Source organism: Paenibacillus sp. oral taxon 786 str. D14 (genome assembly GCF_000159955.1).
GTDB lineage: Bacteria > Bacillota > Bacilli > Paenibacillales > Paenibacillaceae > Fontibacillus > Fontibacillus phoenicis.
In genome coordinates this window covers 237,735-283,656 of the sequence record NZ_GG695974.1, presented here as the reverse complement: position 1 = coordinate 283,656, position 45,922 = coordinate 237,735, and the positions used below count along the sequence as shown (strand labels likewise).

Below are 45,922 nucleotides of genomic sequence, written 5' to 3'. Positions count from 1 at the left end.
CGTTATTGCGGCTTCATCGGCTAGATATCAGAAAATAACGACCAAAAAGGGCGTTATTCTCCGGATGCTGGTCGAAATTCCGCCATTTCGTCGCTCTCTCTGCAAAATAGCACCATAAAAGTCCCTTATTTCCTCGATTTCCAATGTGGAGTGGAAAATAAGGGACATTTTTACCGCTAAATAGGCAACGTAAAGAACCCCCAACCTCTATCGGCTGGGGTTTCGGTCGCGCACTACGCTTCGCAAATCCGGTACAGCACGCTGTCGAAGTCGCCACGCAGCGGGAGCTCGATGCCGATTTGCATCAGGCTGCGGCCGCTCCAGGTGCCGGGCAGCCCTTCGATCGCGTAGGCTTTGTCCGGCTCGAGGCCTTGCAGGCGCAAGCGAGGCAGGCGATCGCCCAACCGCTGCGAGTGCAGGAACGCCAGCAGCACGCTGTCCCCGCGGGCCTTATCCACGTATTGGACCGCCGTCACGCCCAGGTGGCTCAGCGCATCCAGCCGGTACTGATCGCCGAACTGCACCAGCGGACGGATCGCTTTGTATTGCCGGACGAACCCGGCGGCCTCCTCAAGCTCCGCGTCGCTCCAATGGTTCAGGTTCGCACCGATGCCCAGCGTCCCCATCATCGCACTGTGGAACCGGTACGGCAGCGACAGGACGCGGCGGTTCATCCCGGTAGGGGACTCCGTCACCCAGCAGGTCATCATCTTCGGCGCATACACATAGGAGAAGCCCTCCTGAATGCTCAGCCGGTCGAAGGCATCGGTATTATCGCTGGGCCAAGCCTGGTCGGCATAGCGGAAAATGCCGAGGTCGATGCGCGATCCCCCGCCCGCACAAGTCTCAAATTCCACGTGCGGGAAACGCCGGCGCAGCTCGGCCCAGATCTCATACAGGCTTTGCACGTGCCGAATCCAAATCTCCTTCTGGCGGTTCAGCGGATGATCCTTCATCCCCGGCTCCGTCACCGTCCGGTTCATGTCCCATTTAATGAACTTGATTTGATGCTGGCTAAGCAGATCGGTCATGAACTCCAGGATGTAGTTTTTGACCTCCGGCTTGGAGATGTTTAAGAGCAGCTGGTTGCGCAGCTCCGTCCGTCCCCGCGTCGGGAAATGGTACACCCAATCCGGATGACTCCGGTACAGGTCGCTGTCCGGGTTCACCGCCTCGGGCTCCACCCAGATTCCGAACTCCATGCCAAGCGCATGCACCCGATCGATCAGCTCGCCAAGCCCGTTCGGGAACTTCTCCCGGTTGACGACCCAGTCGCCCAACCCGGCCCGATCGTGGTTGCGCGCCCCAAACCAGCCGTCGTCAACGACGAACAGCTCAACGCCGAGCTTGGCCGCACGCTCCGCTAACGCCATTTGATCCTGGGCGTTCACATCGAAATACGTCGCTTCCCAGGAGTTGTACAGCACCTTGCGCGGCTCCCGGCTCGGCAGCACGTAATCGTGCTGATAGCGATGCAGCTTCCGGCTCATCCCGCCGAACCCGGCGGCGCTATAACCGCCGACAAACATCGGCGCGGCAAACGTCTCGCCGGGGCCAAGCAGCCACGTGCTATCGAAGTCGTGGATGCCGCCAGTGACGCGAACGTGACCAAACGCGGTTTGTTCGGCGACAATCTTCCAGTTACCGCTCCACGCCAGCGCCCCGAACCAGACGTCGCCGCGGTCCTCCGCCGCCGTCCCGTCATCGACGGCAAACCACGGATTGGCATGGCCGTCGGTGAAGCCGCGCCGCGATTCCAGGACCTTTTTGCCTTCGGATAAGAAAGTACGTCGCAGCTGGAACTCACCCGCCCACTTCCCGGTGACATGCGTAAACCGATAGTTCCGCAGCGCCGGCATCGTCCAGGCAGCCGATTGTGTCGTCTCCAGGAGCACCGGCTCGCTTCCCAAATTCACGAAGCTGGCGGACCGCTCCAGCACGTCGTGCTCGGCAATAGCCGCATAGCTCAAGCGAACCTCAAACGGATACACCTCATCTTGAAACGTCAGCGTTAGCGTATCTTTCCCATTTTGCTGATCGACCCGGCACCCGATATATTTCGGGCAAAAATCACGCACCCCATCCGGCCAAGTCACTTTCAGCGACGGCTCAACATACCCGACACCGCCCCAGAAGCTGTACTCCTCCGCTTCCCGTTCGATCTCCGCGTCGAAGGAGCTATGCCCCCGCGTCCCCAGCAGCGGCAATGCCTCTGCCGGATCGATCGGCGCTCCCCAATACAAATGCTGTAGCCGGCCCTTCTCATTCAGGCCAAACACGTAGGAGCTGCCGTTGGTTTGCAACGCAAATAATCGATTTTGTTCATCCACCCAAATTGCCATGTTCAGATCACCGTCCGCTGAGTTTAAATAGTTTCGCTTCCGCCGGTTTCAGGTCAACGACCAACTCACCTGCGGTTTCATGTTCCGTGCCTTCCCACAAATCATCAACCTTGTACAGCACCTTCGGATCGAGACCCGCACGCGCCAGAGATACCGTCTTTCGGGCTCCCCTCGTCCCGTCGAAGTTAAACACCGCCACATACAGCGCATTGCCGCCGGTTGTCTCTGAAGCGAGAGCTTCCAGCACGAATACATCGGCTGCCCGATCACCAAAGCCCCACTCCAACGGGCGGAAGGTTTGCCCCAAACGAGCGACGTCCATCACCGCGTGGTTGCCAAGCCATGCTTTGGCGCGTTCTGCCGCTCCTTCCTTGCGGAAGTCGTCGCCAAGCAGCAGCAGCGTTCCGGCGATGACCGACGCCGTCAGCCGGCTGCGCCCTTCGTGCCAGGCTGTCTCTTCCTGATTGAAGCTTTTGTACAGTACCGTATGGTCCGGGTCGTTAAATCGGTACAAGCGGTCATTCATCCACCAGCCATAAGTCAATGAATTCAGCAAATATTCCGTATCCCCGATCTGCCCAAATACATCGCAGGAAATGCGGCGGCTATGGGCAAAAGCGTACGGAAACAGCGGTGCAATTGACAGATTGATAAAAAACGGCCGTCCGACCGCCTCCGGCGACAGCTTCGACGCCAGATAAGATAAGCCGTGGCGGTAAGCAGCGATGCCGGTTGTGATCGAAGGGTCATAATGCTTCCCTTCCAGCGCCCCGTGCGCCATGAAGTCGAGCTTCACGTATTCGAAGCCTTCGCGAATGATCTTCTCCGTAAACCAATCGATCCGCTGCAGCGCCCCCGGATGCGTTGGATCAATCGCCAAACCGCCGGCAATGTCGGCTACGATCTCCCCTTCTGCATCGCGAAGCAGGATCTCGCCGTACGTATACTTGCCGTTTGTGCCCTCCACTTCCCGGCTGAATTGCTCCGGACTGCCCCAGAACGCAAACGGCGTCCAATACGTGCCCGGCTTGTGCCCGTTCTCCCGCACCCGGCGCAGCGCATCCGCCATCTCTTCCGCCGTCAGCCGGTCCCAGAAGGCGTCGAAGTTGATATAGAGCGTCTCCCCGCTCTCAAAGCCCAGCGGCTGCACCTCGCGTTTCAGAAAATCACTAGTTGACGTATACAACTCGTAATCCAGCGTACTCATCGCCGCCGACCAGCTGTTCCAGCCAAACGGCACGCCGCCTTCCCACTTCAGCGGCGGCTCCACCGCCGCGTTAGCACGGCCATATGCCTCCAGCCCCTCGCGGTAATCGTCGTAGTATCCCGCAAACACCAGCGGGGATTCGACCCGCGGCCCGTGCACATACCCGTGCGGCTGCGTATCCCGCGTCATCACGCCCGCTGCCCCGGCATACAGCTCGAACTCGTCCAGCTTGCCAGCCCGTTCGCTTCGGATGCGGATGCCCGTTTTCCAAACATCATGGGACACCGAGCCTGTAACGAAGCCCCGCCGGCTGCCCGGATAAAACAACGCTGCCGCTTCATAGCTTTCCGTCTCCCAAGGCAGCGGCTTCGCGATGTAACGCCCCCATTTATCGTTGTCGTAGGGGATGCGCAGGGCATGCAGTTGGTCCTCCCCGTTGCCATCGGCTTTTTCGAAATCCAGCTTGGCGGACTGCAGCACCGCAATGCGGTTTAGCTTCAGCCCCGCCTCCCCTGCCACAACGACCCGAATCAAGAAGAAAGGCTGCTGCTCATAAAGGTAAAAATACTGCTCCAACTTCGGTAACCCCGGTTTTTCATGACGAATCCCCACCTGCAGGCCATACCCAAAAGCATCGTTCAGCTCCTTCGGCTCCCCGATCACTTCATGGCGTTCATACTGACCGGTATGGTATTCCCTCCCCTGCCACCGATACGCGCTGCGAATCTCTTGCCAAACCAGCGCTTCGCGGCAGGTCCAGGCAAAGGTGCCGCCGGCCAGATCAAAGCTTAAGCGGCCAAGCCCGTTATCCAAATGCCTATGCGTATCTGATTCCGCCCAGAAGCGAACTTTTTCCGTGATAGGTCCGTTTATGGTCATTCAACTCCACCCCTTCTCCGCTTATTCGCCCCCATTATAAGGTCGAACCTTGCGGGGTTCTATGCAACGATGTTCCGATTGATAACGGGATATGCCTTTTTTGATTAGCAGCTTCGTTCAAAAAAACAAAGCGGCGGAGGACCTTCATCCCCCGCCGCTCGTGTCACGGCCGTCTTATTTCCACAATTCCATACGTTCTTGATACTTCTTGTTATACACTTCTTCCAGTTTCGATAAGCCTGCAGCCTCTACTTGCTTCATCATTGTGTTGTACAAGGTTACCACGTCTTGCTCGCTAGGAGCCAGGGCCATCTTCAGGAAGTACTCGTTAATCGTCTCGTTGACCTTCGTCTCCATAATCGCTTCCGGTGTACCGCCGTCCGGGCCAAGGCTGTCATAAGGCGCCGTATCAAACGACGTATCCGCGAGGTTCTTGATCGCCAGGTCCGTCGTCGGATCGCTCATCCCGCGGCCGATCAGGTCATACGGCGTGCCGTCGGAGCCTGGTCCGTTCTTGATCGTCCAGGTCCATTTGCGGATCCCGGTCGTGCGGGAAGCTTCCGCCCAATCCTTCTTGAAGGCGTCCAGCACTTCTTGACGCGGCACGTGCTTGCCGTCCTTCATGTCCCAATGCACGCCTTCCACGCCCCACATCATCAAATACTGCCCTTCCTCGCTGGCAAGGAAATCCAAGAACTTGATCGTACGGACCGGATCCTTGTTCGTCTTGGTGATGGAGATACCGTCCCAACCCAACGAGCTCTTCGGCCCATACGTCGTTTGGTCCGGTCCAATCCCCGGTGCCAGCACCTTATATTGATAGAACTGTCTTTCCTCCGCCTTAGCTGGGTCCGGAGCATCCGCCTTCAGCAAACCGTTCGCTCCGCCCACGTTCCAGCTGGCATCCGCCGTAGCAAATACGTTCCCCGCCGCCAGCTTCTGCTCATACTGCTTCGTCTTCATCGTCACCCACTCTTTGTCGAGCAGGCCTTGGCGATACAAGGAGTTCATGAATTTCATCATTTCCAAATACCGCGGATCGCGGATATCCTTCAGCAGCTTGCCGTCCTTCTCGTAATACGGCATAATGCCATACATTCCTTTGAACGTACCGGTAACTCCACTCATGTTGTCGCCATTTAACGTCATCGGAATGGTTTCCTTGCCGTCAATCGTTGGGTACTTCTCCTTAAACGCCTTTAACAGGTTCTCGAACTCTTCGGCTGTAAACGGCTCGCCGTTGTTCACCTTATCCCCAACGCCCAGCTCCTTCATCAAGTCCATCCGCATCAGGAAGCCAAACACCGGGTACTGCTCCAGGCCGTACCAGTTGGCCAGATAGTAGTTCTTCCCGTCCGCACTGCGCGTTTTCTTCAGCGTATCCCCGTACATTTTCTTGATGTTCGGTCCGTATTTCTCGATCAGATCGTCCAGCGGGATCACGGCTCCCGAGGAGATATACTTGTTCATGATGTCGCTTCCGCGGCTCATTAGCACGATGTCCGGCAAATCGTTACTTGCCAGCATCAGGTTCAGCTTCTCCGCTGGATTCCCGGTGGGCTGCTGGATTTCTACGGTCACGCCGGTTTTTTCTGTAATCGCTTTCGCCACAGGGTTCGTAAACGGATCCCCGGTGTTCTGGTCAAACAACGTCAACGTGATCGGCGACTTATCATCTGCCGCCTCTCCGTTTGTCCCTCCGTTCGCCGCAGGAGAATTTCCTCCCGCCGACGGGGCGTTCCCGGACCCGCAGCCAGCGAGCAGGGCAAGGATCATCATAGAGGATACCATGAATAGCAGCTTCTTCTTCATTTGCGTAAACCCCTCTCTTGTACATTTGCGCTTGGACCTCAAGCTCAACTCAATTGTAAAAAGCGCCCCCATGTATATCCATAACGCAATGTTACTATTCATAATGGAAAACGACTTTCATCGGCTCCCCTCAGTTTGAACCCCTGCTATAGCTCGTTATCACCCCGTATTCAGCCGCGTTTCCAGCTCGGACGCGTTCGGATTCAGCGGCAGGCGGATCGTCACATTCGTCCCGATGCCAAGCCGGCTGAAGATTTCCACCCCATATCGTTCCCCGTAAGCCAGTTTGATTCGGTCGTCGACATTTTTGATACCATAGCCGGATTGATTGCTTGATTTATTAAACGCCTCCTCCAGCCGCTGGCGGGTCATGCCCTGTCCGTCGTCGATAACCTGCAGCAACAGATCCTCTCCTTCCGCCTTGAGCTTGACGATAATGTTGATGCCGGTCTCACTCCAGATCGCGTGATGGATGCAGTTCTCGATAAATGGCTGCAATATCAACTTGATCACCGTCCGGTTAAACAACGACTCGTCCAAATCGTAGTGCATATGCAGCATCCCGCGGAACCGGATGGCCTGGATGGAAACGTAGTTTTTGACTAACTGGATTTCCTGTTCCAGCAACACCACCCGTTTGCCCTTGTTCAGCGAGATTCGATAATACTTCGATAAATGGTTAACCATCTGATAGACCTGCATGCTGCCTTCCTTCAAAGCCAGCGAGGAGATCGAGGACAACGTATTGTATAGAAAATGAGGATTGATCTGCGCCTGCAGCGTCGTCAGCTCCGAATCCTTTACGGCGATTTCCTTAACGTATACCTCATTAATCAGTTCCTGAATACGCGCCGCCATCTTCTGGAACGCGTACGACAGCTGCCCGATCTCATCGTTTCCCATCGGCATGCGTTGAACCTGGAAATTCCCCCGCTCCACCTTGCGAATTTGCTGCAGCAGCCCCTCAATCCGTTTCGTGATCACCTTCGCCGTCACGAAAATGAGCAGGGCGGCAACCGCGATCACAGTGACCGAAATCCAGACAATCCGTTTAGTCGCTTTATTCGTATTGGCGAGCAGTTCGTCATAAGGGACGGTAATTACCGTCGTCCATCCGTTGCGTAGCTTTTTGTAGGTAAAAAACAACTCCTGTCCGCCAATCCGCTTATCAAATTTCCCGCTGGACAACGTTAAATCCGCTTGAATGGGATAAAGGTCAAACAGCTGATTCCCCTTCATCGCCGCATCACCGGAGCTGATCACGCGGCCGGTCTCGTCGATGATGTAGACGCTCTTATTAACGTTCTCTTTTTCGATCAGGGAATAGATTTCCTTGTCGTCGATATTGATCGTTAGAATGCCGTAAGGGTGCGACAAGCTAAAGTAACTGAGCGAACGGGCCAGCGTGACATAGGACGTGCCGGTTTGCGGATCTTCGATATGGGTGTAAACCGGACTCCCGGCCGCATTCAGCGCTTGCTGCTTCACCGTTTCCGGCAGCTCCTCGGTATATCGGATGTACTGCTTATCGGAATACAACGTCTTGTTATCGATGTAAATGGTGATGCCCTGAATATTCGCGTTGGAAATCATCATGGAGGACATCGTCCGATTGATGTAGCGGAACGCATCGAGATAATAATAGGCCTGTTCGTAATCGTTGGACAAAAAGTTCCGCAGCTGCGCATCCATATACAAAATATTGGTCAGCTGCTCATAATACCCCAGCCGGTTTTCAAGGTTCGTATTGATCTGATTGAGCGTCCCGCTTAACGAAGCGTACGTCTGCTCCGTAATCGTGTTCCGCGTGGAGGTATAGGAATAATAAATCAGCACGGAGCACGGGATAAAAGACACGAGAAGGAAAATAATAAACAGCTTGTTGCGCAGCCGAAGATTGGCGAACCAATGATGCCTGAACAAGGACAACCGCCGAGCGATCGGGTTCATTCCTTCCGTCCCTTTAAAGATTTTTTCGATATTCATTTGGCGTGACTCCTTGGTTTTTCACGAATAAGGAAATGAAATAGGACGTGCTCTCGTAACCGATTTTCTGGGCGATATCCTGTACCTTCAGCGATGGATCCGCCAGCATCTCCTTCGCTTTCTCCAGGCGGATGCGAGTCAGATAGTCGTGAATCGTCATCCCGGTTTTGTCCCGGAAGATCGAGCGCAGATAGTTCGGCGACAAATACACTTGGCTGGACAAGCTTTGAATGGTGATCGGCTCATGATACGTATTATCGATGATCTGGCAGACCTGATGCACCAGCTTGGCGTTCTTGTCCGTGGCCCGCTCCATCAGCAGCTCCAAATAATGCGCTGCCGCCCGCCAAATCGCCGCTTCGATCTCCTGCAGCGTCTGACAATCGTAAACCGATTGATACAGGGCGGCACGTTTGACCGGTTCGGCCTGGCCGTTTAAGCTCGGACTGTGAATCTGTTCCTCCAAGCGGTCCAGCAGGTCGATCGCCCACTCGTACACAAGCGATTTATCGATCCGCAGCTGGCGAACGTTTATGAGATAATCATGCAACATCGCTTCCGCCTCTTCGCTGCGCAGCTGCTGCAGCGCCTCCAGCCACGCCTGCTCCGGGAAGGGCGGCAGCGTGCCGTAGCGGTATCCCGGTTTGACGTCACCTGCGACCAAAATCTGCCCCGGCCCAAGGAAAAAACGCTCGTCTCGCAAGCTGCGCACCCGTTCATACAGTTGGGCGATGCCGGCCGGTTCGACCGCTTCGTTGCCGATGGCGAGCGTGACTGACAGCCCCAACAATCCCCGGACCGTCTGCTGCAGCGTCCCCCACTGCTCTCGCGTCATGGCGGGCTGGCTTCCGCTTTCGGGTTCAGCCGCGATAAAGATCGCCAGCTCCCCTTCCTGCAGCACAGCAACCACCGCGTCCTTACGGACGGCGTGGAAATATTCCTCCGTCACCTCGGGCAGACGGGAGATCGCGGCTTCCAACGAACCCGCCTCCCCTGTGCCGTCGGGCTCTCCGCCGTTGATGCCGCTTGCGCTGCGGTCCGCGCTGCAAAGCGCCAGCGAATAGGAAGGGCCGGAGGCTCCTCCCCGTTCCAGCTTGCGAAGCTCGGCGGTGAGCTGCTCCTGCCGAACCGGTGATTTTTCGTGGAGTAGCTCTTTCAACAACTTGGCTTTCGTCATCTGAACCGATTTATATTTTAAACGTACCTCTTCGCACTTTTGCTTCACCCGCGCCATTACTCCGGAGATTTCCTCCAGATCCAGCGGCTTAAGCAAATAACCGACCGCTCCGACGTGCAAGGCTGATTTCACATAACTAAACTCGTCATGACCGGTCAGAAATACAATCTGCATCCAGTCATACTGCTCCCTGACCCACCTTGCCAACTCCAGGCCGTCCATGAAGGGCATCTGGACGTCTGTCAGCACAATGTCAGGCTGAATGGCTTGGATCTTCTCTTGGGCATCCTTCCCGTTGATGCCGACGCCGGCGACGTATATCCCCATCTCCTCCCAACGGATGAAGTCCCGCATCATCTCCAATTCCAATTGCTCGTCGTCCACCAGAAAAATGCTGTACATGCCGCAAGCCCCCTTCGGTTGTCTTTCTATGCCTGATCACCGTCCTGGGAGGACGGTCCTTTCAACTTACGACTTCCTGCGTCCACTTTAATTATAGCGCTTACATCTTCGGGAGCTGAATCCTCCTTTCGCATGAAAGTTATTTTCAAGCATGATTCGATGTTTTGCTTTATCGACACGGATTTTTCGGGGGTCTTATAATTTTTTTAAGCCATAGGCTGGACGTCCTGACTTGAACTTGAACTAGAAAACCAATGCGAGGTGCCGCTATGCAAACCGACTTGAAGCTACGTGAAGGCACGGACCTGAACCTCCCGCGCCGGAAAGTTTGGCCCGTCTTCAAACAACAAAAATACCTGTTCCTCTTGATGCTGCCGGCGCTCATCTGGGCGATCCTGTTCGCCTATGCTCCAATGGCCGGATTGTATATGTCGTTCGTGAACTACCAGCCCACGCTCGGCCGTTTCTGGTACAGTCTGTTCCACAGCGAATTCGTGGGATTGCAGTGGTTTCGTTATTTTTTTAATAACGGCGATTTCCTGATCATCCTGCGCAACACGTTGGCTTCGACGTTGATTACACTCCTGTTCTCGTTTCCGATGCCAATCCTGATCGCGCTGGCCATTAACGAAATCAAAAACGTCCAATTCAAAAAAATCGTGCAAACGTCCTCCTATTTGCCGTATTTCATCTCCTGGGTTATCGCGGCCAACATTATCGTTACGCTGCTGTCCTCGGATGGTGCGGTGAACGCGTTGCTGAAGTTTCTCCATATTACCAATGAGAGCATCCTGTTCCTGCAAAACGGCAAGTACTTCTGGTGGATTGTCGCCTTGGGCAATACGTGGAAGGATATGGGCTACAGCTCGATCATGTATTTGGCGGCGATCTCTTCCATCAACCCGGAATTGTACGAAGCGGCCAAGGTGGATGGGGCCAACCGGTTTAAGCAAATCCGTTATATCACGTTCCCGCATCTAAAGCCGACGATCGTCATCCTGCTGATTCTGGCCATGGGCGGCATTCTGAACGCCGGGTTCGACCAGCACTTCCTGCTCGGGAACGATTTGACGAAGGATTACTCCGACGTGCTCTCAACCTACTCGTTCCGCTACGGGATCCAGAACGGGATGTTCTCTTACGCTTCCGCTGTCGGCATGTTCAGCTCGGTGGTCGCCTTTATCATCGTGGTGATCGTCAACCAAATCGCGAAAAAAATCAACGGCCAGTCCTTATTCTAAACCTGGCATGGAGGGAACTGCATGAAAAATCAAAAAACGATGACCGAGCATCTGTTTGATGCGGCCTTGTACCTGTTCCTGACGTGCATCTTTCTCGTCACGTTTTATCCGTTCTGGAACATCCTGATCATCTCGCTGAACGATGCGACGGACTCGCTGCGCGGCAACCTGTATTTCTGGCCGCGAGAGTTTACGACAGCCAGCTATATTACCATCTTCCGCAACCCGGAAATCTGGAGTGCGCTGCAGGTGACGGCGCTGCGGACAGTGATCGGGACCGCGGTGTCGATTATCTGTATCTCCATGCTGGCTTACTCCTTAAGCAAACGGTATTTGCTCGGCTGGAAGTATTTTTCGTTCTTCTTTGTGTTTACGATGTATTTCGGGGGCGGCTTGATTCCAACGTATATGGTGATCAAGGCGTTGGGGTTAATTGACTCGTTCTGGGTGTTTATTTTCCCGGGGCTGATCGGAGTGTTTCTGATGATCCTCGTTCGCACCTTCATCGAGCAGTTGCCCGGCGAAATCGAGGAATCGGCCAAAATCGACGGCGCCAACGATTTGCAGGTTTTCGTCCGCATCGTTCTTCCGCTGTGTGTACCGGTGCTGGCGACGATTGGCTTGTTCCTGGCCATCGGCCACTGGAATGCTTGGTACGATTCCTATATTTACACGTATAAACCGGAGCTTAAGACGCTGCAGGCCGTTCTGGTCAAGATCCTTAACCAATTCCAGACCGGCGCGATGATGACCGATGCCCAGCAGCTGGCGCAAAACGCCAAGCGCATCCCGGTCTCCAGCGAAAGCATTCGGATGGCGGTCACGATGGTGGCGACGCTGCCGATCATCATGGTGTACCCGTTCGTGCAAAAATATTTCGTCAAAGGGATCATGATGGGCGCGATCAAAAGCTAACAATTAAGAAACCCGTCGCGGCGATTGCCGGACGGGTTCTGTGTTTGTGGTTGGCTCTTGTTTAGGCTGATCTGGGCTTAGCCAAGGGCGTGCTCCTGCCGGATCAATTCCAGTAAAGCGCGGCAGCCCTGCTGCACCAGGCCGTAGACCTCTTCGAAATTCCCGGTGTAATACGGATCGGGAACTTCCTTTAGCTGCGATTCCGGCACCAGATCCAAGAGTTTCACGATCCGGGCATTGGTCTTGCGGGCCAACGCCTTCAAATCACGTTCGTTCTGGTTATCCATCGCAATGATATAGTCAAACTTGGCAAAATCGTCCTGCGCCACCTGCCGCGCTTTCAGCCCTTCATAGGAAATGCCGTACTGATCCAAAATGCGGCGCGTGCCGTGATGCGGCGGATTGCCTGTATGCCAGTTGCCGGTTCCCGCCGAATCGATCACAAACCGTTCGCTGAATCCAGCTTCGTTCACCAGATGCCGAAAGACGGCTTCCGCCATGGGCGAACGGCAAATGTTCCCCAGGCATACAAACAACACTCCCACTTTGCGCTTCTCGTTTTCCATGGTTCTCCTTCTTCCTTCCTGTCACCTATCTGCTCAACACTCTCTCTTAGCAGATAGTACTATAGGTTAAGCCGGAGAACAACCATAGCTCAGTCGAAGCTTCAGCCTTTGCGCACCACCGGAATCCAGATTTCACTTCGATAGTTGGGCAGGGAGGTGTCCGGGCTCTCGTTCCATAGGAGCTCCGGTCCTTCGGCCAGCTCGTAATGAGCGGACGGGAACCACTCGGAATAAATCCGTCCCCAAACGTTCTGCAGCGCATCCGGGAATGGGCCGACGGCAGTGAACACCGCCCATGTCGAAGCGGCCACCGCAAGCGATGCATAGCCGTCCGGGCAAACCTGCGTTGTCGCCACGCCAAGATAATGGTCCAGCTCCCCCTGCTCCTCCATGCGCCCTTCCGAGAAATTAATCGACGCGCTGATGATCCCGGCCGGTTCGAGATTGGACAACCCCTTCAGCTGAGCGATCTTCTCCGGGGTTAACTGCTGCGCCATTTCTGCGATATGCGGATTTACTCCGTGAAATTGAATCGGTACCCGAAAGCAGCCAGCGTTAATCGGCGGCGGCGGATGTATTCCGTCAGCGAAATCCCGGCCAGGAACGAAAACATCCGTTTAAAATGGTACTCCGAACAAACGGCGATCCGGGCGACTTCCCCATAATCGATCTCCTCCGTCAAATTCCGCTCGATGTAGTTTAGCGCTTCGTTCATATTTTTTAGCACATCCATCGTTTGCACCTCCTCTGGTTCCCATCATACTAGGAGTTCTCCTGCCCCTTCCGACTTTCCGCGCACCAACTTTGCAGGGAGTCTGGACTGGCCGGCGAAATGAGTTTGGTATCAGTATATCGGATCAGGGAGTAGTCACCAAATAAGAAAAACGCCTGTCGACGTACATTCAAAGTAGACAGACCGCGTTTAGCGGAAGTTTTTCTTGCGATATCAGGATGCCAATCCCCGTAGTTTATACTTTCTGATATCTTCAAAAAACAGGGGAAAGGCCCCACGGCCTTCCCCCTCTGCTTTTCCGTATGACTTATGGCGTTTCCCCTGTCAAACTTTCGACCGTTGGGCCCAGCTCCTCGTCCACCCAATCTGCGGATGTATATAACGTGAAGATCAGGTCCCGATTCGTTTCCGCGGACCAGGTTAACCCTCCGTCCGTGGACAGCTTGGCTTCCCCGCCCGCATAAGGGTTCTCGTCGCTGTAGGCAAATCCGTAGTTGTTGTCCTTACTTGGCGTATAGTCCGAACCGGGCGATTTTAGGATCAAACCATAGGTTTTGCTCGTATCCAGTCCCTTTAACTGTGGGTAAATCGAATAAGGCGAGATCGAGCCCGGGATGTTGTACGCCGGAAGCGAAGCCGTAAACAGCTTCTCCGCCGGTTGACCCTGTTGGTCCAACACGACCAGCTCGAAATAATAAGCGTCCTTTGGCACCTCATTCCGATAGCTCTCGTAAATGTAAACATCCAGTTTAGGCAAATCCGTATGCTCTAACGTGAAGGTCTGCATCCGCTGAATTCCCGCCCGAACGTCGGAGTAATAATCATACCGGATATCACTGTCGTCCTGATCGATGCGGCTGCCGCTCACCCCAGGAACATAGTAGGCTTCCAGTTCGTAGATCGAAGGCACCCCGTAGTTCGTATTCAGGTAAAGTCTCAGCTTGGTGGTGGTAACCTCTGGGAACGTCAGCGTCCGGTTATCGCCTAGCGTAAATCCTTTTGTAATGTTCCGGTAAGCCGAACCGTCCCAATATTGGAGCGTATAGTTGGCCGTTTTGAAATACGGATCCCGGAACTCCTTCACGACAACCTGATTGACCTTCGTTGCTGTGCCAAAATCAACAATTTCCGCCCATTGGTCGTTCAGCTGCCCATCCGCAGCGTTCCAGCGCGTTGTAAGATCGCCGTCGGTCAGCTTATCGGCCTCGTAGCCGGGATCGCCCCAGGTCGAGGAGACGTTGACTGGCTTGCCTAACGCCAAATTCGTTGGCAGCGGGTCCGCAGGCTCCGTTTTTCCCGAACCCGCGATTTGAATAACGGCCGAGCCCTTCGCTTCCAGCGAGTACGTTAACGTGCCCTGCACCGTGCCCAGCGACCGCCCGCTGTACAGCTCGGTCAGCCGGTATTTTTTGTTGGGTTTGAGGCCGAGATCAACCAAATCAACCTGGATGTCCTGCGCCTGGTTGGTCCAATTGGATAACCCGACCACGCGGTTGTCCTTCCCTTCCGACAGCACGGTGACCGCAGGGGAATGCGCCTCATGATGGTAAAAATCGGTCATCTGCAGCGGTTTGGCGGCCTGCCCTTTTTTCACCAGATCCAGCAGTTCCTCGTTATGCAGCCAAGCCAACCGATCCTCGTCGATAAAAGGCAGATTGTCGCCGATCAGATAATGCCCTCCGCCCAGCGTCACCGCCGTGTTTAGCAGCTTCGCGTCCTGCTGGCTGAACTTGTACCAGAACCCTTGGATCACGTACTGCGGAATGATCATATCCGGATCGTTGTATTCGTAGAGCGTTCCGTTCGTCCACCAGGAAGCCGCAGTATTAAACGCCTGCCGCTCAATGCCGGAGTAGCTCGCTACGCCAAGCGACGTGTCGCAAGCCGTCCGACGGCCATGGGCAAACGCAGCCGGCAGCAGCGGGGCAATCGACTCGTTGATGTAAATCGGGCGGTCCGCCGCCAGTACGGCGTCGCGAATAATGCCCATCCCGATTCGGTAGTTTTGCATTCCGTTCACCGAAGGATCGTAATGTTGTCCCTCGTACATCCCCATATCGATAAAATCCAGCTTAATGTAATCGTAGCCCCAGCGGATATAATCGTCGATATTCCGCTTCACAATCTGCTGAGCTACCGGATGGCTGAGGTCCAGCGCGTACGTGTTCAGATAGGTTTTGATCAAGTTCCCCTGCTCGTCCTTCAGGCAGATGTCACGATGGGTTAATCCCGTCCCCTCGATCGGCAGGTCGATCCACTCCTCATAAATCGTAAACGGCGTCGAATATCCGCCCGCTTTCAGCCCTTTGGCATGCACATAGTTGATGAACTTGGTGATCGATTGTTCAAAAGGCAGGCCGCTTTCCGGTTGAAAACCGCCGTCCAGATTAAAATAATTATATCCCAGCGGCTTCAAATGCTCTGCCACGTAGTCGACCATCGCATACATAGCCTCCGCGGTGGCATAACGGTCATGCGAGTAGAACGTATTGTAACCCATCGGTACGTCGCCGTCCCACTCCATATGAGGCTCTCCGAGGTTATAAACGGTGCCGTATTCCTCAAGGCCATGTTGATAATCGTCGTAATACCCGAGGAAAAACAGATCCGAAGACACCGTCGTACCGCTATGACTCCCACCCCAGTTATACAGGGAAAATGCGGTCAGCGGCCCGTTAGGAAGCTCCGCTTCGCCGAGCTTTTGGCTGCTTTTCCAATTCTGGACGGTCGCCGCCCCGCCAACAAAGCCGTGCTTGTTCTCGTTGTCAAACACCGCTGCAACCCAATGGCTGATCCCGTTGAAGTCGTCCCAGGTCAGCTGCTCGCCAGCAAAACGGTCGGCTCCGTTTTGGCTTTTCCCGAAATCGTCCACCGGCGCAACCCCGAAATCGAAGTTGTTGGAATACGGCGTCGTAAAAATTTTCTTCGCATTGCCCGCCCCGATCTCGATCCGCTGTGCGGCAATTGGGGTCAGCTCCTCCACGTTTAGACCGTCCGCCCGCTGCATCTGCATGTCGGTCAACACGTACGAAACCTTCGGGTACAAGTAAAAGTTCAAATCGATTTGCTCACCGCTTGCCAGCTGGCTGTGAATCGTCAGCTTGCGGCCGTTTTTGCCGTACTTGTCCGGTTTCAGCTTGCTCCACTCCGCCGTGCTTTCCACCGCCTCCTGGGTTGAACGCGTTTCGCCGCCTTTCTCGCGAAAGCTTGACTCGAACTGCTGCACGACCGATTGTCCGTTCCACGACAAGCTGCCGATTCCTTCCGCTAAATCGTAAACCAGCGAAACCCTTCCGTTTGACGCCTGCACGATGTTGCCGTTTCGGGCATAAGCCCCGGCTTCTTCCTCCGCCTGTACGGCTTGCGCGGATCCCAAGGGTCCGGAGAAAGCCAATGCACCGACGAACAGCAGGATGAATGCGTGCGCCATTTTCCTTGTCCGTAAACGTCTTCTCACCTTTACGCCTCCTTCAATCGTGAAATGGTGGAACTTCGGTTTGCGATGCCAGAACTGGATGTTTTTTCTACCCCCATTCTAAAAACCCCCCTGTCCCGCAGCTATACCGCAATGTAATGATTCATGCAGGAAAACGCCTTACATCCAAGGTGAGCATAAAAAAGGCCCGCCCCCTGCGCATCAAAGCGCGGAGAGCGGGCGGTTAAGTTCAGTTGGATTCAACACGGAGCAGATTACCGCGTGCAGGCGCGGTACGCGGTCGGCGAAATCCCGGCATGACTTTTAAACTGGCGGGAGAAATGCGCCAGCTGCATGCCCAACCGGTCGGCGATGTCCGCGATGCTGTCGTCCGTATAGGTCAACAGCCGTTTGGCCTCCTCCATCCGTTTGCGCTGCACGTAATGCATCGGGGTGACTCCCATGATTTTTTTAAAATAGGGAATAAAATAGTTCGGATGCAAATGCACCAGGTCGGCCAACGTCTCGATTTCGATCGGCTCGTGCAGATGCTCCTGGATATATCTCAACACGCCGTTCAGCTTGTTCCGTTCCGTAAACTGCATATAGTCCTTCAAATAATCGTGGTAGCCGCCTTCCTCCAGACAGCAGGCCAGCAGATTCAGCAGACAAGCCTGCATGCGTAACCCGGCAAAGGGTCCCCCGGACTGAAACTGACGGATCAGCTCCTCGAAGGTCGCTCGGACGTCCTCGGGATTGCCGGCATCGCTGATGTACAGCTTGCTCCTCGCATGAAACAGCGGCCATTCCCCCACCTGAGCGTCGAAATGGCAGAAATACCGGGTATAGGGATTTTCCGGATTCGTAAACGTCGTTTGACTGCTCCCCGCCGGCATGATCATCAGCTGACCCGGCTGGGGATAATACGTCTCCCCGTTGATGATGACCGCCCCTTCCCCCTCCGCGATAAAATACAGCCGATTAAAGCTGGGGGCCAGCTCCGTCCGGTTCCATCCGGGAAAGCCGCTTCTCAGCTGTGCATGCGTCACGGTGACGGTTAAGCTCTCGGGCAAACGCCCGGCAAGTTGGTCCATCTCATTCATCGGCTTCTTCACCCTTCCCTATGTCTCGCTGTAAACCTTTTCATACCGAAGGATTCTTATCCCATTGTATCAGTCTTATTTATCGAATACACCTTAATTTTGTGCAAAACCGTCTTAATTCGTGCCATTCTCAACCCTTCCGATTCAAGCTAAGCTAAGAGCGACAGGACTATATAGAAGCTGACAGGACGTTCATATCAATTATGGTACTACTTATATAGGAGGCAGGGAGCGATTATATGGACAAAGTACGTTTCGCCATCATCGGGATTGGCAATATGGGAACGTCACACGCATTAAACCTCAGCAGCGGCGAGATCCGGGGCGCGAAGCTGACCGCCGTATGCGACACGAACCCCGACCGCTTGAAGTGGGCGAAGGAGCATCTGCCGGAGACGGTGCTGACTTTTGATACCCCGGAAGCGTTGTTTGCTTCGGGCGCGATGGATGCGGTGCTGGTCGCCACGCCGCACTATGATCATCCGACGCTGGCGGTGCAAGCTTTTGAGAGCGGTTACCATGTGCTGGTAGAGAAGCCAGCCGGCGTGTTCACCAAAGCGGTTCGCGAGATGAATGAAGCGGCGGCGAAGTCCGGGAAGCAGTTCGGCATCATGTACAATCAGCGGACGAATCCGCTGTACGCCAAGCTGCGCGACCTTGTGTTGTCCGGGGAGCTGGGGAGGATCCGCCGCACGAATTGGATCATCACGAACTGGTACCGCTCGCAAAGCTACTACGACTCCGGCGGTTGGCGCGCCACTTGGGCCGGAGAAGGCGGCGGCGTGCTGCTGAACCAGGACCCGCACCAGCTCGACCTATGGCAGTGGACGACCGGGATGATGACCAAGCGGGTGCGCGCGTTTTGCCACTTTGGCAAATACCGCAACATCGAGGTCGAGGACGACGTGACCGCCTACGTGGAATACGAAAACGGCGCCACCGGGCTGTTCGTCACCACGACTGGCGAAGCGCCGGGCACGAACCGTTTCGAGTTGACCGGCGACAACGGCAAAATCGTCGTGGAAGACGGCAAGCTCACGTTCTGGCGGCTGCGCGTGCCCGAGCCGAAGTTTAACGCGGAGTATACCGGTGGCTTTGGACAGCCGGAATGCTGGAGATGCGAAATCCCGGTGAGCGGCGGCGACGGCCCGCAGCATAAAGGGATTTTGCAAAACTTCACGAACGCGTTGCTGCACGGCGAGAAGCTGCTCGCCCCCGGCGAGGAAGGCATCCTCGGCCTGACGCTCTCCAACGCCATGCACCTGTCCGCCTGGACCGACGACTGGGTGGAACTGCCGCTGAACGAGGAGCTGTTCTATGCCAAGCTGCAGGAGAAGATCCGCACCTCCTCGTTCCGCAAGGAAGCCGGCAGCGGCAAGGTGCTGGACGTGTCGGGTACGCATTAAAGCGGTGCGGGAGCGCGATGGGCGTGACGGGTGCGCATTAAAGCGGCACAGGAGCGTCATGGGACGTGGCTGGCACGCACTCTGCGGCACAGAAGCGCCATGGGACGTGGCCGGCACGCACTCTAGCGGCGGGTGACCTGCCCACAGGCTGCCTTCCGAGCAAATAGCGGACTTTTTTTCCTCTATTTGCTCCAAATCAGCCCGTTGAGCCGAAATAAGGGGAAATTTGGGCCTTATTTTCCGGAAACACGCAAGTTTGGCCCGTTTCGCACGCTTCCCATTCAAAATAAGGACAAAAAAGTCCCTTATTTCTCCGTATCCGCTCAAACCTTGCAAAATAAGGCCATTTTTTACCTTTATTGAAAATTGAGCCGTTAGTCTAGCACACGAGTAAGCATTAAGGATTTCAAAGAGGAGCGATAGCCCATGAAATTGTCCGTATTTACCGTATCCACCCCGGATTTGACGCCGGAGGAGTTGGTGCAGGCCGCTCGCGAAGCCGGGCTCCACGGCGTGGAGTGGCGTTTCAAGGAAGTTCCCGCCGAAGTCGCTGGTGAAAAGCCATCGTACTGGCGCAACAATCTGTGCTCGATCGACCCGTCTTCCTCTGAAGAGCAGCTGCTCCGCTTCAAACGCATCACCGAAGCCGAAGGGCTTGAGGTCGCCAGCATCACGCCTTATTTGAACTCGCTGGATCTGGAGGAAACGGAGCACGTATTCTCCGTCGCCCGCCTGCTCGGCGCCAAAATGATCCGCGTCGGCGCGGCCGGATATGACGGCACCACCCCCTATCCTGAGCTGTACGACAAAACGGTGCGCTATCTGAAGGAAGCAGAGCGCCTGGCCAAGCAATACGGCGTCAAAGGGGTCGTGGAAACGCATCATCTGACGATCGCGCCCAGCGCCAGCCTGGCCCATCGGCTCGTCAGCCACTGCGATCCCGATCAGATCGGCGTCCTGTACGATCCGGGCAACATGGTGCACGAAGGGTATGAGCAATTCAAAATGGGACTTGAGCTGCTGGGCCCCTATCTCGCACATGTCCACGTCAAAAACGCCGCCTGGTCGCAGACCGGTACGCGCGAGGACGGCACCGCAGCCTGGCGCTGCGAGTGGTCGCCTCTGGCGGACGGCGTGATCGATTACAGCCGCCTGCTCCGGGACCTGAAATCCGTCGGCTACGACGGCTACCTGGGGATCGAGGATTTCAGCGGCCACTACGGCTCGAAAGAAATGCTCCGCCAATTTGCCGAATTTATCCACGAAAGGATGTAAGGCGATACGATGGATGCACAACAACAGAAGCCCTCTTTTCAAGCGAAGGACGGAATGAACTATGCGCCGAAGGGACGTCCCCATGCCGTCGTGAAACCCGGCGAATTTATATTTGCTGCGGTGCACCTCGACCACGGGCATATTTACGGCATGACCGGCGGCCTGGTCGAAGCCGGAGCGACCTTGAAGTGGGTATATGATCCCGACCCGGCCAAAGTCCAGGCGTTCGTGGAGCAGTACCCGCAAGCCGCCCGGGCAGACAGCCTGGATCAAGTGCTCTCCGACCCCGAGGTGCGGCTCGTCGCTGCAGCGGCGGTGCCGTCGGAGCGCGGTCCGCTGGGGCTTAGGGTGATGGACGCCGGGAAGGATTATTTTACCGACAAGACGCCGTTCACCCGTCTGGACCAGCTGGAAGCTGCGCGTCAGAAGGTACTCGAAACCGGACGCAAATATATGGTCTATTACAGCGAACGCCTGCACGTGGAATCCGCCGTGTATGCCGGTCAGCTCGTTCAGCAAGGGGCGATCGGGCGCGTGCTGCAGGTGACCGAGTTTGGTCCGCACCGGCTGAATGCGGGTTCCCGGCCGGAGTGGTTTTTTCAGAAGGAAAAATACGGCGGTATTCTCTGCGACATCGGCAGTCATCAAATCGAGCAGTTTCTGTTCTATACTGGGTGCAAGGATGCCCAAGTGCTGCACAGCAAGGTAGCCAACTATCATCATCCCGAATACCCCGAGCTGGAGGACTTCGGCGACGCGACGTTGGTTGGAGATAACGGGGCGACGCAATATTTCCGCGTGGACTGGTTTACGCCGGACGGACTCAGCACCTGGGGAGACGGACGGACGTTCATTTTGGGCACCGAAGGGTATATTGAGCTGCGCAAATACGTCGACCTCGCCCGGGATGCGGAGGGCGACCATGTCTACCTGGTGAATCAGGACGGGGAGCAGCATTTTGCCGTACGCGGGCAGGTGGGCTATCCGTTCTTTGGCGAGCTGATTCTGGATTGCCTGAACCGCACGGAAAACGCCATGACCCAGGAGCACGCCTTCAAAGCCGCAGAGCTGTGTCTAAAAGCTCAGCAGCAGGCACTTCGCGTCACCCCAACTTACTAGGACAGGAAGGGACCTTACGATGACGATGCAAGAACCGATCGGCGCGGCGATTATCGGCTGCGGAGCGATTTTTCCGCTGCATGCCGGGGCTGTGCAGCAACTGGACGGCGTGAAGCTGAAAGTGGTCGTCGACAGCGATGCCGCCAAGGCAGAGCAGGCCGCAGCGGCGTATTCCTGCGAAGCGGCCAGCGATTACCTGACCTTGCTGGATCGTGACGATATTCAAGTCGTCCACCTCTGTACGCCCCATCACCTGCATGCGGAGATGGCGACGCAGCTGCTCCGTGCCGGCAAACATGTGCTGACGGAAAAACCGCTCGCACATGACCTCAAAGCGGCGGAGAACCTGGTGGCAGAAGCTCGGCGCAGCGAGGCACAGCTGGGGGTTGTTTTTCAGAATCGGTATAACGACTCATCCCGAAAAATCCGCGAATTCCTGGAATCGAAAACGCTGGGCCGGCTCATCTGCCTGAAAGGCATCGTCACCTGGCACCGGGACGAAGCTTATTATACCGACAGCCCATGGCGGGGCCGCTGGTCGACGGAAGGCGGCGGCGTACTGATCAATCAAGCGATCCATACGCTTGACCTGCTCCAATGGTTCGGCGGCGAAGTCCTCTCCGTCCAGGGGAGCGTCACTGCCGACGCCCTTGGCGACGTGATCGAGGTGGAGGATACGGCGCATGCCAGCCTCCGGTTTGCGGACGAAGTTCACGGGTTGTTTTACGCCACCAATGCGTACCTCACCAACACCCCAGTTGAACTGGAACTGGTGTTTGAAGGCGGCACGCTGCGTCAGCGGGACGATTGCCTGTATTTGACCCGGGACGGTCGGGAAAGCCTGGTCTGCGAACCGCCGGCGAACCTTAACGACGCAGGACAAATCATCGGCAAATCCTACTGGGGCTCCAGCCATCAGTTGTTAATCGCCGACTTTTATGACCGCGTCCGAACAGGAACTCGCTTTGCGATTGACGGCGAAGAAGGCCTCAAAACGCTGCGGCTCATCGATGAGTTGTATCAATCCTCTCGGACGCGGAAATCCAGATAAACACTAGATACTGAGAACCGGGAACTTACGACATAAACAAACGGAAAATGGAAAATCGTTGCGAAGCGAAGGACCGTTCCTTACGAGGGGCGGTCTTTCTTGTATCGGGGAACATACCAGAGGGGATGGCCGAGGTTACAGCCGTTTTCTCATCCTGGTGAGGATGGTAACCAGTACCGAGTTGAAGCCTATGGGTACTTTAGACCGCTCACGCTTTGACTTCTCCCGCTCCCTGCGCCGGATTTGCTCAGCCAGCAAACACCGGTCCAGCTCCTGGCGAAGATCCCGAATATACTGTTTGGCAACGTCCAAGTCGTTCAGATACATCGTGCTCCACCTCCTTTTCGTCATTAGTTAAAGATCTCCATAATTGGATAAACACTTCCTGCTTGATCCTTCCCTATCATAACGCCGCAGTTGCAGCCGCGTAAGGGTACAAAACACCTTAAGTTCTTTTTTCCTCCCTTCTTCCTCACAAAATAAAAGCGGCCACCTTTGTTTTATGCAAAGGGGTCGCTTTTGTTCACGGCGTTCCACACGCCAGCGGCTTTATAGATAAAAATGGCGAATCCAATCGGTAGAGTTGACGCTACGTTAGCTGACCAGGTGCCCGCCGGGAAATAGGCGGAGTTCTCTTCGCCCGCTGCCGCGCTTGCTCCAGCGTGCGGTAGCGGAACTCCAGCAAGGCTCGGCCGATCTCTGGCGTCGTAAAGGTAAAGAAGGGCAGCACGTACATTTCGGTATCCCAGAAATAATGCCCTTCGTACCCTTCGCCGATGAGCCCCTTCGCGGCCATGCTGGTCATGCCGTCGCGTCCAGCCGACTGCAGCAGGCCAAACGCATTAAACCGCAGCCCCTGCTGGAGCGCGGATCGCTGGCAGTTTCCACGTCGGCGCGGCTCCAGAACGCGTCCAGGTAAGCGTGCTGCTCCTCAGCCAGCCCGTCAAAGCCGCGGCTCTCGGCCAAGCGCAGCACTTCTTCGCTTCGCATCCGCAGCTCTTCCTCCCGGGTATCCCGGGTCGTATGAACGCTAATGAATTTGCTCAGCGACAGGTCCGCCGAATGTTCATAAGGCTGCTCGTTCATCCTTTCACCGAGCCTCCCATCAGCCCTCTAACAAAGTACTTCTGCAGGAGGAAGAAGATCGCGAGCGGCATCAGCATCGAAATAAACGCGGCGGACGTCAGCAAATGCCAGTCGTTGCCTCTCGAACCCACGAGATCGGCGATTTTCATCGACATCACCTGTACGCTTGGCTGGTTGCCGATGAAGATCAGCGATACCAGGTAATCGTTCCAGACCCACAGGAACTGGAAGATACTGATCGAAGCGAGCGCCGGCACCGACAACGGCAGGATCAGCCGGGAGAAAATCGTAAAATGGCTCGCCCCATCGATAAAGGCCGACTCAAACAAATCCTTGGGCAGTTGGCTGATGAAGTTATACATAAAGTACGTGACGAGCGGCAAACCAAAGGCCGTATGCGCCAACCAGATCCCCAAATAGCTGCCGTTCAGACCCAGCGCCGTATAGTCCTTCAACACCGGGATGAGCGCAACCTGCAGCGGAATGACCAGCATCGCGATGATCACCACAAACAGCGTTTTGCGGCCAGGGAACCGCAGCCAGGCGAAGGCATAAGCGGCAAACGAAGCGATCAGCACCGGAATCACCGTTGCCGGAACGGCGATCGTTAGCGTGTTCCAGAACGCCTGAGACAACCCGGTCCCTTTCTGAATCGATTCGCTGCCATCGGCGAGCTTCAGCTTATATTCCTTACCGGACAGCACGTTCTTATAATTCTCCAGCGTCAGCGCCGGCTTGAACTCCCAGCCCTGCTCCTGGACGTGGATCGTGCGGGCCCGGCGATTTTCCCAGATCATCCGTTGTCCGTCTTTCACAACCCCGGCTTTCAGTTCATCGTCGCTGTAGGTTTCCCCGTTCACTTCAATCGGTTCACGCAAATCGATATCTTTGGAAAGCTGAATCGTCTCCGCGTTCGTCCATGCCTTGTGCGGGAACACGTTCCACCAACCGGTTTGCAAAATGTCTGCCGCCGGCCGGAAAGAAGAGATCAGCAGCCCCAGTGTCGGGATGAGCCACAATAAGCAGATGAGACCGAGAACGAGGTTAACTACCGTTTTGCCGCGTTTGCGTTTATGCAATTTCGTGCCCGCCATTAGAATCCCCCCTGCTTGCGGATCTGCCGCAGATTAAAGAAGATGACCGGCGTTACGGCAATCAGCAAGACGATCGCCAGCGTGGACCCGTACCCGAAATTACGGTACATGAAGAATTGCCGATAGAACTGCGTGGCCACCACTTCCGTCCCGTATTGTCCGCCAGTCATGACCATGACCACGTCGAAAATTTTGAGCGTAAACACAATGATCGTCGTCGTCACCGTCAGGATTGTCACCGAGATATACGGGATGATAATGCGGAAGAAGATTTTGATCTCACCGGCCCCGTCCACACGTGCCGCTTCCAAAATATCCTCTGGAACCCCTTTGATCGCCGCGGAGAAAATGACCATGGCGAACCCGGTTTGCATCCAGATCAGAATTAAGATCAGAAACAGGTTGTTCCACGGCTGCAGCATGCTGGTCCAGGCTTGCGCTTCACCGCCTAGAGCGGTGACGATGGCATTAAACAGACCGATTTGCTGGTCGCCGGGCTGATAATAATAAACAAACTTCCAGATGACGCCCGCCGCCACAAACGAGATCGCCATCGGCATAAAGATAATCGACTTGGCGATTTTCTCGTAGCTGCTGCGGTCGGCGAGGATGGCAATCAGCAGCCCAAGCGTGACGCAAGCAAGCGTGCCGAGGAACACCCACAGCAGGTTGTTGCGCAGCGCCGTTCCCATCAGCTTATCGGTGAAGATCGCCGCATAGTTGGCGAGCCCAACGAATTTCTCCGACGAGGCGTTAAAGAAGCTCAAGTACAACGTCCGTACGGCAGGCAGCACCAGCAGCCATCCCAGCAAAATCACGGCCGGACCGATGAAAATATACGGCAACACCTTCCGCCGCACCTGCTCCGGATACTGCTCCACCGCCCAGTTAAAGGTATAGAAAAGTAAATACACGCCGAGCACGCCCCATATAACAGCGAAGATCGCAGTCAGCAGCGGATTCAGCGTCGAGTCGCGGAAAAAGCGGAAGATCAGGCCGTGTCCGGCGGCATTCGCGACCAGGACGATCAGGGTGAAGAGCACGGCCCTCAGGCTGACGATTCGCTTGGCCTCTGAACTCATCATGACCCCTCCTAAATGTTTTGTAAGCGTTACTTCCTGAACCGGTTGGATTGATGAAAAAGGAAGGGGCGTGTGTGCCGGAACCCACGTTTCGGCTCGCGTGCCCCTCCGCGGTGCTTTAGTTATCGTTTATGCCGCAGATCCAGAATCGGGCTTAGTTATTCCAGCCTTCCTGAATTTGCGCCAACGCTTCATCCAGTGTGGACGTACCGCTCACGTAGTCGGTCATGCCTTTCCAGAAGGTACCGGCACCTACTTTACCCGGCATCAGGTCAGAGCCGTCAAACCGCAGCGTGGTCGCATCCTGCACGAGCTGAGCCATACGACGATCGGCCTCAGAAGTATACCAGTCAAGCGAAGCATCGTTCATCGGAGCGATCACGCCGCCGGATTGTACCCACGATTTGATCGATTCGCCTGTCGTAAAGAATTCCATAACCGCACGAACTTCAGGACGATCGTTGAACATCGCGTAGATATCGCCGGCTACCAGCACCGGCTTCCCGTATTGCTCGTCGATCGGCGGCAGGTAGAACCAGTCGTAGTCTTCATCGACCTTCGCCGTTTCCGGGAAGAAGCTGGTGATAAAGTTACCTTGACGATGCAGCCAAATCTTCGGCGGGTTGTCGAACATCGGCAACGCCGAATCCCCAAATGCTGTCGTTACGATCGATTTCGTTCCGCCATACACGTAATCCGGATTCATCCAGATTTCCGACATTACTTCAACAGCATGCTTCACTTCAGGGGAAGTGAACGGCAGTTCACCGCTAACCCATTTATCATAGTTTTCCGGCGAGGTCGTGCGGAGCATGATGTCTTCTACCCAGTCGGTAGCCGGCCAGCCTGTTGCCGCGCCGCTTTCGATACCGATCCCCCAAGCCGTGTCGCCGTCCTTGGCGATTTGCTCCGTCAGCGCCATCAGCTCATCCCAAGTTTGCGGAATGGTATAACCCGCTTCCTCAAATTGCTTCTTCGGATACCATACCAAGCTCTTTACGTTACTGCGGTTCCAAATGCCCGCCATGATTTTATTGCCGTCCTTATCTTCCATCGTCGCCATGTCAAGCCAGCTTTGGTTGTAGTTCGCCTTCAGCTTCTCCTGGTCGAGTATGTTGGTCAGATCGATGACCTTACCGGTCTTGGCAACGGCAGCCAGCAGACCCGGTTGCGGGAAGTCCGCGATGTCGGGGGCGTTACCGCCGTCTACACGGACGTTAATGGTCGCTTCGAACTCTTTGGAGCCTTCGTATTGAATGTCGATGCCTGTTTTCTCCTCGAACTCTTTGATGCTGGTTTCGAATTTCACTTGGTCAGCATCTACGAACGGACCAAACATCGTAACTTTCGTCCCTTTATATTCACCTTTCAACGCCAACTCCAGCGGAGAGCCGGTGGAAGTGTTATTGGTTGCGGCGGTATCATTTGTGTTCTGTTCCGTGGTTCCCGTATTAGCCGGAGCCGCCGGTTCATTATTTGCCGCATTGTTCCCTCCTCCGCAGGCGCTGAGGAGAAGTGTGAACGATAACCCGCTAACGAGCAATAAGGAAGTCCATTTTGATCTTTTTTTCATTGACCCTTTCATCCCCTTCGATATGATTTAGGAACAACCATCTGTAGGTCAGACGACCTTTATTCGATTCCGGCGAATCACCTCCTTAATCAAGCTTTTCAGCAGCAGGCGACGATAAATATAGGCCTGTATCCGTTTTCAATTCGGTATAAGTGTATGACCTACCCAGCCGGAATGTTCCGCTTTTTTGAAAAGCTTTTCAGAATACGATTCAAATGGTTCGTGGTGAGTGTTGGAATGTGTGAGTTGTGTTACATTGCGTGTGTTGTGTTACGATGTGTGTTACGTTGTGTATGTTGTATTGCGATGTATGTGTTGTATTGCGTTGTGTGTGTTATTACTTGGCTACACCATGGTTCTTTCCCGTGAGGATTCCCTTACGACCAGCTTGTGTTGGAGGATCTCTCTGGGCACCGCCACGCTCCCGGTCGTCAGCAGCTCATGCAGCTTCTCTGCAGCACGGTGGCCTAGATCATAGATGGGTTGGGATATCGTGGTCAGCTTAGGAATATACATGCTGGCCATGCGGTGGTTGTCAAAGCCGATGACGGACACCTGCCCCGGGACAAGAATGTGCCGATCCCGAAGATACGAAATCGTCCCCATGGCAAATTCGTCGGCAACGCAAAACACCGCGGTCAAATCAGGATGCTCGGTAAACAGCTCATGTGCCGCCTGATACGCATGCTCAAAATAGTGACTGGCAAATTTCACGTTTTCGATATTCGATGTCAGTCCGTATTCCTTCATGGCCCGAACAAACCCGGCGAATCGCGGCGGGCCTGAAATGGAATTGTCGTGATTGAAGCCAATCATACCGATTTGGCGATGACCAAGCTCGATCAGGTAAACGGCTGCGTCATAAGCTGCCGCCTCGTCGTCGACTTCGACGCACGGAATATCGTAGTCGTCCGAATGGGACGACACCATGACACAGGGGATGCGGCAACCAATCAGTTTCTCGTAATACTCCGGAAACATTTTGTCGCTCGCAAATACGATCCCGTCCACCTGCTTCTCATGAAACGTATCGATATACGACAACATCCGCTCCTTATCACGGTCCGTGTTGCAGATCATCAGGCTGTACCCCAGCTTGTTGCAGGCATCCTGCATTCCCCGGATCATTCCCGCGTAATACATGTTCTCAATATCGGGAATCAACAATCCTAAGGTAAAAGACTTCTTGTAAATCAGTCCGCGGGCGAACGCGTTCGGCTGGTAGTTCAGTTCCTGAATCGCCTCCAGCACGCGCTTTCGCTTGCTCTCCACCACCGTACCCGGCGCGTTCATGACGCGCGAGACCGTACTGATGGAGACCCCCGCCTTTTTAGCAACATCACGGATCGTTGGTTTGCTTTTGTTTTTGTTCATCGTTTGTATCCTCGATTTGAAAAGCTTTTCAATGCGATTATAACAAGGGATTTTTTTGATGACAAGATTTTTTTGAAGCGCTTATAATCCTAGGGGTGACCCTAGCCCGTCCGCCCCCTTTCTCACCTTTATCCCTTTGAGTCCGGCTACTCGTAAGCACTCCCCCATTGGCATTTCCCTACCTAAGAAGTTCAAATGCAGCGTAAACGGACTGACTGGGGGCCAGACGATATACCTCGTTCTTGCTCTAACGGAACCAGATGACGCTAAAGTCCATTTCCCGCGAGATTTCCCGTTCTAACGGAACGTAAGGCCGTTATTGGACGTAAATCAACCTCGCTCTAGCCTATTCGAGCCAAATAACGTCATCTGATTCCGTTAAAAGTTCCGACCAGCTGCTTCCATGCGAAATAAGGGCTGTACGTTCCGTTAAATCCATTCATTAAACATAACTCAACTTAATTGCTGGCCGCACGCCATCCCTTGCCAGACTGACGTTGATAGCTGCGGATGCTGCATCCCGTACCGATAAAATGGGCGCGCGAAGGTAAATTGCCCTGCGTGCGCAGCCACCACCAGGAACAGCCCATCTTCTGACCGTTTCGCAGCACATAATTGACTTCCTCGCCCTTGTCATAGACATAAAGGCTGCAGCCGTCGGGCTTCTTCAATTTCGCATAATCCGTCCCTACGGCGGTCAGCCAGTCCTTGCCAAGGCTTGCGGTGAATGCCTTCACCTCCGCTACACTCAGCAGAAACACGTTGTCCTCCGTATCGGGGCAGCCTTCCCCGTTATCTGTGCAATAAGCCGGCTCGATCAACGCTTGCTCTTCCGGGCTAAAGGCAGCAGCGAAAAACTCCTCGTTTAACCACTGCCGCAAATCGCAGTCGCGCCAGATGATGTCTACGGCATCCCGCCACGAAACATCCGCGCTTTTCCCGTGATAAAAGCTTGCAGTCCAAAATCTCTTCACTCAACAGAAACAACTCGTTGCCTGAATTTTGGAGAATCCGCCATACGATCGGCTGTACCGTCCCATCGGCTGTACCGTCCCATCGGCTGAATGGGGGTACGAGCCGAAGGTCATCCGTTCCCCCGGATGAATCGCATGATGGAGCGGCATAGAAGCAGGTTGATGGTTACCATCCATAAGACTCCCCTCCTCTTCTTCAGTCTATCTATTTTACAACAAGTTCCCAGGGGGGCCGCAACAACTAATCGATGAGACTTCTTCTTCGGCCAATAACAAGCGACCATAGGATCTAGTGATCTAGTAACTTACTGACTTAGCGATCTAGTGACAAAGTAACCAAGCATCAACTACATTGACACACATAGTAATATGTATTACATTGTTTCAAAAGAGGTGAACAAAGTGAACGACAGCGCCATCAGCCGGGATTTGATCCGCGGCCACATCGATACGATTATTCTTCGGGTGCTGCTGGAGGAGGGAGATAACTACGGGTATGAGATCATGAAATCCATCTCCTCCATTAGCCAAGGACGTTACGAATTGAAAGAGCCGTCGCTCTACACCAGCTTAAAGCGATTGGAGGCCCAGAAGCTGATCGAATCCTATTGGGGGGAAGATCGCAGTTTGGGCGGGCGGCGCAAATATTACCATGTCACCCCTGCGGGAGCCGAGGTTTACAAAGCCAATTTGGCGGCATGGAAATTTTCCCGCGAGATCATCGACGTTCTGATCGAGAAACAGGAGGGATCCCCATCATGAATTCGTTGCAAAACCACGTGGATCGTTTATTTGCCGGCTACCCGGCAACCGGACGAAACCGTGAGATGAAAGAGGAAATCATCGGTAATCTGGAAGCCAAAGTCGCCGATCTCATGGCTGGCGGAATGGATTACGAACAAGCCGTCCGGACGGCAACATCCAGCCTCACCCGCATCGACGGGCTGATCGACGAACACCCGCTGATCTATGTAAACCGCTATCGTTTGGAATGGATGCAAAAGATGCTGTTTTTAGCCATCATTCTGTGGATCTTCACTATTCCATTACGTTTGATCGAACGCACGCCGTTAAGTTTCTTCCTTCTGGGCTTCGTCCTAGTTCTTGGCCTCTTTTATCTCGTGCTGCATTTAACGTGGCGCGGCCAAGCGCTTGAAGTAACGGCTCCGCGACATATCGCGGCGGCCCGGCGGCGAAGCCGGATCGTGTGGCTGCTGTGGGGGCTGTTCATTCTTGTCACCCTGCTCGCGATTACGGCCCTCCGGTTCGGGAGCAATATCTGGTTTGGCTATCAAGTGAAGATCGGCGGTCCTTATCAGTTTGCGCTACTGGGCATCCAATACGCCAAGCCGTTTCTCACGATTGGGATTCCGCTGGCGTTCCAGCTGAGCGCTTCGTTGCTGACAAAACATGAAGTAGGTGATTGGGAAGCATGACGACGAGACAAACCTTCAAACGTTGGAACATCGGAATTTTCGCCCTGCTCCTTGCCGGATTCGTCTGCTTGGGCGTGGTGGAAGGCGTGGCGCTACCGCGCCAGGATAAGCAGGGGGCGCTCTACAACGAAGCGCAAAACAATCCGCTGACCCATGACATCACCCGTACGGCCTCTTTTGCGACACCTTACATGGGCAATGCTTCTAAAGTTTCGGGCCTCTTCCTTTCGCTCCCCCTGGGACCGATTCGTTCTTTTGCCCTTGATCCGGACGTGTTCACCGTGCAAGTGAATCTGGATTCTTCGGTGCCGATGGCGGATGTCGATCGCGATCGAGCGTATTTATACAGCGCCACGGCCGCTTTTGCTTATATCGATAACCTGGAGGCCGTGATTTTTAACGAAGGTTCGGCGGCCTACCGTGTAACGCGTGAAGAACTGCTAGACTGGTACGGCGTAGATCAGTTTTCGTCTTTAACCACCGACCATGCCGCTTGGCAAGCTGCGGTGCAAAACAAGCTGACAGATCGGGATTACGCGTGGCGAGCGTTCCAGGAGCTTTTCCATGAGACCGAGACTCTATCCGTTTAACGCTTCCTTCTCCCAACGCTTTTATCTGATAAAGCCCCTTTACCGCACTCATCTCTAAGGGAAAATCAAAAACCGCATTTACAACCGGATTCATCAAAAAATTTAAAAAAGTCGATCAGGAATGAACTTCCTGACCGACTTTTTTTGCATGTCAATTACTTCTCCTCCCGCCTCTTAATCATCTCCAGAAACTCGAGAATGATGTCGGAAACGGCGTCCTCTTCGGACATATGAATATACTTGCTTATATGCACAATATCGCCTTTAAACAGCTCGATTAACTTTAACGTCGCATCGGGATCGTTATCCCTTGCTTTCTGAAGCAAACTCAGGAACTCTTCATCATCCGGGACAACTCTTTGATCATCTTTCGTTTCCATTTGTTCACCCCTTGCTGACTCATATTCAACTCGCGGGCGACTTCCCCCTCCGTTTTGTCCTGTAGATAGATTTTGGAGATGATCGTTTTTCCCGTCGTAGAAGGAAGCGCATTGATCAGCTGTCTTACAACAATTTTATTATCAGAAGATGAGGTGAAGCAGGTTACGGCCGGCTCGACTCCATTGAATGAACATTCCCGTTTTCTGACGACTCTCGCTCTGTATTGAACCCTCCATGCAATACGATAAACTTCTTTCCGATATTGCTCGTACACGGTATGTTGTTCCTTCAAAACTACCTCCCCCTTTCATTTTCATCTTCTATGTATAGGGAAATTTTTAAGGGGGTTATACAACCATAATTATATAAGTAGTAATGATTATAACATTTTTTCTATATTTTGGTTGTACCATGACAAACTTTTTTCCCCATATAGTGAAGGGCCCGAAAAAAGTTCAAGGAGGTACCCATGATGCAGGTTGCAGATATTGTGTCGTTGGTTGCTAATGTTGGCTTTCCCGTCACACTTTGCTTCATCCTGATCAAATATGTGCTGCAAACCGTTGGCGATAAATTGGGCAACATCGAAGCTTCCTTGCAGGCTCTCTCCGAAGAAGTGCAGCGGCTGGATGATATTCTGGGCGAAGATCGGCAGACCTCAGGAGCCTCCGGCAGCAAAGAATCTAGGAAACTGTGAAAATCCTCAGGCCTAAGGTTGTACCGCAGATGCGGGTAAAAACAGCCCTATTTATATCTATGACGGGCCCGGCAAAGTTAGAACGATTGATGTCATAACAAAAAGCCCCATGCTGCTCGCTATCCCTTTGGTTCAAGGTTGGCGAAGCATGAGGCTTTTTGTGGGCTAGGAAAGTTTAAGATTGTTCCTTACGGTGATTTTAACCCTTGGTACAGTGCATCAAGCAGCCGGTGCGTCCGATCGCAGCCATACTCCCAGAACATCACCCCGGCCAGTTCTTGCGCCTTGACGTAATCGCATTTACAGCGGATCGATGCTTCATCGTCATAGGAGATAAACGTTTGGCCGTCAAACAGATACGGCGCTTTCGCCTCCTCATCCCAGTAACGGACAAATCCGTTGCGGTCGATATACTCGGCGGCTAATGCAGTAAAGTCCGGGCCGTACCCACCCGGGCCGGGAGACATTTGATACAGCCCGCGATTCACGTTTGGTACGTCCTTCCACATGCGTGAATAAAACGCTGCGCCGATGACGATTTTCTCCTTGGGCACCCCGGCCTGAATATACAGGTTCACCGAGGCGTCAACGCTGATGCGGAACAGGTCCCCGGTTCCTGTGTACAGGTTGGTGTGATGCCCGGTCAACGTCTGGAAGCCGCCGCGCATGTCGTACGTCATCAGCTGGACGAAATCAAGGTAACGCTGGACCTCAGCCATCTCCGTACCGTCAATGTAATATTGGTCCGCCCCAGCGGCGATTGTCAGCCCATAATGGCGGCCATCCCGTTCGCCTTGCCGATCCAGCGCCTCTCTCATCGTCCGCAGCAGCAGCGTGAAATTCGCCTTGTCGTCCGGGCTGGCAGCAATCCCCGCCTCGGCATAGCAGGGATACTCCCAATCCAGGTCGACCCCGTCAAGCGCATATTCCGTGACGGCGCGGACCGCCGACTCGGCCATTGCCTGCCGCCCGGCTTCCGTTGAAGCGGCCTCCGAGAAGCCGCCGGCGCTCCAGCCGCCTACGGACAGCAGGACCGTCAAGTCAGGATTCTCCCGTTTGAGTTCGGGCAGCAGGCCCAAGTTTTGCAAATGTCCCGTTTGAATCCGGTCCTCTCGCACATGGCCAAAGGCGATATTGATATGGGTCAGCTTCTTCAGCTCTTCCTTCGTCAGTTCAGGGAGGTGGCGGTCGCTAACGTATCCCGCCACCACATAGTTCCGGCTCATTTGGTGCTCCTCCCTTTGCTTGCGCGGCTACTCGCGCAAACCTGAGTTGTCGTCGTACACAGCTACAAATCGCTTAAAATCTGGAGTGCTTCCTTGCCGCTTCCCGGCTTATAACCCGATTGCACGTAACGGACGTTCCCTTCATGGTCCAGGACAAATAGGTGCGGGAACCCTCCGCTCCCTAACTGGATGCCGGCGTCCGTGAACCGGCGTAGCGCAATGTGACCCGGATCGCCGGCGAATACCGCGCCTTTCGGCAAGCGGGCAGCGGCTTCAGGGACGACGGGAGCCGGTGAGTCCTCTTCACGCCCAAGGACAAAAATAACCGGGATCCCCAAGACGTCAAACGTTTCCGCGAGCTCTCCTGTTTCACGCAGCAGATGCTTCGACGGCTCCCGTTCCGGCACCAGCCAAGCGATCATCGCGCCGCGTGGCCCTTGGCATAACGCCCCCAGCGTTGTCTCCGTCCCGTCTGCTTGCCATAGCGGCGTTTTGGGATCAGGTGTCCCGTACACCGGGATATGCCGTGATGGAGCTGGAAAGGTCAGCGTAACCTCGGTCTGCTCTTGCTCCACCACCCGGAAGTACGTGAACCGTCCCAGCACGGTACCGTCCTTCAGCCGTACGCCCGATGTGATCCGGTAATCCCCCGGCTCAACATCAAACGCCGTATCGTACACATCGGTTTTGCCGTGCGGGTACAGCAGCGTTTTATAGAACCCATTTTCCAGCCGGGCGATCGTGAAGTTCTCCATATAAGAGGCGTTTGGTGCGTCGGTTCCGCCATTCGCTTCGCGTCGAAGCAGCAATTGGCCGGCGCGGCCCTCGGCTTCCGCCTGTCCTTCTCGTACGCTTCCGATTGCCGCATCCACCCAAGTACCAGCCGCATAATACTGCGGCTTCAGCTCGCTTGGATGCAGCCTTGCCGGAATGCCGAGACTCCGGCATAACGCGACGAACAGAATGTCCAGCGCTCCTTGGTCCGCAATCCGCAGCTGGAATGTGCCCAGGGGTCCTGCTTTGCCGCGCAGGTTCCCCGGTCCCTCATGCACTTTCCAGCCTTCATTCAGGAACTCAGCAATCCGGGAAGGATCGGCTTGATAAGATTTGATCTCCGCTTCGGTAAATTGATTCTGAAGCGCCTTCCGGTAAGGGGTGATCATCTCAAACCACACACGCGGGCACATCACGTACGTCACGAACAGCTCCCGGTTGTACGAATCCTTCCATGGCAACGATCCGGTCAAGTGGTCGTCCAGCGTCTCGCGCATCGTATCGGTCAAATCTTTCTCCCGCAAGCTTTCGAGCAGAAGCAGCGGCCATTCGCCATGTTCCGGGACGCGCTCCTCCAGGAAAGCGGCGATTTCCCGGCTGTTGCCGCGGGCAGGCTCAAGCACTTTCCATACCCGGTCTGCCGGCAGCCCAAGCTGGGCAGCAAGTTGCTTGGCATCCTCCTCCGTTAAGAACGTCTCCTCGTAAGCACGGCGCAATGCAGCCCCTTCGGCCACCCGTTCTTCATGCCGCTGTAACTGCTCCGCAGGGAGCGGCTCAGATTCCGGACCCTCCAGCTCCGGCGGAGGCACCATCTCGAAGTTCTCGCTTCCAGCCGGCTGCTCCGCCACCGCTCCGCTTAGCACGATCTCGAACCGGTCGCCATCGGCGATGCGGATCTTCCGCTGCCCCCAAGCCCCGTTCCGCACGGCCCGAACGATCAGATCGCCGTAACCGGTCGTGAACCGGACTTCGCCCCGCTCATCCGTGATCAGCTCGGCCAGCGGGAAGAGCTCGGCATAGTTGTACAGCTGGAACTGCACCTTTGCCCCAGCCGCCGGCGTGCCGTCCGCCTCCCGCACCTCCACGGCGATCGTCCGGGTCGGCGCGTAATTCGCCAGCAGGTTCAGCTCCGCATACGGGCCGCCCTTGACGGTAATCTCCTCCGGCCCGGAATAGGTCGCCGGGACGCGGGTATGCACCAGCATTGCCCGTCGTGCCGGACCGCTGAACCACCCCTGGTCTAGGCGGGCCTCCGGTTCGCAAGCGCCGATATAATGCCACTTGCCGTCAGCCCAAGCCTCGACCCACGCGTGATTATCGTCGCAGTGCGCCCAACGCGGCGTGTAGCACTGCCGCGCCGGAATGCCGATGCTGCGCAGCGCCGCAACCGCCAGCGTGGACTCCTCGCCGCAGCGCCCGCGCGCGTTGCGAATCATACCGATCGGCGACAGCGTGCGCAAGTCGCTGCCGATGTAGGTGGCTTTTTCATGGCACCAGTAATTCGCCTCGAGAATCGCCTCCGCCATCGATAAGCCCGCCGTCCGCGGCCCCAACTCCGCATAAATGACCTCACGGAAATCCTCGAGGTTCTCGGTGTTCACCCTGGCCGGCAGCACAAAATGCAAGAACAGGTAGTCCGGCACCCGGGCGCCCCAAGGTACCTGCTTACGGATGGCAAGCGCCTGACGAACATGGGTCAAGAAAAACGTGCCGTCATAATCGGCCAGATCATTTAGCGGCATATGCACATATAGAAATTTTAAAGCCCACGCCTCTTCGGCAGTTAAAGGGCCGTCAAAAACGTCAAACAATTCCTTCTCCCGGCCCTGTGCCAGCTTTCGGATGTCCGTAAACTTGCGTTCAATCTGCTCCAGCTCCTGTTCACTTAACGAAAACACCGGCGTCTCCACGCTCATCAACGCTCACTCCTTCCACAGTTTTCCGTCTTCCCGGATATAATAGATTCCCTTGCCGTCCGAAGCTGGCGCGGAAATCTCAAATCTTCTTCTCGCGGCCTCGACCGTCGGATGAATGCGTAGCGAATCCCTTTCTTCCGCGCTGACGAGCTCCGTAAGCTCCGCCGTAAATCGGCCATGACGGGCATAATAGTTCCGCTGGCGATAATACAGTCGGCGCAGCTCCCATTTGATATATTCGTCCTGCGGCAGCGGGAAACCGGCGGATCCGCCGCCCGCATCGGCTCCCTCGTCCGCAAAGACTACATAACCCCACAGCTCGGGATAATGCATGTTGATGATTCCTTGCGGGGACCATACCCAGTTGTCCTCGGGATAAGGCTTCCCGGTCTCAGGATTGATTTGCTTGACGTAGCGGCCGTCTTGCACCTCCACACGCCATTCTACCCGGGAAAAATTCACCCGCCAGAACTCGCCCGGCAGCGGCGGACGCCCCTCCGGCGCGCATTCGCGCAGCGCGGCCCACGGGAGGGCCACCTCCACGCTCCACCGTCGATTTTTTGCAGTCGGATCGTTTAACTTCCCATCGATATCTACCGCCGTGCGCAACCCATTAATATCCCAGCCATTCACCGGCGGTCCGCCGTCCCGGTATGGCTTGACTAACAGCAAATCCCATACCGTATTCAGCGCGTTGATTTCAAATTCATAATATAGGTGGCTGTCGCCATCTGGATCGATAAAGATTTCAAAGTCGTTGTCATGGAAAATCACCGAATCCCGCTCCGTCAGCGTCGCCCAAATTTCGTCCTCCTCCATTTCGGCCGCCACGTAGAAGTATTCATCATCCCACAGCATTTTCGCCCGCGTCCGTTTGCTTGGCTTGGGCCGCACATCGCCTTCGATATCCACGAAGTCGTCGGTCCATGCCGCGGCATCCCAGAACGGCTTGTCGATCCGCCCGTCCAGGACAAGCGGCCCGGCGGCCCGCTTGCAGATATAGGTTTTGGGTGCAAATTCGATTGAAGGTTCAGGCACCTCGCTGTAATTCACCATCGTTTTCTCCCTCCTTACGCTAACGGACCTCAGCGCCGTTATTTCGATGAAAATCCCAGTTATCAGCATCTAACGGACCCAGTCGACCTTATTTGGCGGTTTGGACCATCAATTCAGCCCATTCCAAGCGGATAACGGCTCTCCAGTCCGTTACATTGTGGATTGACATCTTTTCCAGCAAATAAGGTCTTTCAGGTCCGTTACGACGCAAATCACGCAAGGCGGCTTCCCTCCCTCGCGCGCGCAGCGTCTAGAGAGGCAAAAAGCCCCCCGCGAATCACCGAATGCGCAGCACGAACGCGATCGGCGTCTCCCCTTGCCGCGCGGCGTCGGGCAGGCGCACCGCCACCCCGCCTTCGGAAGACGGTCGGAAGTCCAAGGCTTCGGCGCCGCCGACCAGGTCGATCCGGATGATGCCGGAAGCGGATAGCGGCAGAAGCACTTCCTCCGGAATTGCCTCGGTGTCCTCTTGCACCAGCATCAAGGCGTATCTTGTCTCTCCCTTGCGGGTGAAGTAAATGTTCCCGGAAGCATACGGCTCGCAGATCCGTGTCCCGTAGATCGCTTCCCCGTACACCTTCAGCCACTCGCCTAACCCTTTCATCCGCTCCAACGCCGGCTTGGGCAGCCTCCCGTCCGGCTGCGGCCCGACGTTTAACGCAAGATTGCCGCCTTTGGCGACGATTTCGACGAGCAGATGCACCAGTTCGCGGACGGACTTATAGCTGTCGTTATAGCTGAACGAGAACGAATGCCCCATGGTGATGCAGCTCTCCCAAGGGACGGTGAGCGGCCGCTCCGGCACAGTTTGCTCGGGGGTGATCAGGTTCTCGTACGGCCCGCCGACCGTCCGGTCCGCGGTCAACAACCAAGGTTGGATTTGCCGCGCCTTCTCCACCACTTCGCCGAGACGAATGTCCTGACCGCGGCGGGCATTCACCCACCCGGCGTCCAGCCACAGCATATCGATGCGGCCATACCGCGTCATCAGCTCCATGATTTGCGCATGGGTAAACTGAACAAACTGCTCCCACAGCCAAGGGTACTGCTTCGGATCGTACGAAGGTCCGCGCCACATTCTGCGGCCCCGTTCCATGCCCGGCGCCCAGTAATACGGCGTATGCCAGTCCGCTTTGGAGAAATAGGCGGAGATCGCCAATCCTTCGGCGCGGAACGCATCGAACAGCACCCGGCAAATATCCGCATAACGGTGCATATGGAACGGACAATCCGGCCCGGTAATCCGGTAGTTGGTGGTATGGGTATCCCACATACAAAATCCGTCATGATGCTTGGTCGTAAACGTTAAATACTTGAACCCGCCATCAGCTGCAGCTTTCGCCCATAATTCGGGCTGAAAGCGGATCGGATGAAACGTACGATTCAAATCAAAATATTCCTGCTTAAACTGTTCCATGTCATCGATCCAGTCAATGTCGTTCCGGGACCAGTCCCCGTCCTCATCGCTCAGCGCCCAGGACTCCACCAGGCCAAGCTGGGAGTATGGCCCCCAGTGCATCATCAGGCCCAGCTTCTGATCCTGGAACCATTCCAGCCGCTCGAGGATGAACGGATCTTCCGGTTTCACCCAGTTCCGTTCACTGCTGTAATTGTGCACGCCTTGCTCCACTGCCGGTTCAGCTGCAAAAGGCGCCTCGGAGGGCGCCTTCTGCGGCTCGGCCGACGGCTCCTGATACGCGATTTCCTTCTCGCTCATGGATGCCTCCTTATCTCGGTCCGATAGATTTATTTGTTCGTATTAGCTACCTTAGCTGCCTTAGCTGCCTTGATTCCAACGGTCATAAGCGGCTTGGTATACTTCGGCAATGCGATCGCTGCCCATTTTCTTCAGCTGGCTGACATATTTATCCCAGTTATCAAGCGATTCCTGGCCGGTAACGAACTTCGCTTCCATTTGCGTCACATACGTATTCAGGTCAGACAGCAACGCAGACACCTCGGATTGCTCATCGGTCGTCAGGAAGGCGTTCGGGAACGGCGGTTTGCCGATCGGAGCCAGCTTCTCTTGGGTTTGCTGTTCAATCCATTCGTCAAATTCTGTCTTCAAGCCGTTCGTCAATTCGCTCAGGTTGACCCCCGGCGTCAAAATACCGTAGTTTGGTGTAATCGTTCCGCGATACTCCTCACGGTCTTTGCCATCCGGCACCGGCAGCCATTCCTTCACTTTGTTCTCTTTGTCCTTGTACTGCCACAACAGTCCTTCCGGACCTTGCGTCCACAAGGTTGCGCCTTCATAGCTGTATTGATAATCGATCCAACGCATCGTCGCTGCCGGATTCGGGTTGCTCTTCGTAATGGCGAAGGTCCCGTTGGCCGACATGCCCGGATGCTTGCCGTAAACCGGCGTACCGGCAATTTCACTCGCTACCGGCGTCATCAGCGGATGCTCATCACTTGGTTCCCCGCCGAGCGTGAAATAGGGATGATAATCGCTGAACAAGGCGATTTGGTTATTTTTCCCTTTTGCCTTCTTCTGGTCATCGGTTTGCGAGAACGTCTCGTGATCCAGCAACTCTTCCTTCCACAGGCGGTTCATAAAGGTCAAATACCCTTTATAACCTTCTTCTTGCGGCGCATAATGCACTTTGCCGTCCTTATCGGCATAGATGGTCGTGTCATACATCCCCCAGAACCCGAAGAAGAACATCCGCAGATCGTCCAGCTTCACGGACGAGAGCGGGATTTCGTCGGCTTTGCCGTTCCCGTTCGGATCCTCTTCCTTCACCCGTTTCAGATAGGTGTAGAGCTCTTCCGTGGTCTTTGGCTCTTCGGCGTTTAACGCCTTCAAGAACTTGCCGTTATACCACATCGGACCGCGATACCATACCGCTGCGGTATCGATGAACGGCAGGGCATAAATATGTCCATCCGTCGTCGTGATGTTCTTACGAATGTCTGGGTTCTCGTCGAGGATCTTCTTCAAGTTAGGAGCGTAGTTGTCAATCAGATCCTCCAGAGGAATCAGAATCCCTTGGCTGCCATAGGTGACTTGCTCAGCAGGGGTAATGTCCGCTGCGTACAGCGCATCTGGCAGGTCACCGCTGGCGAACACCAGGTTTTTCTTCGTACTGAAGCTATCGATAGGAGCCGTTTGGAACTCCACTTTGATCCCCGACAGCTTCTCCATCTCTTGGACTACGGGCATCGTGCTCCAATCAGCCATCCCGGCATCGGGCGCAAACATCGTCAGCGTAAGCGGCTCATCGACGATGGGGAATCCCTCTTTCTTAACGCCCTTCACTTCACCAGCTTGTTCGGAATTGGATGCGTTCGTTCCCGAATTCGCCCCATTTCCCGAATTACTTGCCGTGTTGCCCGAATTGCCGGACGAACCGCAGGCTGCCAGCAACGAGGCCAGCAGGAGCAAGCTTAAGGCTAATGCTCCCCGTCTTTTCAGCTTCTGCATGAATGAATCCTCCTTTTGAATATTTTGAATGTATGGCAAGATCATCCCTTAACGGAACCGATCATGACACCTTGCACGAAATAACGTTGCAGGAAAGGATACACCACAATGACCGGCAGCGTCGCTACAATAATCACCGCATATTTGACCAGCGCGGCCACTTCCGCCCGGTTATTTAAGGCAGTTGCGGTAGCGGCGTCGATCGAACCGGTTTGCGCCGACATCTCCTGCAGGACAAGAATTTGCCGTAGCACAAGCTGCAGCGGATATTTCGCATCGTCATTCAGATAAATCATGGCTGAAAAGTAGCTGTTCCAGTGACCTACCCCGAAGAACAGAGCCATTACCGCGATAATCGAAGTCGACAAGGGCAGCACAATTTGGAAAAATAGCCGGAAGTTGCTGCAGCCATCGATTTCTGCGGCCTCCTGGAGCTCCTTTGGGATGTTGGACTGAAAAAACGTCCGGCAAACGATAAGATTCCAAACGGAGGTGGCCCCCGGTAGGATCAAAGCCCACATCGTGTTGACCATGCCCAAATCCTTAATGAGCAAATAGGTCGGGACCAAACCACCGCTGAAGAACATCGTTACCATAAAGATCCCCATAAACAGGTTCCGCCCAACAAAGTCTTTGCGGCTAAGCGCATAGGCGGCCGGGATTGTCACCGCCAGATTCACCAGCGTCCCTACAACGGTATAGAGAATGGTGTTCCCGTAGCCGGTCCAGATTTGCGGATCCCGGAACACCCGTTCATACCCTTCGAAGGTAAGGCCCATCGGCCATAACCACATTTCCCCGGAAGAGACGTATTTCGGGGTACTGACAGAGGCGCTAATGATGTAAATAATCGGATATGCGACGATGACCAGCGCCAGAAACAAAAACGCATAGTTGCATGCTAGAAAAATGCGATCCCGCCGAGTTTCCTTAATTGCCGATACCACATGCCCCACTCCTTTCTTCTACCATAGGCTGTTTTCACTGACGCGCCGAACGATCTGATTGACGGTGACAAGCAATATCGCGTTAACAACCGAGTTGAACAAGCCAACCGCCGTGGAGAAGCTGTACTGCGCATCCAGCAAGCCTGACCGGTAGACGAACGTCGAGATGACGTCGGAGGATTCCATGTTCAGCGGGTTTTGCAGCAGCAGGATCTTCTCGAACCCAACGCCCAGCAGACTGCCCATATTCAGAATCATCAGGATGGTAATCGTGGGCAGAATCGCCGGAATATTGATGTACCGAATCCGCTGCATACGCGAGGCCCCATCCAAAATAGCTGCTTCATGAAGACCCGGATCAACCCCGGTTAATGCGGCCAAATAAATGATCGTGCCCCAGCCGGTTCCTTGCCATACGTCAGACAGCACATACACCGTTTTGAACCAGCGAGGATCGGACAAGAAGTCAGGAGCCTTGATGCCAAACGCTTCAATCAAGTTCACGATCATCCCTGTTGAAGGCGTCAGGAACGTAATGATCATCCCCGCCATTACGACCATCGAAATAAAGTGCGGTGCATAGGTTACGGTCTGAACCGTACGTTTAAAGAAGCCGTCCTTCACCTCGTTGAAAGCCAAGGCCAGGATAATCGGGAGCGGGAACCCTACGGCCAGCCCGTATAAGCTGATCCCCAGCGTGTTCCATAGCAGATCCCAGAAATAATAAGAATTAAAGAAACGAACAAAGTGATCGAAGCCAACCCATGGACTGCCCAAAATTCCGTTCACGGGAATAAAGTTTTTAAAAGCGATTTGAATCCCGTACATCGGCACGTAGCTAAAGATCAAAATACTTAATAATGCAGGTGCGATAAAAATGTACAATTGCCAATTCCGGAGGATTTTTGTCCTAAGTTTACTTTTGGTAGCGATTGGGGTTATAGGCCTGGTGTCGATCGCGGTTGGTGCGCTTTTCTGCATCGGCGACTCCTCCTTTTTTTCTGAAGTGTAATGGGGCCGCCGGGCCTTCGTAAATATGTCATTTTGCTTCGAGATAACAAAACGCCGTGGCAATTTTAACAAATTGATTGATTTTCATATCTTTTCATGTAAATAAACTTAACACTTAGTTGTCCTGAACAAATGGAGGAAATGTGTATTTTTTTACGGTTCATGCCGCGATCTAAGCCGAATAAAGCCAGAGAACAAGCGCCGGCAAGCAAAAATAACATGTTTTTACCACCCGCTTCCGCTACTTTCCTCCCTTGCGTTATCCGGCAAACTCCTTTACATTTTATATAAAAAAATAAAATAGAGCGGGCGAGGGGGCAGACGTAACGTGAAGCTGAATTACTTTAAGTCTAAGCTTTTTCAAAAATACACCTGGTCTTACTTGTTCATGCTACTGGTTCCACTTGCATTGTTATCGGTCTTCATCTATAACAGCGCGGTCCGCAATCTCCGCTCCGAAATTGAACAATCCCATTTGAACCAGTTAACGCAGGCCAAGACGATCGTGGACAGCCATGTTAAGCAGCTCAGCGATATCGCTTCGCGGGTTGCTTATGACGATCAACTGGCCCGTTATCGCGTGCATGATCCGTATTACAGCTTAGAGGCGATCAATGCGCTCAAAAATTACAAGGCGACCAGCCCGATCATCGGGGAAATGTTCCTTTACTTCCATGGCGATGAGAGGATTTATTCCACCGCCGGGATGACAAGTCTGGACGTGTTTCACGAACGTTATCATTTTCTGAACTGGGAAGGCTCTACACTGGTTGAGGAACTGAATTCCGTCAAGTTTCCTGTCATTCACTCCACCGAGATGCTGAACCAGAACGGAACGATACAGCATTCGGTCTTGGCTTATCTCGTTCCGATTACACCGAACAACCCGAACCCGCACGGGACATTAATGTACTTGATCCCAAAATCGGAATTGACCCGACTGATCGATACAATTCTTGGCAACTATGAAGGATCTTCTTATATTTTCGATAACCACGGTCGTGTCATGGCTTCCAAGAACAATCAAGAACAATCGCTTCAGGGATCGGACTTACAACAATTGGTTGCGCTTTCAACAGGAATCCACAGCATCGAGATAGGCGGGGTATCGCATTCCGTGGTTTCGGTCAAGTCAGAGACCAACGGCTGGGAATACGTCACCTTGATGCCCAGCTCGCAGTTCCTTGACAGCGTGATGCATCTGCGCAGCCTAATGATTCTGCTGCTGGCTGTGCTGACCGTCGTCGGAACCTTGGCGGCTCTGATCTTGGCGCGGCGTCAGCTTCATCCGATTCTTGACCTCGTCAAGTTTGCCGATTCCAAATCGAAGCCCGGCGTACTGGCTGCCAAACCGCACAAAACCGGCAACGAGCTGGACCGCATCCGTACGGCGCTGCAGGAATACAGCTCGCGCGCCGATCTGCAGGAGCCGTATGCACGCAATCATTTTCTATTGATGTTGCTGAAATACGGAAACGCCCGCAGCCTGATGCCAGAGCTGTTAAGCTCGCTGGAGATCAACCTGAACAAAGCGCATTATTTCGCCATGGTAATCGGCCGGGATGAAGCGGCGAAGAGCCGGCTGAACACCCACGATTGGCAGGCGATGATCGGGCGGCTGGCCGCGGCGGAAATTCCTGAATATGGCGCGTGCCTTTACAGCGTGGAGCTGCCTAAACCCGGACAAATCGCTCTGATCGTTGGCTTTGACAAGGTCGACTCCTGGTCCGGACCCGACCAGTTCCGCCGGATCGTCCACCGCATCCACGACAATCTGCTGGAGCAGTTCCGGATCGACCCGGTTATCGGTGTAGGTACTTATTACAGCGATCCTGATCAACTGAACCAATCGTTTATTGAGGCTTGCTCGGCGTTTGAATCGCGGATGTTTACCGGGCATGGCAGCATCACCTTCTTCGAGAAGCTGTCCCATGCGCCGGGAGAAACGTCCTGGGTGCCTAAGAACGAGTTGCTGAAGCTGTCCCAAAGCTTAAAGCAAGGCAGCTACGAAGTGGCCGCCCAAACGATCGGCGAATCGATGAAGGTGTTGCAAAATCCGGAGCTATCCGTCGAGATGAAGCGCTGCATTAGCTTTGACATCTTGAATACAATTCTGCGAACGGGAATGGAGATGGATATTCGCGATTGGACCTACGAAATCCCAAGTTCCGATGCGTTTAATTCCCTGCAGGAGCTGGAGCGCCATTTCCTTGGCCTTGCTTCGCGGATCTGCGAGTTGGCGCTGCATAACGAACGCAAGGAAGAGCATTCCCTGATGGACCGAATTATCGCCTACATCGACAGCAATTATATGGATCACTCGTTAAGTCTGGAAGCAATCTCCTGCAAATATTCGATTTCGGTGTCCCATTTCAGCCGCTCCTTCAAAGATCAGATGGGAATCAATTTCGTTCAATACATCTGGCAAAAACGGATGATGGCGGTGATGAACGATCTGACGTCCACCAACGATCCACTGAAGGACATTATTCAGCGGGTCGGCTACCTCGACACGCCTAACTTCATCCGTAAGTTTAAGAAGGAAACCGGTTTAACTCCGGGCCAGTACCGCAAACTGTACTCCCAGGTGGAATCCAGCAATCCACCGATTTCGGACTCGGCCGATGTCGGATAAGACGGTGGTTCCAG

Annotated in this window: 37 protein-coding genes and 1 pseudogene; 11 read left to right on the top strand and 27 right to left on the bottom strand. The window is 54.5% G+C overall.

What is annotated here, in order from left to right:
• Positions 1–233: 233 nt before the first annotated feature.
• From POTG_RS09825 to POTG_RS09805, 5 genes are all read right to left on the bottom strand, one after another.
• A complete protein-coding gene (locus POTG_RS09825; protein WP_036644922.1) occupies positions 234–2,342 on the bottom strand; it encodes an alpha-galactosidase in 2,109 nt (702 codons plus the stop codon).
• A 7-nt stretch (positions 2,343–2,349) separates the two neighbouring features.
• On the bottom strand, positions 2,350–4,428 hold the full coding sequence (locus tag POTG_RS09820; RefSeq protein ID WP_009224683.1) for an alpha-galactosidase: 2,079 nt from the start codon (positions 4,426–4,428) through the stop codon (positions 2,350–2,352).
• Between the two features lie 174 nt (positions 4,429–4,602).
• A complete protein-coding gene (locus tag POTG_RS09815) occupies positions 4,603–6,240 on the bottom strand; it encodes an ABC transporter substrate-binding protein (protein ID WP_036644921.1) in 1,638 nt (545 codons plus the stop codon).
• A 159-nt stretch (positions 6,241–6,399) separates the two neighbouring features.
• Positions 6,400–8,226, bottom strand: a complete 1,827-nt coding sequence (locus POTG_RS09810) for a sensor histidine kinase (RefSeq protein ID WP_009224681.1) — start codon at positions 8,224–8,226, stop codon at positions 6,400–6,402.
• Positions 8,204–9,805, bottom strand: a complete 1,602-nt coding sequence (locus tag POTG_RS09805; protein ID WP_009224680.1) for a response regulator transcription factor — start codon at positions 9,803–9,805, stop codon at positions 8,204–8,206. The genes POTG_RS09810 and POTG_RS09805 overlap by 23 nt, the downstream gene beginning before the upstream one ends.
• A 269-nt stretch (positions 9,806–10,074) precedes the next feature.
• On the opposite strand from POTG_RS09805, the gene POTG_RS09800 reads away from it, so the two are divergent.
• Together POTG_RS09800 and POTG_RS09795 are read left to right on the top strand one after the other, a co-directional pair.
• Positions 10,075–11,046, top strand: a complete 972-nt coding sequence (locus tag POTG_RS09800) for an ABC transporter permease (RefSeq protein WP_009224679.1) — start codon at positions 10,075–10,077, stop codon at positions 11,044–11,046.
• 21 nt (positions 11,047–11,067) lie between these two features.
• On the top strand, positions 11,068–11,961 hold the full coding sequence (locus POTG_RS09795) for a carbohydrate ABC transporter permease (protein WP_009224678.1): 894 nt from the start codon (positions 11,068–11,070) through the stop codon (positions 11,959–11,961).
• Between the two features lie 77 nt (positions 11,962–12,038).
• Here POTG_RS09795 and POTG_RS09790 read toward each other — a convergent pair whose 3' ends face one another.
• From POTG_RS09790 to POTG_RS09775, 4 genes and pseudogenes are all read right to left on the bottom strand, one after another.
• Positions 12,039–12,527 carry a low molecular weight protein-tyrosine-phosphatase gene (locus POTG_RS09790; protein ID WP_009224677.1) on the bottom strand — a complete coding sequence of 163 codons (489 nt, stop codon included), beginning with the start codon at positions 12,525–12,527 and terminating at the stop codon, positions 12,039–12,041.
• Positions 12,528–12,628: 101 nt separating this feature from the next.
• A pseudogene (locus POTG_RS09785) lies at positions 12,629–13,260 on the bottom strand (GyrI-like domain-containing protein).
• 307 nt (positions 13,261–13,567) lie between these two features.
• The gene (locus POTG_RS09780; RefSeq protein WP_009224675.1) at positions 13,568–16,717 is read right to left on the bottom strand and encodes a discoidin domain-containing protein; all 3,150 of its coding nucleotides are present in this window, start codon (positions 16,715–16,717) and stop codon (positions 13,568–13,570) included.
• Between the two features lie 233 nt (positions 16,718–16,950).
• Complete coding sequence (locus tag POTG_RS09775) at positions 16,951–17,778, bottom strand: AraC family transcriptional regulator (protein ID WP_036644920.1); 828 nt, start codon at positions 17,776–17,778, stop codon at positions 16,951–16,953.
• Between the two features lie 239 nt (positions 17,779–18,017).
• Here POTG_RS09775 and POTG_RS09770 point away from each other — a divergent pair, with 239 nt between their 5' ends.
• From POTG_RS09770 to POTG_RS09755, 4 genes are all read left to right on the top strand, one after another.
• Complete coding sequence (locus POTG_RS09770) at positions 18,018–19,184, top strand: Gfo/Idh/MocA family protein (protein WP_009224673.1); 1,167 nt, start codon at positions 18,018–18,020, stop codon at positions 19,182–19,184.
• 426 nt (positions 19,185–19,610) lie between these two features.
• Positions 19,611–20,459: a sugar phosphate isomerase/epimerase family protein gene (locus POTG_RS09765; RefSeq protein WP_009224672.1), complete on the top strand. Its 849-nt coding sequence runs from the start codon at positions 19,611–19,613 to the stop codon at positions 20,457–20,459.
• Between the two features lie 9 nt (positions 20,460–20,468).
• Positions 20,469–21,578: a Gfo/Idh/MocA family protein gene (locus POTG_RS09760; protein ID WP_009224671.1), complete on the top strand. Its 1,110-nt coding sequence runs from the start codon at positions 20,469–20,471 to the stop codon at positions 21,576–21,578.
• Positions 21,579–21,597: 19 nt separating this feature from the next.
• Positions 21,598–22,629, top strand: coding sequence for a Gfo/Idh/MocA family protein (locus POTG_RS09755; RefSeq protein ID WP_009224670.1), 1,032 nt, complete (start codon positions 21,598–21,600; stop codon positions 22,627–22,629).
• A gap of 135 nt (positions 22,630–22,764) precedes the next feature.
• Here POTG_RS09755 and POTG_RS09750 read toward each other — a convergent pair whose 3' ends face one another.
• The 9 genes from POTG_RS09750 to POTG_RS24760 form a co-directional block, all read right to left on the bottom strand.
• On the bottom strand, positions 22,765–22,956 hold the full coding sequence (locus POTG_RS09750) for a hypothetical protein (RefSeq protein WP_036644918.1): 192 nt from the start codon (positions 22,954–22,956) through the stop codon (positions 22,765–22,767).
• A gap of 262 nt (positions 22,957–23,218) precedes the next feature.
• Positions 23,219–23,434 (bottom strand): hypothetical protein, encoded by a 216-nt coding sequence (locus POTG_RS24770; protein ID WP_036644916.1) that lies wholly within the window; start codon positions 23,432–23,434, stop codon positions 23,219–23,221.
• On the bottom strand, positions 23,431–23,715 hold the full coding sequence (locus POTG_RS24765; RefSeq protein WP_009224668.1) for a hypothetical protein: 285 nt from the start codon (positions 23,713–23,715) through the stop codon (positions 23,431–23,433). The genes POTG_RS24770 and POTG_RS24765 overlap by 4 nt, the downstream gene beginning before the upstream one ends.
• The gene (locus POTG_RS09735) at positions 23,712–24,809 is read right to left on the bottom strand and encodes a carbohydrate ABC transporter permease (RefSeq protein WP_009224667.1); all 1,098 of its coding nucleotides are present in this window, start codon (positions 24,807–24,809) and stop codon (positions 23,712–23,714) included. Before POTG_RS09735 ends, POTG_RS24765 begins: the two co-directional genes overlap by 4 nt.
• A complete protein-coding gene (locus POTG_RS09730) occupies positions 24,809–25,894 on the bottom strand; it encodes a carbohydrate ABC transporter permease (protein WP_009224666.1) in 1,086 nt (361 codons plus the stop codon). Before POTG_RS09730 ends, POTG_RS09735 begins: the two co-directional genes overlap by 1 nt.
• A 151-nt stretch (positions 25,895–26,045) precedes the next feature.
• Complete coding sequence (locus POTG_RS09725) at positions 26,046–27,464, bottom strand: ABC transporter substrate-binding protein (RefSeq protein WP_036644912.1); 1,419 nt, start codon at positions 27,462–27,464, stop codon at positions 26,046–26,048.
• 345 nt (positions 27,465–27,809) lie between these two features.
• On the bottom strand, positions 27,810–28,838 hold the full coding sequence (locus POTG_RS09720; RefSeq protein WP_009224664.1) for a LacI family DNA-binding transcriptional regulator: 1,029 nt from the start codon (positions 28,836–28,838) through the stop codon (positions 27,810–27,812).
• 458 nt (positions 28,839–29,296) lie between these two features.
• Positions 29,297–29,812 (bottom strand): DUF6273 domain-containing protein, encoded by a 516-nt coding sequence (locus POTG_RS09715; RefSeq protein WP_009224663.1) that lies wholly within the window; start codon positions 29,810–29,812, stop codon positions 29,297–29,299.
• A complete protein-coding gene (locus POTG_RS24760) occupies positions 29,813–29,989 on the bottom strand; it encodes a hypothetical protein (protein WP_232282268.1) in 177 nt (58 codons plus the stop codon).
• A 225-nt stretch (positions 29,990–30,214) separates the two neighbouring features.
• On the opposite strand from POTG_RS24760, the gene POTG_RS09710 reads away from it, so the two are divergent.
• Genes POTG_RS09710 through POTG_RS09700 form a run of 3 tightly spaced genes read left to right on the top strand, consistent with a single transcriptional unit; the run spans position 30,215 to position 31,838 of the window.
• Complete coding sequence (locus tag POTG_RS09710; RefSeq protein WP_036644910.1) at positions 30,215–30,574, top strand: PadR family transcriptional regulator; 360 nt, start codon at positions 30,215–30,217, stop codon at positions 30,572–30,574.
• Positions 30,571–31,248: a permease prefix domain 1-containing protein gene (locus tag POTG_RS09705; RefSeq protein WP_036644908.1), complete on the top strand. Its 678-nt coding sequence runs from the start codon at positions 30,571–30,573 to the stop codon at positions 31,246–31,248. Before POTG_RS09710 ends, POTG_RS09705 begins: the two co-directional genes overlap by 4 nt.
• Positions 31,245–31,838: a DUF4825 domain-containing protein gene (locus tag POTG_RS09700; protein ID WP_009224660.1), complete on the top strand. Its 594-nt coding sequence runs from the start codon at positions 31,245–31,247 to the stop codon at positions 31,836–31,838. The genes POTG_RS09705 and POTG_RS09700 overlap by 4 nt, the downstream gene beginning before the upstream one ends.
• 155 nt (positions 31,839–31,993) lie before the next feature.
• On the opposite strand, the gene POTG_RS09695 is transcribed toward POTG_RS09700, so the two are convergent.
• Both POTG_RS09695 and POTG_RS24755 read right to left on the bottom strand, forming a co-directional pair.
• The gene (locus POTG_RS09695) at positions 31,994–32,218 is read right to left on the bottom strand and encodes a hypothetical protein (RefSeq protein WP_009224659.1); all 225 of its coding nucleotides are present in this window, start codon (positions 32,216–32,218) and stop codon (positions 31,994–31,996) included.
• Positions 32,167–32,511: a DUF1492 domain-containing protein gene (locus POTG_RS24755; protein WP_009224658.1), complete on the bottom strand. Its 345-nt coding sequence runs from the start codon at positions 32,509–32,511 to the stop codon at positions 32,167–32,169. The genes POTG_RS09695 and POTG_RS24755 overlap by 52 nt, the downstream gene beginning before the upstream one ends.
• Positions 32,512–32,688: 177 nt before the next feature.
• On the opposite strand from POTG_RS24755, the gene POTG_RS09685 reads away from it, so the two are divergent.
• A complete protein-coding gene (locus tag POTG_RS09685) occupies positions 32,689–32,916 on the top strand; it encodes a hypothetical protein (protein WP_009224657.1) in 228 nt (75 codons plus the stop codon).
• Positions 32,917–33,104: 188 nt separating this feature from the next.
• Here the strand turns inward: POTG_RS09685 and POTG_RS09680 are convergent, their stop codons facing one another.
• From POTG_RS09680 to POTG_RS09650, 7 genes are all read right to left on the bottom strand, one after another.
• On the bottom strand, positions 33,105–34,142 hold the full coding sequence (locus POTG_RS09680) for a glycoside hydrolase family 18 protein (protein ID WP_009224656.1): 1,038 nt from the start codon (positions 34,140–34,142) through the stop codon (positions 33,105–33,107).
• Positions 34,143–34,204: 62 nt separating this feature from the next.
• Entirely contained in the window at positions 34,205–36,832 is a 2,628-nt protein-coding gene (locus POTG_RS09675) for a transglutaminase domain-containing protein (RefSeq protein WP_036644906.1), read from the bottom strand.
• A 6-nt stretch (positions 36,833–36,838) separates the two neighbouring features.
• Entirely contained in the window at positions 36,839–37,885 is a 1,047-nt protein-coding gene (locus tag POTG_RS09670; protein WP_085982543.1) for a carbohydrate-binding family 9-like protein, read from the bottom strand.
• 280 nt (positions 37,886–38,165) lie between these two features.
• Positions 38,166–39,605, bottom strand: coding sequence for an alpha-L-fucosidase (locus tag POTG_RS09665; RefSeq protein WP_009224653.1), 1,440 nt, complete (start codon positions 39,603–39,605; stop codon positions 38,166–38,168).
• 60 nt (positions 39,606–39,665) lie between these two features.
• On the bottom strand, positions 39,666–41,315 hold the full coding sequence (locus POTG_RS09660) for an extracellular solute-binding protein (protein WP_009224652.1): 1,650 nt from the start codon (positions 41,313–41,315) through the stop codon (positions 39,666–39,668).
• Between the two features lie 41 nt (positions 41,316–41,356).
• A complete protein-coding gene (locus POTG_RS09655) occupies positions 41,357–42,262 on the bottom strand; it encodes a carbohydrate ABC transporter permease (RefSeq protein ID WP_009224651.1) in 906 nt (301 codons plus the stop codon).
• Positions 42,263–42,280: 18 nt separating this feature from the next.
• Positions 42,281–43,243: an ABC transporter permease gene (locus POTG_RS09650; RefSeq protein ID WP_009224650.1), complete on the bottom strand. Its 963-nt coding sequence runs from the start codon at positions 43,241–43,243 to the stop codon at positions 42,281–42,283.
• 358 nt (positions 43,244–43,601) lie between these two features.
• Between POTG_RS09650 and POTG_RS09645 the strand changes: the two genes are divergently transcribed.
• On the top strand, positions 43,602–45,908 hold the full coding sequence (locus POTG_RS09645) for a helix-turn-helix domain-containing protein (protein WP_009224649.1): 2,307 nt from the start codon (positions 43,602–43,604) through the stop codon (positions 45,906–45,908).
• Positions 45,909–45,922 lie beyond the last annotated feature (14 nt).

What these genes read in the sequence shown, in the direction of transcription:
- POTG_RS09825 (WP_036644922.1), bottom strand. Translation starts at nt 2,342, where the DNA reads ATGGCAATTTGGGTGGATGAACAAAATCGATTATTTGCGTTGCAAACC.
- POTG_RS09820 (WP_009224683.1), bottom strand. Translation starts at nt 4,428, where the DNA reads ATGACCATAAACGGACCTATCACGGAAAAAGTTCGCTTCTGGGCGGAA.
- POTG_RS09815 (WP_036644921.1), bottom strand. Translation starts at nt 6,240, where the DNA reads ATGAAGAAGAAGCTGCTATTCATGGTATCCTCTATGATGATCCTTGCC.
- POTG_RS09810 (WP_009224681.1), bottom strand. Translation starts at nt 8,226, where the DNA reads ATGAATATCGAAAAAATCTTTAAAGGGACGGAAGGAATGAACCCGATC.
- POTG_RS09805 (WP_009224680.1), bottom strand. Translation starts at nt 9,805, where the DNA reads ATGTACAGCATTTTTCTGGTGGACGACGAGCAATTGGAATTGGAGATG.
- POTG_RS09800 (WP_009224679.1), top strand. Translation starts at nt 10,075, where the DNA reads ATGCAAACCGACTTGAAGCTACGTGAAGGCACGGACCTGAACCTCCCG.
- POTG_RS09795 (WP_009224678.1), top strand. Translation starts at nt 11,068, where the DNA reads ATGAAAAATCAAAAAACGATGACCGAGCATCTGTTTGATGCGGCCTTG.
- POTG_RS09790 (WP_009224677.1), bottom strand. Translation starts at nt 12,527, where the DNA reads ATGGAAAACGAGAAGCGCAAAGTGGGAGTGTTGTTTGTATGCCTGGGG.
- POTG_RS09775 (WP_036644920.1), bottom strand. Translation starts at nt 17,778, where the DNA reads ATGAATGAGATGGACCAACTTGCCGGGCGTTTGCCCGAGAGCTTAACC.
- POTG_RS09770 (WP_009224673.1), top strand. Translation starts at nt 18,018, where the DNA reads ATGGACAAAGTACGTTTCGCCATCATCGGGATTGGCAATATGGGAACG.
- POTG_RS09765 (WP_009224672.1), top strand. Translation starts at nt 19,611, where the DNA reads ATGAAATTGTCCGTATTTACCGTATCCACCCCGGATTTGACGCCGGAG.
- POTG_RS09760 (WP_009224671.1), top strand. Translation starts at nt 20,469, where the DNA reads ATGGATGCACAACAACAGAAGCCCTCTTTTCAAGCGAAGGACGGAATG.
- POTG_RS09755 (WP_009224670.1), top strand. Translation starts at nt 21,598, where the DNA reads ATGACGATGCAAGAACCGATCGGCGCGGCGATTATCGGCTGCGGAGCG.
- POTG_RS09750 (WP_036644918.1), bottom strand. Translation starts at nt 22,956, where the DNA reads ATGTATCTGAACGACTTGGACGTTGCCAAACAGTATATTCGGGATCTT.
- POTG_RS24770 (WP_036644916.1), bottom strand. Translation starts at nt 23,434, where the DNA reads ATGACCAGCATGGCCGCGAAGGGGCTCATCGGCGAAGGGTACGAAGGG.
- POTG_RS24765 (WP_009224668.1), bottom strand. Translation starts at nt 23,715, where the DNA reads ATGAACGAGCAGCCTTATGAACATTCGGCGGACCTGTCGCTGAGCAAA.
- POTG_RS09735 (WP_009224667.1), bottom strand. Translation starts at nt 24,809, where the DNA reads ATGGCGGGCACGAAATTGCATAAACGCAAACGCGGCAAAACGGTAGTT.
- POTG_RS09730 (WP_009224666.1), bottom strand. Translation starts at nt 25,894, where the DNA reads ATGATGAGTTCAGAGGCCAAGCGAATCGTCAGCCTGAGGGCCGTGCTC.
- POTG_RS09725 (WP_036644912.1), bottom strand. Translation starts at nt 27,464, where the DNA reads ATGAAAAAAAGATCAAAATGGACTTCCTTATTGCTCGTTAGCGGGTTA.
- POTG_RS09720 (WP_009224664.1), bottom strand. Translation starts at nt 28,838, where the DNA reads ATGAACAAAAACAAAAGCAAACCAACGATCCGTGATGTTGCTAAAAAG.
- POTG_RS24760 (WP_232282268.1), bottom strand. Translation starts at nt 29,989, where the DNA reads ATGGATGGTAACCATCAACCTGCTTCTATGCCGCTCCATCATGCGATT.
- POTG_RS09705 (WP_036644908.1), top strand. Translation starts at nt 30,571, where the DNA reads ATGAATTCGTTGCAAAACCACGTGGATCGTTTATTTGCCGGCTACCCG.
- POTG_RS09700 (WP_009224660.1), top strand. Translation starts at nt 31,245, where the DNA reads ATGACGACGAGACAAACCTTCAAACGTTGGAACATCGGAATTTTCGCC.
- POTG_RS09695 (WP_009224659.1), bottom strand. Translation starts at nt 32,218, where the DNA reads ATGGAAACGAAAGATGATCAAAGAGTTGTCCCGGATGATGAAGAGTTC.
- POTG_RS09685 (WP_009224657.1), top strand. Translation starts at nt 32,689, where the DNA reads ATGATGCAGGTTGCAGATATTGTGTCGTTGGTTGCTAATGTTGGCTTT.
- POTG_RS09680 (WP_009224656.1), bottom strand. Translation starts at nt 34,142, where the DNA reads ATGAGCCGGAACTATGTGGTGGCGGGATACGTTAGCGACCGCCACCTC.
- POTG_RS09675 (WP_036644906.1), bottom strand. Translation starts at nt 36,832, where the DNA reads ATGAGCGTGGAGACGCCGGTGTTTTCGTTAAGTGAACAGGAGCTGGAG.
- POTG_RS09665 (WP_009224653.1), bottom strand. Translation starts at nt 39,605, where the DNA reads ATGAGCGAGAAGGAAATCGCGTATCAGGAGCCGTCGGCCGAGCCGCAG.
- POTG_RS09660 (WP_009224652.1), bottom strand. Translation starts at nt 41,315, where the DNA reads ATGCAGAAGCTGAAAAGACGGGGAGCATTAGCCTTAAGCTTGCTCCTG.
- POTG_RS09650 (WP_009224650.1), bottom strand. Translation starts at nt 43,243, where the DNA reads ATGCAGAAAAGCGCACCAACCGCGATCGACACCAGGCCTATAACCCCA.